The organism is Metabacillus rhizosphaerae, assembly GCF_037201795.1.
In the GTDB taxonomy this organism is placed as follows: domain Bacteria; phylum Bacillota; class Bacilli; order Bacillales; family Bacillaceae; genus Metabacillus; species Metabacillus rhizosphaerae.
The window spans coordinates 5600636-5655960 of record NZ_CP147403.1 but is presented as its reverse complement, the minus strand read 5'-3'; the positions used below and the strand labels follow the sequence as shown (position 1 = coordinate 5655960).

The window sequence follows — 55325 nt, the reverse complement described above, 5'->3', positions numbered from 1 at the left end:
TGACATCATCCCAGTTTAAAACATTTGAGCTTTCGCCATTAATAATTGCAGTTGAACGATTTGGAGCGGAAGCATCCATGATTTTTCGTTTAATTAAAGCTGTGTTTTCCATTTGGGGACTCCTTTTAACATATTGATTATATTAAGGGTAGAGAGGCTGACCTTTTAAAATAAGGTCAGCTTCAAATTTTTAATACTTTCAGAATTTATTTATTTTGTACTTAGTGACGGTGTCTAGCTCCAGCGCCTAGCCCCTCGGGGTCATAAGTCACTCAGGAATTGAAGACAAATAACGTCTTCTATTCCTGAGCGTCTTATGCCTGCCTTAGTCTGATCAAGGCGCTTGCGCTTTTCTTAACAATTAAGAAAGTATAAAATTTTGTACGGTGGATAAGCGCACGACATCCAGCTCCAGCGCCTAGCCCCTCGAGGTCATAAGCTAATTTAGAATTGAAGGCAAAGGACGCCTTCTATTCTAAATCATCTTATGCTTGTCGGGGCTGATCAAGGCGCTTGCGCTTTTGTTCGTTAACTAGCACATGAATCGCAGTCTTCAATTTCACTAGAGGTTGAGCGTACGTAATAAGTTGTTTTCAACCCTTCACTCCATGCAGTCATATGCAGGTCTAATAAGTCTTTGGCTTTAATGTTGTTTTGTACATAAAAATTGAAGGAGATAGACTGATCGATATGACGTTGTCTTGCAGCATTTTGCTTTATGCTCCATAGCTGGTCAATAAAATAAGCTGATTTATAAAACCAGGTTGTTGTTGCATTTAAATCAGGAACTGTAACAGGAATTTTATAGTCTTTCTTTTCTTCTGAATAAACCTTTTGGAAAATTGGATCAATGCTAGCAGTACTTCCTGCGATAATCGATGTCGATGCATTTGGTGCAACTGCCATTAAGTATCCATTGCGAATTCCGAACTTTTTTACATTCTCTTGTAATAAGTCCCAATCGAATATGCTTTCCTTTGATTGATAGCCTCTTTTTTTGAAGTACGAACCAGTTTCCCATTCTGAACCTGCAAAAACGGAATAAGAGCCTTTTTCCTTTGAAAGCTCCATGCTTGCTCTAATTGTAAGATAGGATATTTTCTCATATAGCTCGTCAGCGAACTTAACAGCTTCTTCATGCTCCCACTTTATTTGTTTAAGAGCTAATAAATGATGCCATCCGAATGTACCTAGACCGATTGCGCGATATTTTTCATTTGTTAGCTTTGCTTGCAGAACCGGAATCGTATTTAAATCAATGACATTGTCTAGCATCCTTACTTGGATAGGGATGAGTCTTTCTAAAACATCATCTGTAACAGCCTTTGCAAGATTAATAGAGGAGAGGTTACAAACGACAAAATCACCAGGTGTTTTAACGGTAATTATTTTTCCGTCCTCTGTATAATGCTCCTCAACAGTTGTAGCGCTTTGATTTTGAGTGATTTCTGTACAAAGATTGCTGCAGTAAATCATTCCTTTGTGAGAATTAGCATTCTGTCTGTTCACTTCATCACGATAGAACATATATGGTGTACCTGCTTCTAATTGGCTGATCATAATACGTTTCATTATCTCAATAGCTGGAATCTTTTCTTTAGAAAGTTGTTCGTTATCGACACATTCCCAGTACTTTTGACGGAAGCTACCATTCCCTTTTTCTTCGTCGTAAAAGTCCTCAATGCTATATCCCATTACTTTTCGAACTTCATGTGGATCAAATAAATACCAATCCCCGCGGGCTTCAACCTGCTCCATGAATATATCTGGAATACAAACACCTGTGAATAAGTCATGGGTACGCATTCGTTCATCACCATTATTAAGTTTAGAATCTAGGAATGAGTAGATATCTTTATGCCAGACATCTAAATAAACAGCGATTGCACCTTTTCGCTGTCCTAGTTGGTCTACGCTAACTGCTGTGTTGTTAAGCATTTTCATCCAAGGAATGATTCCAGATGAAACACCTTTAAAACCTTTTATATCACTTCCGCGGCTCCTGACTTTTCCTAGGTATGCACCAATCCCACCACCTGATTTTGAAAGATTAGCAATATCGGTATTACTATCAAATATTCCTTGTAAGCTATCATCAATCGTATCAATAAAACAACTAGATAATTGCCCTATAGGTTTTCCGGCATTTGATAATGTTGGAGTGGCTACAGTCATATAAAGATTACTCATGGCCCAATAGGCTTGTTTAACAAGTTCTAGGCGTCTTTCTTTATGCTCCTCGGCCATTAGTGTCATTGCGATAATTAAGAACCTTTCTTGTGGAAGCTCTAAGGTTTGTTTTGTAAAATCACGTGTTAAGTAGCGATCTGCTAAGGTTCGAAGCCCAATATATGTGAATAACTGATCCTTTTCAGGTTGGATAAATGAGCCAACTTGTTCAATTTCTTCTTTTGTATAAAGATCAAGCAGCTTAGAGTGGTAAAGACCCTTTGAAACTAATATCTCAATTAGATTATTGAAACTACCATATTTTTGATTTTTGTCATATCCACGGTTAGCTGCTGCTTCCTTGTAGAGTTTTGTTAAATAAATTTGAGCGCAAAAGTAAGTCCATTCTGGCTCTTGTTCATTAATATTAGATAATCCCTCTAAAATAAGTAAATTTGTGAGCTGTTCAGTCGTATAGGAATCTCTCTGGAGAAGGGTGTTATTGATCCTGTTAAGATAATTATCTATATATAGTGAAGGGAATTGTTGATGGATACTGCTAATAAATGTAGTAAGTTTTGTTGCGTTAAATGATTCTTCATTTAAGCTATCAATAATGATAGGTGTAGTTGTTGTCGTACTCATGTTAATTCCTCCATAATCTTTTGGTAAATAAAAAAACCGCTCGAGAATGAGCGGATAAAACGACAGTTAAGAAGGGCAGGAATTTAGTTAAGCCCATAATTACTTACTATCGTTTCATCTTCTCAGTCCCCGAAGAAATTGAAACTTTAGCAAGCTTTAGGTAGGTCTCCTGACTTGTGCTCGTCCTACTACGAGGCCTTCCCATACATGATAATGTACAGTGGCTATCTCAGTTCGTCACACTTACAGTTGCGGGGACAGTTCTGGATTTACACCAGATTCCCTTTTCAGCCTTATAGGCGCCTATCGCTTGCAAAGATACAATATATAGTTTTTACGTTTGTGATTCTGTCAATATGTAGTTAATTGTTCTATTTACATAATAAGGCACACTTGCAAATTAATCAACCAATACTTTCTAATTGTCGAAATTTATCTACTTCGATAGAATTTTGGAAGAAAAAAATAAGATCTGACTTACTAGGTCAGATCCGTTAAGAAGTGGTTTTTACTTTACTAAAAAATCCAAAAAGAATCGAAAAGAAAGGTGATAGATACAAAAAGAAAGCAAAAGGTAAAAAGGCGATTACTGGAACACCAAGTGTTTGAGCAAAGAAAGCACCACTTACGCCCCATGGGATCAGTGGATTTATCAAAGTTCCAGCATCTTCAAGTGTTCGTGACAAGTATTTACGCTCAAGCTTCATTTTGTCATATATGCCTTTAAAAGATTGGCCTGGAATGAGAATTGATAAGTACTGTTCACCTGTTAATAAATTCACCCCGAACGAAGATGCAGCTGTTGATAGAATCAGCTGACCTTTTGTTTTAACGCGCTCTATCAATCCATTTAAGAGGGTCGGAATGATGTTTAACATATCGAGTAATCCGCCAAAAGCAAAAGCAATCAGGATGAGTGAAATCGACCACATCATTGATTGAAGTCCACCACGGTTCATCATATTGACAACCTGCGCATTTTCAATTGTGAAAGTTGTACCGTTTTGTAAAACATGAAGGAATTCGCTTAATTTTACTCCTTGAAATCCTACAGCTGTTATCCCTGCTGTAATAATTCCAACGATTAATGCTGGTACGACTGGTACCTTTCGAATGGCTAAAATTATAACTAATACTGGTGAAAGCAGTGTAAGACTACTTATTTGGACATGGGTTTCAATTATATTTATCATGTTTGTCATTTCAGACAGTGATGCTGAATGGATAGGAGTGATTCTCCCAATTATGAAAAAAATTAAAGTTGTAATAAGAATGCTAGGAATAGTTGTTTTGGTCATATGTCTAATATGTGTGAAAAGCTCAACAGATGAAACACCTGATGCAAAATTTGTTGTATCAGACATTGGAGACATCTTATCACCAAAGCAAGCACCGCAAATGATAGCACCTGCTACCCATGGGGCAGGTATGCCAATAGCGATTCCAGCACCCATAAGAGCTACGCCAACAGTACTAACTGTAGTAAATGAGCTTCCAACAAGGCTTGAGATAACCATACAAGAAAATAATGAAGTAATAAGTAAGTAGTTCGGATTAATTACTGTTAGGGCATATACCATTACTGTAGGTATCGTTCCGCTACTCATCCATGCACCAATTAAGATTCCAATTAATGCGAGCACAATTATTGGTTGAATTCCGCTCTGAATACCTTTAATCATTCCTGTTTCTAACTCTTTCCATGTATAACGTTTTATTAACCCAAGAGAAGCCACAACAACTAAACAATTAAGTAAGGCAAGATGTGGTTCTGTCTTTAATACAAATAGACTGGTAAAGATGATGGCCAAAATAAGAAATAAAATTGAAACTGCTTCTTTAAACTGAAAAGTCTTTTTATCACTAATCATATACTTGCTCCTTTATGGCTTAAACGCTTTTATGCTTTTTTGCACAAAAGTACACCACAAAATATTATATCAATCTAATAATATATGTCAATCATTAAAGGTTCTTAATGTTAATGTGTGCTGTTTGATCATTGATTATATGGGGTTTTTGATGTATTGTTTTGAATTTCCACACTTCACTAACAAAAAGTAGGAAGAGAGCTATTTTTTTGAAATAGTAGTTGGGGATTGATTCTGCTAAATAAAAAAAGATAGACATCATAAGTGTCTACCTCATATATAATCATTTAGCAATTAATACAGGAATGTTAGAACGATGTGAAACCTTTTCACTAACACTACCAAATAATAAACGTTTTAATCCACTAATATCACGACTGCCAACAACGATTAAATCAGCATTATGTTCAGTTGCAAATGAAACAATTGCTTCGGAAGGTTCACCGTAGGTAACATTTACATTTCCTTTAATATTATGATGATCCAATATTCGTCTTGCTTCACTTTCCAAAGCCTGTGTTTCCTTACTATGCTCTTCTGTGTCTTTATGTTCGGTTGGCACTGGCATAATTGGATAGTGCCTCATGTCATTTGTTTGGTAACTGCTATTTGTTCCTGGAAAAACCATGTTATCTTCAATAGAATCTCCATTGAAGATCCCTTTTTTATGAATATGAACAACTGAAATTTCTGAATGTAACTGCTTACTTATATGAATTCCTAGCTCAAGAGCATCTTTACTATCTTCAGTTCCATCAAAAGCTACTACTAAATGTTGAAATTCTTTCATTTCGATCATCCTTTCAAAAGCTTTGATGTTATTTCAATACCCTTTTTAAAAAAATGTAATCGTTCGTAACCTTTCTATATGCAATTTATTATTAGAATATCAAATTAAGTAAAAACCCTATGACCACAATAGCACCCACAACCATAAATATCGTTCTCAGCATGTCACATGCACCTCCTAGATGTTTTATTCGGAATCTAATGCAATTAAAGCTTTATTTTCATGGCAGGCTGTAAAACTTGCTGACGTTGTTTTATAGCAGTTGAAGAACAAATTTCTTCGAGATCATTTACGATTATATGTGGTAGAGGCCCATCTATAATGACATTTAAAGCTTGTCCATTTTTTACAGTTAATAAATAGGTAATTAAAGACGGGAATTTAGAAGCATCAATAACATTTTTACCTTTTGAAAGAAAATATATTTTTCCTGAATAAGATTTTGCCAATTGAGTCATTTTTAATATTTGATCAATTCTTAATTGTCTTTTCATACGTAGGTTTATTTTCATTAATTTATTCATATATACCTCCAAAGTGTAAATGTTAGTATTATTTGTTAATGATTAAATACCTCTGTGACTTGAAATGAAAACACAAAGAAGCGAAAATGGTTATATAGTCCCTATGTTATTTATTACCTATTACTTAAAAAAATTGAATCAATGTTAAAAAGCGTTCATCTTTTTTCTAAATGAAGATATAGTAAAAGTAGTGAATGAGAAAGGAAGTTGAAGATGGAAAAAGTAAAGTACATTAGTATGATTACTGCAATCTTCACTCAGATTACTGGTATTATTTTTTTATTTATAAACATAAAAGTTGCATTTGGACTGTTTTATGTTTATTTCTTCTCTTTGCTTTTGTTGCTCTTTGTGTTTATAAAAACTAGAATGGATGAGAAAAAGGAGGATGATAAAAATGATTATCGTGACTACTGAATCAGTACCAGGTAAAGAAACAAAGGAATTCAAAGGGTTTGTAAAAGGAAGTACAGTTCAATCAAAACATATTGGAAAAGACATTATGGCTGGATTAAAAACAATTGTTGGAGGTGAGCTAAAAGAATACACTGAAATGATGGATGAAGCGAGACAAAAAGCGATTGGAAGGATGGTAGAGGATGCAAAGGCAAAAGGTGCTAATGCAGTTGTATGTATGAGATTAGAATCCTCTGCTGTCATGCAAAATGCTTCTGAAATTATTGCCTATGGAACCGCAGTATTGATCGAGGAATAATACTTATCCTAAGCATAAAAATTTATAAAAGTAAAAAGCTGACATTTCGTCAGCCTTCTAGGGAATTCTATAAATTATAGCTTCTTCTTTGCTTGCTCCAAATAATACAATTGCGGAAAGCGTATATGAACAACATATTCATGGAATAGAGTATAGCTGATAAAACCAACGAGCTTCCAATCTACTGCATCAAACATAAACGATCAGCCCCTTTATTGTGTGAAACGAACATGATGAAAAATTTAAGTGCTTAGTAAAGGGAACATTACATGTACGTTTTTATAATATATGGTCAGATAGACTTGTTTGATACATGTAAATTGCCTTGAGTTTTAAATCAGGGACTGGTATTTATCCTTGTGCTTTTCTAAAAAGTAAAGAGGCTGACACAAAGTGCCAACCTCTTTAGCCAATTTATTAAATTGTTATTGTTGAGAAAAACCGCTCATAGATTGTTGAGCCATAGATACTAAACGTTTAGTGATTTCTCCACCTACAGAACCGTTAGCTCTTGAAGTTGTTTCTCCACCTAGGTTTACACCAAATTCTGAAGCGATTTCATATTTCATTTGATCAATCGCTTGTGATGCTCCTGGTACTAAAAGTTGATTAGACGAATTGCTGTTTGAACTGTTTTGTGCCATCTGTCATTCATCTCCTCATAAAAGTTGTATTGGTTGGGTTAGTTGGAATTGCACCAAACATTATGAAGACCTTATTGGTTTCATTGCCTCACTTGGCGTAACCCATTCATGAAAAATTGTTGCTTGCGCTTGCGTTGTTGCTTGATGTTACTAAGTATTATGGATAATTCTTTCGTTAATATTCAAAGAAAAGGTGGTAATTTTTTCTTAATTACTTGCTTCAAGAACTGTAGTTTGAAACAAAGGATGTCTTGTTTTGAATGCAAAGTGATCACATCATCTATTATCTCAAGGCTGCCCAATGTATTCCGCATTTCTTACATAAAATAATGATGTTTAGAGATTCTAAAAATATGTAGTTAATAAAGGGGATGGGTCGATGGAATTGTGTCCTTTATGTAATGGATTGGAGACGCGAATTATCCAATGTCCTAATTGCCAGAGGATCATGGAGGATAGAGGGAAGATCACTGATTATCTTGATGATTATAGTGCATATATGGATATTGATATAATGAAGCTGTTTGATGGAAATGCAAACTCCTTAGAAGAACATAAATGTATTCATTATTTTTATTGTCCTACGTGTCAGCATGAAGAAACAAATGCTATAAATGAGTGACTTTGTTTCACTTTAGAAAAAACAAAAACCCCGTTCATTAGAACGAGGCTTTTTGTCCATTTCTTATTTCTCACCAGCAGGGCGAATTCTTAGTTCAGAATCATTATCGAAGAAGTGGGCTTTATTCATATCTAAAGCCAAATCAAGTGTTTGACCTGGTTTAATGTCTGTACGAGAGTCAACACGCGCTACGAATGTTTGACCATCAATTTCAGAGTAAAGCATAGTTTCTGCACCCATTAACTCAGCAACTTCAATTTTTGCAGTGATTTTTGTATTTTGGGAAGCATCGATAAATACTGGCTCATCATGAATTTCTTCAGGACGAACTCCCATAAGAATTTCTTTGTTTACATAGCCTTGCTCACGAAGGTATTTCATTTTACCTTCTGGAACAACTACTGAAGTAGTACCAAATGAGAATTTACCATCTGTAAGTTTACCTTTAAAGAAGTTCATTGCCGGTGATCCAATGAATCCACCAACGAATGCATTTTCTGGCTTGTCATATACTTCTTTAGGTGATCCAACTTGTTGGATAATACCATCTTTAAGTACAACAAGACGAGTAGCCATTGTCATCGCTTCAGTTTGGTCATGTGTTACATAAATTGTTGTTGTTTGTAAGCGTTGGTGTAATTTTGTGATTTCAGCACGCATTTGTACACGAAGCTTAGCATCAAGGTTAGATAAAGGCTCATCCATTAAGAATACCTTTGCATCACGAACGATCGCACGACCAAGCGCAACACGCTGACGTTGACCACCTGATAATGCTTTTGGCTTACGTTGTAAGTATTGTTCAAGTCCAAGGATTTTAGCTGCATCTGTTACACGACGCTCAATTTCGTCTTTTGGTAGTTTACGAAGCTTTAATCCAAATGCCATGTTGTCATATACGTTCATATGTGGATAAAGAGCGTAGTTTTGGAATACCATCGCGATGTCACGATCTTTAGGTGCTACATCGTTCATACGTTTTCCGTCGATGAAGAAATCACCTTTTGAGATTTCTTCTAATCCTGCTACCATACGAAGTGTAGTAGATTTACCACAACCAGATGGACCAACGAATACGATAAACTCTTTATCTTGGATATGAAGGTTGAAGTCTTCTACTGCAGTTACTTTATTGTCATAGATTTTGTAAATATTATCTAGTCTTAATTCAGCCATTTTTAATTCCTCCCTATTTTTGAAAGCGTTTTAACTTGTTTTCATTGTAAGGGATTTCATAGAAAGAAGTAAACGTACAAGTTGCACGAAAAAAATTAGGCTCTTTTGTGCAACTTGTAAATGCTATGCTAGTTTTCATGACGAACTAGCATAATTGCTAGGAAAATAAAAGTAGCATTTGAAAACGTACGGATGTCCAAACCCGTTTTTTCTAGTAACTTTTCTAATCGATATTGGAGGCTATTACGATGAATAAATAATCTTTTAGCCGTTGATGATGCATTTAAATTTGATTGTAAAAAGGCCTCAATCGTATAAAGAAGCTCATTATCTTCAATTGCCTCTATTAAATGATTAGATAGAATATCCTTTTTAACACTTGATGGAGACTTCATGATCAGTAAGGGTAATCCCTCATAAAAGGTTAATGCTTTTTCGCGATTAGCAGAACGGTGCAAGGTTTGGAAGCAGCTTTGCTCTAAGGAAAATTTGTCTCTCAAAGCATGATCATTTTTTTGTAGTTGTCCTATATAAAAATATGGCTCTACATAAAAATCAGTCGTTAATGTATCACTTAGATCTTTTAGGGATTCAACTTCAAAGGTTATAGTCGGTTTTTCCTCTATAATAATACCATGAGAACTACTTAACCAAATGACAAGTTCGGAGTTAATAATACCTTGAACTGCTGCTTCAAAGTTCTGTTTATCCTCTATTGGTTGTTTTAAATAAAAGTAATAAAACCGGAGTGTCACATGATCTGATGGAAGGGGGGGTTCACCATTTTTACTCTCAGTAAATAGATAATCAAACCATTTACGTTGAGAGACTGTAAAGTGATCTTCATTCAGCAATTCAACTGGTTGAAATAGAGAAGTGAGTAGATCTATTTCTTTTTCTGCTAAGGTAGTTTTAAGAATACCAAAGATTTGCCCAATCTCAGTTCGGAACCATTTAAATCTTGTATCATTTGGATTATATGTAATCGTCATGGCTTCTTTATAATGTTGCATAAGATTTTCTAACATCGGAATGCTCCTTTAGTGCATGGATTCTTTATATCCATTATAGAAAAGATAGCGTAAGCATGAAAGCCTAAGTATTGTAAGTTTACGTCTTAATATTATCTGTAAACCTTTGGAACGATAAAATGTGGTTAAGCTTAGAGTATTAGAGGGGGGCTGCTTTCTATAATTAAGTGAAAAGTAAAAGACTGCAATAATAATTGCAGCCTTATTCCTCAATTTGATGTGGTGGTTCTTCTTTTACTAGATCCCTTGCTTCTTCAATATTAGTCGTGTCTTCTCTCATATGAACAGAACCGCCAGATAATCCTTCATTTATTATTCGGTCAATATCCAAATAAGCTTTGTCTTTCCCTTCATAATTCAGATCTTGTTTTACAGCATCATCTTTTGTTGTCATTTTTAAAACCTCCTCATACACGGTAGTTTGTGCTGGAGGTGCTCTCATCATTCATAATTATTCGTATACATGGAAAAGCATTAGTTCGTGAATTTGCGATTGGATATCTGTTACTACCTCCTTAGGGGGTGTCATAACGCCCCATTCAATTTGTCCATTTTTATGGTAGGTTCCGTCGTAATGATTTCCTCTAAAGTAAAAGGAGATTCGCCAGCCTGGTAAATTTACTTGCTTAAACAAAGGTTTATATTGAAAATGTGTAATCAACCTTTTCGCCCCTTTCCTATAATAGGATTAATACGGCGAAATGCTCAAAAATCCTCCTGAACAAATGTGGTAACATTTGTTAATTTTGTAAACAATTCTACTAACTGGGTTATTCGGTTTTTTTGGATAGTCATTTCATCAAATATCATAGGCTTTGAATTAACTTCAAATAGCATTGGATCTCCTTGAGGGGTTAACCCAACATCCATTGAAAATTCACCAATAAATCCGTAGCTTTCTGTTAGTTGAGCACCAACTGTTTGAGCTAACCAATTTAATTGCGAAATAGAACATTTATGCTCAATACGTTGAAATGAAATAATATCTCCACCATTTGGAACATGAGTGATAATTGAGTGAGCTGCTGCTTTTCGAACCCCAACCCCGAAGATTTTATGTATACCATTGTCAAATAGGCAGAGGATTCTTAAATCATATTTGCATTTGTCAATTTTATCAGTATGGATTTCTGTTTGTATGAGGTACTGCTTGTTCTTTAAAAGCGTCTCTATGTCCTGCACAAAATCTGAGTGGAAATATTTTATCCTTTTATTTTTTCTATGGAGGTAGAAGTGTAATCCATCAAAAGATAGCTTATAAATGCCTTTTCCTTTATGACCCGTTACAGGCTTAACGTAAAGGGCATGATAGGTGCTTAATTTAGAAAGTAAATCGTTCATATTTGTATAAATCCAAGTTTTGGGTAAATAAGCTGATAGTTGCTTTGATTTTGATAGAGAACAATAGCTTTCCCATTTATTAAAAAAACAGGGATTGAAAAAATACTTTCCTTCTTTTTTATATAGTTGTTTAAGAGCTAAAAATGGGGCATGTGTTTCTTCTATTCTAGAAGAAACTTTGTTATAGATGAGGTCAGGAAAGGGGAAGGAAAGCTTCCCCCATTTTTGATCATGATGCAAATAGATATAGCCAGAAACATAGTCCCTATGGACGCCTTCTGTTGTGAAAATAAAGGATAGACCACCAACTTTCATCAGTTCCTTTTGGATCGACTTAAAAACTGAGTGATCACCGCGAAAGGAATCCTCTAGTTTGCCTTTACTTGTTAGAATTCCAACAAGAGGGGAGTAATTAAACTTCTTCATGAATCAATTCCTCAGGATTAAAAATGGCCATTTTGGATAAATATAATCCGTATTCCAGAGATGCCTTACGTGAGAGAATATCTGCATCTTTTAGTTCTGGGTGGCAAAAAATCGATCTGCCAGGCTTTGAATTTGCCTCAAACATCCAAATCCTTCCGTTTTGATCAATTCCCAAATCAAAGCCAATCTCACCGATAAAGCCTTGTATCTTGTCATCAATGACATTACTTAAAATAATTGCTGCCTCTGTTAGGTCATGAAAGGCTTTTACTCGATCCTGTGGCTCAGGATATATTTCTTCGAGTGTTTTAACAGCACCTCCACTATTTAAATGTGTGGTAACACTCCCTTTTCCCGCAACCTTTGCTGCAATAGCCGTGACTTTCCATACGCCGTTTTCATCTTTGTTTGTATGGATTCTAAAATCAATGGGCTTCCCATCTAAACGAATCAATTTAATGCCTTGTTGAGCGAGATAACTAGAAAGAAGTCTGTCTTTAAAGGACGCCTTTAAGAAATGTTCAATGGAAGGATATTTTCTTAATCGATTAACTTCCTTTTCATCTCGATATCTAGAATAATATTGATTATCCTCACGTGAATACATAAGGTGATAGACTCCTAGACCTAAGCTGCCGTTTGCAGGCTTTAAATAGATGCTTTGGAAAGAAGCGAGCATTTCTTCCATTTTGCTAATGGAAGGAGTATGGTAAGTAGCTGGCAAATACTTTGCTACTTGAGTGTCATGAACTAAAAGCTTATGGATTGACCATTTATTAAAAAATCCAGGATTATACCAAGGTATGGAGTATTCCTCAGTTAGGCGTTTTTTTACGAGTCTCAATGCTTGATGATTTTCGATTCGCCGATTCGGCAAACGGTCGTATACAGAATTTGGAAACGGAAAAGTTACTTGTTTCCAGCCATTCTTTCCATAGGTAAAGCCATCTATAGTGCCTTCCTCCCAATTTATATGGTGGGCACCAAATACAAATGTGTAAAGTCCTAGCGATTGATCAAGTGATAAAAATTTAGCGAAAAATAAGGAGCGTTCACCAATCGGACGCAGTATAGATTCAGTAAACCCTGCAGTGAAAATACCAATTAAGGGTCCTAAATGAAGGGTACCATCATTAAAGAAGAGATGTGTTTTTCCATTAGTAGGAAGCATTAGTTGATTTGCCATCACGAGCGGTAATAAGATACTCTCCTCTAGCTCTTTACTGTATTGAACCTCACAAGGAAGCATAAGAGTTCCGAATGATAGTGTATTAACGTGTCCGAATTTCATTGTAGAAATCGGTAAGTGAATGCAATGATCTGTAGAGTTTGTTATTTTAATGGAATATGTTGTACTCATTAGTTCGACTCCTTTATAGCTGCTTGGTTTCGTAAAAAATGACAATAGGCTAATGGAGCTTCAAATAGATTTTCTGCTGCATTAGGATTTGTTTCGATAAGTGTTTTTCTACCTGGTTTTGAGTTCATATCTAAAATCCATACTGAACCATCTTTTGCATAACCAATATCAACCCCGATTTCGAATAAACGAGTTACTTTTTCTTCGAGTGAAGTAGGTAAGTGCGTACTAATCGTTCGAAGTTCATCCTCGAGTAGTACTTTTTGCTTTGATGATAAGGTGGAGGACCAGTCACTGTATGTTAGTGCGTCACCACCACTATTTAAGTTTGATAGAAAGGAGCCATAATAACCTTTGCGAACGCCTTTCCCAACTAAACCCCATTTTCCATGTTTATTTTTTTGGAGAAACAAACGAATATCAAACGGATATCCCTGATTATCTAGGAGTGGAAGTAGCGGTTGAAGTAGATAGGTTTGCTGTTTTAAAAGTTTTTCACACCAACTCGCAAACTCCTTTACGGATTGAAAATCCTTTGTTTTTTTATCTTTACCTTTATGGTAGGTGATCGTAATCGCTTTAGTATGATGTTTCACTGCAATGATCCCGTTCCCTCTCGAACCATTAATAGGTTTTAATAAACAGGTGGTGTCAACCTTCAAACGGTGGAGAATTTGATTTGGTTCTCGTACTAGTTCTGTGTGAGGAAGGTAGCTGCTAATAATCGGATCACTCTGTAAAGATTGATAGATTTTCCACTTGTCTGGTAACCCAAATCCTAAAAAGGTTGTTTGTGGATTCTTTTTAAGCCATTCAACAATTGGTTTGCATTTATAAATCGCTTGTTTTTGATGATAAAAGCAACGATCATAAATAAATGAAGGGATAGGGAACACCTCATTTTTCCAACTCTGTGTCTGTTGATCATATTTCTCACCATTAATCATTAATGTGGAAGGTTCAATTGAAGTAGGCTCAAATCTAACGAATTGAATGTTAAATTGTGCACTACGTTTGGCAATTTCAGTCGCATATCCATTCTCATGTTGTTTATTAACGACTAAAAAGCCTAAAGTCGGTTGTTCCAATTTGGTCAACTCCATTCACTTATTTCTCCTTACTCCTCTAACTTAGATAAAGCGAGGCTTCATGGTTAAATAACTAACGTCTTCTCAATCTCCATTAAAGTGAGATAAAAATAAACAATAATTAATGACAGCACGTGCTGAAGGTCTGATTTTCAACTTTCTCTGATCATCTATTGATTTAGATGGCTTTGTATTTACCTCAATGATCCAAGGATGACCATCTTGATCTAATGCCAGGTCAATCCCGAACTCACCAAACTCTCCACCAGCATGAAGACAGATACAAGTTACAATTTCCAGTGAAAGTTCGGCTAACAGTTTCCTGAGATGAAGACTTTCACTTTTTCCATACAGTTCATTTAAAATACTCTTTATTTGGTAAAGCTCACCACCTCGTGCTAAGTTCGCAACAAACTGGTTTACGCTTGAAACTCTAGCTATGCTTGAGGAAACTTTCCATTGATGAAAATCCTTCTTGTGGCATAAGAATCGAAAATCAAGTGTCCGATCTTGATACCTTTTTAAGTGGATCGTCTCTTGCAGCAAAAAGCCTTCTCTTTTTAGTCGAGGATAAAGGGCGGAAAATAGTTGTTGAAAGCTCTCATATTCATTATTCATTTCACCGGAGAAAGTAGTGTAGTCAAGAAGGTGGGTCCCATCTTCTCTTTCCTTTACTCGAAAAATTCGTTTTCCTTGGCTACCATTTATCGGTTTAATGAACAGATCTTTTTTATCTTTGAGCATATTCTCAAAATTGGATTTTGATTCTAATAAATGACTTTCAGGTAAAAAAGGTTTGAGATGCTCACTAGCAGCTAAAATTTGATGAACCTCCCATTTATTTAAAAAGCGATCGTTAAAATAAGGGACCTTATTCTCAATAAAATCAGACGTAACATGTAAAAATGTTTTAGAGTGTTCAACTTTTCTCGAATGGATACGGTTGTGTACCACATCTGGATATGGAACGATCGCTTCCTGCCACTGATTTTGATTGAAGTAGTACCCTTTTATTTGTTCTTTGTTATAAGTTGATAGAGAAAAAATATAAAAGAAAGCGCCAATTGCTTCGCAACATGTAGCAAGCTCCTTGCAAAACTCATGAATAGACCCAAAGCTTACGTCTTTATCGGTTTTTTTTATTTCGGTTAACAGACCGATCACAGGTCCAAGCTGGAGTTGATCGTAATTGATTAGCTTTCCTTGAAGTGATAAGGAATGTAAAGGTAGGTGAATATCAGTTAAAAGTTGTTCACTGAGAGACAAACTTAGACTATCCTCATTAATAAATACGATTGGACATTTCACAGTATGCATTCCACAGCCAATTTTCAATGAATATAGGTTTTTGGGTAGACCTAAATAGTTCCTAAGTTTTTCGCTCATTTCACATAAATAAGGCTTAGAAGTATTTAATAAAGGTGTTATTTCGATGATTTTTTGTTTCATGGTAAACCCCTCATTTGATCGCCGTACGGACAAGCTCTATAATGTTCATAGGCAGATGTTCTATAAATATCGTATGTTTTTTATGAAGGAATGGGGACGGAACTAGCTTAATTTTAATTGTACTTTCAAACTAGATCGTAAATAGATTTAGTATGGCAATAAAAAATTGTCTAGCTTTAGATTATACGGGGTTTTTAAAAACATTTAATCATCCATTCATTTCAGGTGTGTAATAAGCTATAGGAGTTTGCTGCATAAAATTGGTGAAGTAGTGGAAGGTAGATGAATATGAACAATTTAACAATGACAATAGTAATGATTGTAGTGGGTGCAGCAATAGGTGGAGTAACAAACCATTTAGCAATTAAGATGCTTTTCCATCCTTATAAGCCGCTATATTTGTTTGGGAAGAGAATTCCTTTTACACCTGGGCTTATCCCAAAAAGAAGACAGGAACTTGCAAACCAAATGGGTAAAATGGTTGTTGAGCATTTGTTAACAGTTGAAGGGATTAAGCGTAAGTTTATGCAGACGCAATTTCAGCAACAGCTAATTTCTTGGGGAGAAACTCAAGTTAGAAAGCTTACAAACTCAGACAAAACAGCTTCACAGCTTATTGCTACTTTTCAAGATGGAAATCCTTCTGAGCTAGTAAACTTTAAATTGAAAAAGTTTTTGCAAAGCAAGTTTGTAGGTATAGTGGAAGGCAATAAGGATAAATCACTGCAGGAAATGTTACCGAAGGAAATCCTTGATGATGTATATATAGCTATTCCTAAGCTTGGAGAATTTATTACAGTTAAAGGAATTGCTTATTTTGAGAGTAAGGAAGGTAAGCAGCGTCTAGGTAAAATGATTGAAGATTTTCTTTCAACAAGAGGAATGCTTGGAAATATGATTGGCATGTTTTTAGGTAACGATAGTCTCATTGATAAAGTTCAACCAGAAGTCCTTAAGTTTTTGAAAAATCAAGAAACGAAAAACCTTGTAAGTACGTTAATCGCAAAAGAGTGGAATAACATTCAAGAGATGACGCTTGAGGATATTGATCAGAAGTGGGAAATTGCACAAAAGGGATCAAAAATGGTTGGGACAATTGTTGAGCAATTAAATGTTGATGAGCTGTTAACAACTCCGATTTCCGTTTATTTAAAGCCAAATGAGGAAACAATCCTTGGAGAATGGCTTCCAAAGGTTGTTGAAATGACAACCGGTTACCTTGTTACACATTTAGATGGAATGCTAAAACAGCTTAAATTAGAAGAAGTAGTGCGTGAACAAGTAGAATCATTCCCTGTAGAACGACTAGAAGATATGATTCTTTCAATATCACGAAGAGAATTTAAAATGATTACCTATTTAGGTGCGCTTCTTGGTGGGATTATTGGTGGATTACAAGCTATTGTTGTGATGTTTCTATAAGTAATCTATTGTTTGACTTTTGTAAACATGTAAGAAAGTATTAAACTTTGTACTTAGTTTTGGTGTCTAGCTCCAGCGCCTAGCCCCTCGAGATCATAAGCCACAAATGAACCGAAGACAAAGAACGTCTTCTATTCATTTGCGTCTTATGCTTGTCGGGGCTGATCAAGGCGCCTGCGCTTTTCTAAGTGTCTAGCTCCAGCGCCTAGCCCCTCGAGATCATAAGCCACAAATGAATCGAAGACAAAGAACGTCTTCTATTCATTTGCGTCTTATGCTTGTCGGGGCTGATCAAGGCGCTTGCGCTTTTCTAAGTGTCTAGCTCCAGCGCCTATCGACTATCAAACTTCAGATCATCTCCCTACGATAAGTCAACATCGGTTCGCTTCGCTTACCGTGTTTCCTTTGCCCCACTTTAACGGGCAGTAGAAAAATGATCAAAGAACAATAACTTGTGAGTTAACTGCCCGTAAAAGTCCGATAAGTCTCGCTATCCATTAGGATGAGGCCCTAATGGAAGTCTCGCTTTATCTCAGTCGATGCTCCTCCAGTTTGTACGGCGATGACCAAGGCGCCCTGAGCTTTTCTTAATTAAATGCAAATTTAATAATAGTTTGTTATAGTGGAGGAAGAGCCTGCATGGGTCAAAACTTGAAAGGAGGCTCATCATATGTCTAACAATTTATATGATGTTGCATACAATTTAGAGAAAGCCTTACGTGAAAGTGACGATTTTAAAGCGTTAAAACGACTTTATGAAGAAGTTAATGCAGATGAGTCAGCGAGCAAAATGTTTGAAAGCTTCCGAAATATTCAATTAAATCTTCAGCAAAAGCAAATGTCTGGAGAAGAAATCACACAAGAAGAAATTGAACAAGCGCAAAAATCTGTTCAACTTGTTCAACAACATGAAAAGATTGCTCAACTAATGGCAGCAGAGCAACGATTAAGCATGGTCGTAACAGAGTTAAATAAAATCATCATGAAGCCACTTGAAGAAATGTATGGAAGTCTCTAAGTAGCATAAAATACATAATATTTGTTGTACGAAGTAAGCAGAATGGATCTTTTATCATTCTGTTTTTTTGTACTCTCAAAATTTATAACTTTTCTTACTCAGTTTTGGTGTCTAGCTCCAGCGCCTAGCCCCTCTAGGGTCTAGCTAATTTAGAATTTAAGGCAAAGAACGCATTCTATTCTAAATCATCTTATTGCCCGAGGCTGTTCAAGGCGCCGTGAGCTTTTCTTATTTTGTCTCATACATAAATCATTACTGTTGTTCTATTTTTGCTGAGGGGGACATAACCTCTTAATAGGTTTTTTACATCAGTAGAAGGGGGAACCACAGTGACTCATTATCGGTTGCTAGCATTAAATATCGATGGAACATTGCTTCGTTCGAATGGTCGCCTCCAGCCGTCAACGAAAGAAGCCATTGAGTATGTTAAGGACAAAGGGGTCTATGTAACTTTTGTGACAAATAGGCATTTCCAATCAGCGAAAAAGCTTGCAAAGGCTTTAAAGCTAAATTCATTATTAGTAACTCACGGGGGAGCATTTATTTCAGATAATCTTGATGAGCCTATAGTTGAAAAAAGAATTTCCGAAGAGATGACGTTTAATCTCGTTCAAGTGCTTGAAAATTTCAAATGTAATATCCGCATTACGCATGAACGCTTTTCGATTGGAAATAGAACGAAAATTGCTACAAATTTACTTAGTAAATCAATTCTAAACACATCAGATTCGATGTTTTATCCTGTACAATTTGTTGATTCATTAGGAGATTCGTTAAGAGATGAGCCAGTTGGAGCAACAAGGATTGACGTGCATTTTTCTAGTGAGGAAGAAAAAGAAGAGGCTGCTGAATTAATAATTGAAGCTTTTGATAAAATTGATGTTAGAGTGAATCAAGCGAAAAAGCTCGAGATCGTAAGAAAAGGCGCTTCAAAAGAAAATGGATTACGTGCACTAGCTAGCCATTTGAAAATTCCAATCGAAAAAACAGTCGCGATTGGAGATAGCGAAGATGATATAGGAATAATTACTTCAGCAGGGCTGGGTGTAGCGATGTGGAATGCTCCATTTGATGTAAAGAGAGCAGCAGATTGGGTGACTCGTTCTAACAATCAACAAGGTGTAGCTTACATGGTAAAGGAGCATTTTCGAAAACAACAAAGATTAGATTTTTTGCGTAAAATTAAGGTTGATAAATAAAAAAATCGAAAGAACCTTGATAGACTCGGACAGATAGGAAGCATAGTTAAAAGCTAACGCAAAAGTAAGAAGGGGAATGAAATTGCTTCCTCTTCTTACTTTTTTATAGGCCCATAATCAAATAATTTACCTTCGTAAACGCAAATTAGTTCCTTATGTTTTCTAAAATCATCAGGAGTAACTAATGCCGGCAGTTTATCCCAGAGTTTAATTCCTGAGCGATGAAGTACTTCTGCAACAAATTGTGAACAAAAGAAGGAATTGCTAAATTCCACAGGCTCATTTATGGACACGCCTAGTACACCGATAAGATTATAAAGAAACTTCTTTTGATTCTTTATAAACACATTTAAAACGCGCTTCATTTTTTCAATTTCCCGTTCAGATACTTCGAGCTTATAAATCACACAAGTTGTATTAGGGTATTTACTATAAGTTCCAGTAAAAATATCTTCCTTTACAAATCCCCCATTAATTGGATTATTAGGGTTTTTTCTACCGAAGCTATACATTTCCTTTAATTCCGCATCAAAAGCGATCGAGGCATGATTATAAGGTGCCTTCGTGTACTTTTTGATCGACTTTGTAAACAATGTTCCAGTGTCTGTAAGTAATAGATAAACATAGCTTTTAGATGTCATTTAAATCCCTCTTTAACATTTTTCCATTTTATTCTATTCTTAATTATACATTATGCTTTAATATTGATCATACTAATTTTATTTTGAGTGGGTGTAGAACATGGTTACTACTATTTGGACACTTTCAATCATTTTGCTAGGTTTGTCTTTCGTTAGTATTCTGTTTATTGTTTTGAAAAGGAAAGAGCCAAACAAGGATTTTTCAGCAGTTACTTTAAGGATAAAAACTTGGTGGGGGATGTTTGTTGTTTTTTGTATGGCAACATTATTTAATCCAGCTGTATCGTTGCTCTCGTTAATGATTCTTTGTTTCTTTGGATTAAAAGAATATTTTTCAATGATGAAAACAAGGAAAGCTGATCGGCGTTTATTCCTTTGGTCTTACCTTGCGATTCCATTACAATTTTATTGGATCTATATAGGATGGTATGGCATGTTTATCGTATTCATACCTGTTTATGTCTTCTTATTTTTACCATTGCCTAGGCTAATAGGAAAAGGAACAAGTGGTTTTTTACGTTCAGTGAGCTCGACACAATGGGGATTAATGTTGATGGTTTTTGGACTAAGCCACTTAGCCTACTATCAATTTGCAACACCGGAATATGGAGCAAATCTAGTACTATTTCTCGTCGTATTAACGCAAATAAACGATGTAGTTCATTATCTGATTTCGATTTATCTTGGTAAAAGAAAAGTAGTTCCTTCTGCAAATCCTAGTATTACATGGGAAGGATTTATCGGAGCTGCTTTCATTACAACGATTATTTCTTACTTCATTTATTCTTATTTAACTCCACTTGATTTAACGTTTGGTATTTTGTCAGGAGTGCTTATTAGCTTAAGTGGATTTTTTGGAAGTTTAACTATTTCAGTATTGAAGCGTGATTTATTGATTGGTGATAATGAAAAATTAAACACATTGAAAAAAAGCTATTTAACTAGAGTAGATAGCTTAACATACACTTCTCCTGTATTTTTTCATGTCATTCGATACTTTTTTGATTTTATGTAAGTAGATGTAGAGTAGGGGTTGACAGAATTAACTAGTCAACCCCTTTTCAAGGTATCAGAATTTATTACTTTTCTTACTTAGTTTTGCTGTCTAGCTCCAGCGCCTAGACCCTCGGGGTCATAAGCCACTCAGGAATTGAAGACAAAGAGCGTCTTCTATTCCTGAGCGTCTTATGCCTGCCTTAGTCTGATCAAGGCGCCTGCGCCTTTATTCTTTATACCGCAAATATTGATAATTTTCTGTAGGTATACTTTCAATGATGTTGCCTGCTTCATCCTTAAAAACCTCATATTCGCGATAAACCTCCACGACATAGCCGTCATCCTCTGTCACATCAACTAGTTTTGTTTCTAGAGAAGCTATTTGCTGAGGCTGATTATTTTCCTGCTCAGATGAAGAGGTGGCTGAGGCTATTTCTTCTTCTGGTAAAGGAAAACTTGCAATCGCATCTTCTTTTTCGGCAAAGAGAGCAGAATCAAAGTAACCAATGATGGCAATTGTAGTAACAATAATAAAAATAGGAGCAAATTTTTTCAACAGTTGCTGCCTCCTAATTAATTTGGTTATCACCATTGTATGTTTGTCCTATGTGGGAATATGCCTTATTGTTAGTTGAAAAAGTGAATTAAGACTGGCTATGGAAGGGTAGTAATCCCTATTCAAAGCCAGACTCAATCTCAATATCGTTAAATCAAAATCAATAAATCCATTGTTATTACTTATACACTCCTAACATCTAACATTGACCTGCACGGAGACTTTTCTGTACACTTAAAGAAGTTTTGAAAAAAAGATAAGGTGATTATTAATGAAAATATATATTAAAGGGATAGATGACGAACGTTTCCATAGGCCACTTCGTTTAATCGGTAATTTGTTTTTTGAAGAAACGGAACTCTGCTTTACAGAAGGTGATGCAACCCTTGAGGCAGAGTTTTTCATTGAAGAGAACAACGATGGTGTTTCGATAAAAGGTTTTTTGCGAACGGAAGATGGAGAAGAATTTGTTGCAAGTAAAGACCAACAAATAGCTACACATATTGAGGGCAAGGATCATTTAAGACAAGTGAAAAATACACTATCTTATGTTTATTTGACTATGCTTCAGGATTATACAGGAATGACTCAAAAGTGGGGGATCCTCACTGGTATCAGACCTACGAAGCTCTATCATAAAAAAAGACAAGAGGGTATGCCAGAGCGTGAGATTCACCGAATGTTTAAAGAGGAATATTTGCTTGCTGATGAAAAGATTCAACTGATGAAGCAAATCGTTGAGCGACAATTACAGGTTATTCCTGATCTTGATTCATTGTCAAATGAAGTCAGTATTTATATAGGGATTCCCTTTTGTCCAACTAAATGTGCTTATTGTACGTTTCCAGCTTATGCAATCAACGGTCGTCAAGGCTCAGTTACTTCATTTTTAGGTGGCTTGCATTATGAAATGAAGGAAATAGGGCGCTGGTTAAAAGAAAAAGGAATAAAGATTACAACTGTCTATTATGGTGGCGGAACGCCAACAAGTATTACGGCAGAAGAGATGGATATGCTTTATGAAGAAATGGCCGAAACATTCCCAAATGTTGAAAACATAAGAGAAATTACCGTTGAAGCCGGAAGACCTGACACCATTACAAAGGAAAAGCTGGATGTTCTAAATAAATGGAAGATTGACCGTATAAGCATTAATCCACAATCCTATATACAAGATACTTTAAAAGCAATTGGACGTCACCACACTGTGGAAGAAACAATTGAAAAATTCCATCTAGCTAGAACTATGGGAATGAATAATATTAATATGGATTTGATTATAGGTTTACCTGGTGAAGGTGTTAAAGAATTTGATTATACTCTATCAGAATCAGCTAAGCTTATGCCTGAATCATTAACTGTTCATACTTTATCGTTTAAACGCGCATCTGAAATGACTAAAAACAAGCATAAATATAAGGTAGCAAGTCGTGAGGAAATTAGTACGATGATGGACCATGCAGTAACATGGACAAACGATCATGGTTATGCTCCATACTATTTATATCGTCAAAAAAATATTCTTGGAAACCTAGAAAATGTTGGTTATGCACTTAAAGGACAGGATAGCATCTACAATATTATGATTATGGAAGAACAGCAGACGATTATTGGTATTGGCTGTGGTGCGGCAAGCAAGTTTGTTCACCCGGAAACGATGAAGATTACTCATTTTGCGAATCCTAAAGATCCTAAGTCCTATAACGATGGGTTTAAGCATTATACTGATGAAAAAATAAAAATATTAGAAGAGCTATTTATAAAGGAATAAATAAGGTTGGTTTAAGACTGTAGCAGTGCGATTCTTAAGTGAGAATCACACTGCTATTTTAGGTTATTGGAATTTATTTATTCTTTTTTTAAAATTGGTATCCAGATTTCGCTTTTAAAAGTAGGTGAGGAAACATCTTTATGCTCGTTCCATAGGATTTCTGGACCTTCTGTTTGTTGATAGTTTGTTGATGGAAACCATTCAGAATAGATGCGTCCCCAGATATCCTGTAACGTTTCAGGAAATGGTCCCACTGATTCGAATACAGCCCATGTTAAAGCAGGAACTTCAAGGTGTGTAAGATCATCAGGACACTCATTAGTTGTTGCAACACCGATATAATGATCGAGTTCCCCTTTTTCCTCCATTCGTCCTTCAGAAAAATTCGATGATGCTTGAAGAAGTCCCAAAGGATCAACATTAGAAAGATTCTTAAGTCTATTTATTATCTCATTATTTAAATTTCCCCACATAGCGGCAATCTCAGGATTTACTCCGTGGAAAATAATTGGGACCCTTTTCTTAATACCAACTATGTGAAAAGCATCTTTTTCCTCTATTCGGTAATTCATTTCACTTCCTCCTTTAATTGAAAGTTGAAAGGTCATTCGTGGATAGGCTTTTAGTGATTGACCCTTATTTCTGGCTTCTGACGGTGTTACGCCGTGTAAGCTTTGAAAGGCTCTTGTGAAAGAGTCAGGTGAGCTGTATCCATATTTTATCGCGACATCAATAATTCTTAAGTTACTATTAGTAAGCTCAAATGCCGCAAGTGTGAGGCGTCTGCGGCGGATGTACTCCGATAATGTAACACCCGCAAGGAAAGAAAACATTCTTTTAAAATGATATTCCGAACAAAATGCTAGCCTTGCTACTTCTTTGAAGTCAATATCATTCGTAAGATTTTCTTCGATATAGGTTAATGCTCCATTCATTTTTTCAAGCAAATCCATATAAATGACCTCCCTCTCAACAATAGAATAGCAGGTGTTGTAAGTACCTACCCGACATTTCGTGCACAATTATGAAGGGCTCGTTCACTTTCAAAGTATGTTAGCTATGATACAACATAACAAATGTAATAGTTGCAGCAAACAAAATACACACGATTTAGCACATGAAGAAACTTATTTCCTTTATGATATTTAAAAAAAAGAAGGATTTTGCTATAGTTTCTCCGAAATTGGTATTTTGATATAAAATTAAGGGGTGATTGGGATGAAATATCAAACAGTTGAACTCATAACAGAGGGGAAAACAGCTACATTATATTTGAACAGAGTGAAGTCATTAAATGCAATGGACGTACAAATGATTCAGGAGTTAACAAACGTATTGAAAGAGGTATCAGCATCTGAAGTGAAGCTTTTGTTTATCACTGGCAGAGGTCGAGCATTTTCAGCTGGGGGAGACCTAAAAACGATGTTATCCAATAAAGATGACACAGGATTTCAACCTGTGATGGAAAATATTAAAAACCTGATTGTGACACTTTACACGATGCCTGCTGTAACTGTTAGCTTAATAAATGGAGCAGCCGCGGGATTGGGACTAAGCTTGGCATTAGCTTGTGACTATGTAATGGCAGAAAAACAATCAAAGGTAGCTATGAATTTTATTAATATAGGGCTTGTTCCAGATGGAGGGGGGCATTTCTTCTTAAAGAAAAGACTTGGTGAGCATCGAGCAAAACAAGTTATTTGGGAAGGAAAATCAATAGCTGCTAATGAAGCATTTCAAGTTGGTATTGTTGATAGGGTGTATGAAGGGGATACTGAGGAACAGCTTGAGTTTATGAAGCGGAAAATGGGAGCGCGACCATTAAAGGCTATGATTGCTTCAAAACTTATTTTTAGTAAGCAAGAATTACCTCGATTACTGGATACGCTCAATCTAGAAACGATGAATCAGCTTGAGATGCGCAGAACGGATGATCATCGTGAAGGGGTAGCAGCGTTCTTAGAGAAGCGGGCTGCACAGTTTACAGGTGAATAATATACAAAGTGAAAAGGGCTGAAGCCTTTAAAGTAAGCGATGCCCTTATCTAGGCATCGCACCGCACCAAAATTTTTCGTTAATATTTCCTGAAGGCCTAGTTTAAATCTATATACTCTATTTGCCCTGACTCATGTTCTTTTTCAGCCTGAGTCTTTTTTCCTTCTAGAGTTTGTGAGATAAATGAATAGGCGCTTTTTTGGTCTGTTAAAGTCTTTTCGTAAAATTCAGTAAGCGTATCTGGATCAAAAACAACTGCTCTGAAAGTGTTTCCGTCATTGTTTAATAAAAGTTTCACAGCGTCACCAAATTCCTCAGGTGGTCTTACTTTAAAAAAGATTTCGTGAGTAGATTCTTTAGTTCTAACATTATTTATTTTCTCGATGATTTCTGTATTTTCCATTGTAAAACCTCCTTTTCTACATCCATCATTCTTATTTTAGTATTTCCCTATCATTTTAAAACATAAAAGTGTATGAGTTTTATTTTCATGTTATGTACTTTTATCATTTAATTTAAGGGATACTAACGTCGAGGAGGAGGTGTATGTAATGACAAATATTATTGATGGCATGGATCAAGCAAGGTTTAGATCAAATGCCCCTAATCAAAATAAGGGTCAAAACAGGGAAAAAAAAGAGGAAAAGAAAATGCCTCTGGTTTTAAAAAATCTAAAGAATGGCTCATAATTGAGTGAGAGAGTGTTAATACACTCTCTATCTTTTATCACTGGATGAAGAAGTTTTGTCTTTGTTTTCAAAAACGGATGCCTTTGCCTTTATGGATCTACTTCTATCTAAGGATTGAATACAATGAATACCTTCTATTCTTAAGCGTTTATTAGCCATTTCCTTTTAACGTCCAAATAAAATAAGCTTCCCAGCAGCAGAAGTACATCGATGTGTTTTATCTATCCAATTGTTTTCTTCCAGTTTACGTTGCCCTATTTCCTTTGCTTTCTGCTCTGTTTGAGCTTCAAAGCTTTCATCTAATAATTTTTCTCCACTTTTCTCGAAAACTGTTAAATAGTATAAACCCATTCTCCCATTCCTTCCTGTAGTTAAATACTATCAATATATAATTATAATTCTTACTCCACATTTATTTTCCTGCATGATGATGAAACCTTTTCTTAGTTTAACCGTAATACTAGAAGGTAAGGAGGATGAGTATGAGTTTGAAAATTGAAGGTGTTACAAAGCGTTTTGGTGTACATACAGCTGTTGATCAGTTGTCAATCGTTATTCCTGAACGGGAAATTTTTGGATTTCTTGGTGCGAATGGTGCGGGTAAAACGACGACATTTCGAATGATTTTAGGATTGTTAAATCCGTCAGATGGGGTAATTACATGGAATGATAAAAAAATTTCATATGAGACAAGTGATCAAATCGGTTACCTCCCTGAGGAGCGAGGACTTTATCCAAAGCTTAAAGTAAAGGAGCAGCTTATCTATTTAGGTAGATTAAAGGGAATGTCAAAACATGAAGTGCTGGTAGAAATGAATCATTGGCTTGAGCGATTTAAGGTACCTGAATATGCAAATAAAAAAGTTGAGGAGCTTTCAAAAGGGAATCAACAAAAAATTCAATTTATTGCAGCTGTTATTCATAAGCCTAAGCTTTTAATACTGGATGAACCCTTTAGTGGATTGGATCCAGTTAATGTAGAGCTATTAAAAAAAGCCGTTGTTGAATTAAAGGATGCCGGCACATCAATCGTGTTTGCTAGTCATCGAATGGAACATGTTGAGGAACTCTGTCAGCATTTGTGTATTATGCACAAAGGTAAGCCAATTGTACATGGTTCACTCCGAGAGATTAAACGATCCTTTGGAAAGAAGAATGTCTTTGTCCAAGGTGACTTCGATATGAGTTTTTTAGAAGAAGTACCTGGTGTGACAAAATATAAGAAAATTTCTGAAGGTGCCGAGCTTCAAATTAATAATGAAGATGTAGCCCAGGTTATTTTTCAGGAGCTACAAAATAAGGGGTTTGTCCGTAAATTTGCACTAGAAGAACCGTCATTAAATGATATTTTTATTGAGAAGGTAGGTGCTTCCTATGAATAAGTTTTGGATTATGGTAGCACACACATACTTAAGTAAAATAAAAACGAAGTCATTTCTTATTACTACGTTAATAACAGTATTGCTTATCTTCGGACTATCAAATATTTCTACAATTATCGAGGCTTTTGACAAAAAAGATGAAGCAAAAACGTTTGCTGTCCTCGATGAAACGAATGAATTCTATACAACCTTTGAAAAAAATCTTGTTGAAAGCCAAATCCAAATTGAACTTGAAAAATCAACTCTTTCAGAATCAGAACTTGATAAACAAGTGTTGGAAGAAGAGTTGGACGGCTTGATCATCCTAAAGCTTGATGAAAATCAGCTTCCAACAGCAACAGTGAAGACATTATCTATGACAGATAGTGAGGTTTTTACACAAATCGAACAAGTACTCCAACAGACAAAGCTCGAATTTGGAAGAGAGAAACTAGGGTTAGATTCAGATGAGTTAAACCAATTGTTTACACCAGTTGAACTCAGTAAAGTGGCCTTAGAAGATAATGCGAAAACAGAAGAAGAGTTAAACCAAGCAAGAGGGCTTGTATATGTTTTATTGTTTGTCATTTATTTTTCTGTTATTTTTTATGCAAGTATGATTGCAACAGAGGTAGCAACGGAAAAGTCTTCACGCGTCATGGAAATTTTAATTTCTAGTGTATCTCCAGTGCAACAAATGTTTGCCAAATTAATTGGGATTGGACTACTTAGCTTGACTCAAATGTTTGTAATCCTTGGTGTAGGCTATGCATCCATTAAATCGCAAATTGATAATTTGAATGCAATGACAGGTGGGGTTTTAGGATTTAGTGACATTCCGACATCTACGTTCATTTATGCAATCATTTACTTCCTTCTAGGCTATTTTTTATTTGCAACCCTAGCTGCGTTCCTTGGATCACTAGTAAGTAGAATAGAAGATGTTCAGCAATTAATCTCACCAATGATTTTCTTGATTGTTGGAGCATTTATGATTGCGATGTTTGGATTGACTAATCCAGAAACACCGTTTATTACAATTAGCTCATATATTCCATTTTTCACGCCAATGATTATGTTTTTACGAGTTGGAATGTTGAATATTCCACCTTGGGAAATTGGTCTATCAATTGCTTTATTGCTAGTTTCAATTGCCCTGCTAGCTATCTTTGGTGCTCGTGTTTATAAGGGTGGAGTGCTGATATATGGAAAATCTTCATCTATTAAGGATATAAAAAGGGCTTTGACGATGTCGAAGGATAAGTAGTTTATCTTTATAAACCTATTTGCAAGATAAGGAAATTAATATAGTGCAAGCTAATAGGTCAGGTTATATCTTAATTGAAAATGGGGCTAAACATTAAAAATATGTTAGTTCCATTTTTTTTATTGTTCTACTTCTATCTTAATAATATTGGGAACGTGCATTCGTATGCTGACGGTGGTAAAATAAATGTAAGTAACTAGTTAGGGACTTAAACAAAGGGTGATCATTATGAAAAATTCAATTACATTTATCCATGCAGCCGACCTACATTTGGATAGTCCGTTTGTTGGTTTAAAGTATTTACCTCCTCAATTATTTGAGAAAATCCGAGAAAGCACATTTCTAGCATTTTCTAAAGTAATAACAAGTGCGATCAATGAGAAGGTTGACTTTGTGTTGCTCTCTGGAGATTTATATGATGGTGAAGAAAGAAGTCTAAAAGCACAATTGAAGTTGAAAAAAGAATTTGATCGATTGGCTGAAGTAGGTATCGAAGTGTTCGTAATACATGGTAATCACGATCATACTGGTGGGAAATGGATTGATTTACAGTGGCCAGACAATGTTCATGTTTTCTCTAGCAAGGTAGTAGAAATGAAAACATATCTTAAAAACGAGACACCTGTTGCCCATATTTATGGCTATAGTTATCCTTCTCGGTCCGTACAAGAAAATATGACACAACAGTATAAAAAACAGGGGAATTCCAGTGTTTATCATATAGGAATGCTCCACGGTTCAATAGAGGGAAATAAGGACCATGATGTGTATTGTCCATTTAAAGTAAATGAGCTTATCAATAAAGAGTTTGACTACTGGGCGTTAGGGCATATTCATAAGCGTCAAATACTGCATGAAAAAAATCCAATTATTGCTTATCCAGGAAATATTCAAGGACGACACCGTAAAGAAACAGGTAAAAAAGGGTGTTATCTAGTTGAAATGCAAGATGATACTGCTTCTACCACGTTTATCTCGACTGAAGAAGTCATTTGGGAAGAAGTCGAGCTTTCCATTGAAGGACTCACTAGTGTTTCAGAGTTAATTAAGAAGTGTGAGCATAGTATTGAACAATTTCGTAAAACAGGTTGCTCTACTTGTTTAACATTTGCCTTTACTGGTACTGGGGACATATCAAGTTTCCTACAAACTCCACAAACGATCCAAGATTTATTAGAGGCTCTTAATGATGTTGAAAGTGAAAATGATCAGTTTGTTTGGGTAGTTAAAATACTAAATAAAACATATGAACCCAGTCAAAATAATCCTAACCTTGTATCATTTTTAACCGACTTACATACAACAGTAGAAAATTATCAGTCATTTTCTGAGGTCATACGACCGCTTGAACAGCACCCTGTTTATAAAAAATATATTTCAGAGTTTACGTTAGAAGAACAACAGCAGCTTCTAAAGGAAGCAGAGCAACTTTTACATAGTGAACTTTTGCAGCAGCAAAGTGGGGTGAAAAAGATTTGAAGATTGAAAAGCTTATGATATACGGGTATGGAAAATTTGAAAATCAAACCATTGAATTTACTGATTCAAAACTGCAGATTATCTATGGAGAAAACGAAGCTGGTAAATCGACCATTATGTCCTTTATTCACAGCATCTTATTTGGTTTTCCAACTAAACAACAAACTGGAAATCGTTATGAGCCAAAAAGAGGATCCGCATATGGTGGCTATCTTATGATACGAACAGAGGAAAATCAACAATTAAAAATAGAAAGACGTCCAGGAAAGGCTGGGGGAGAGGTAATTGTTGAATTAGAGGGAGGAACTGTTCAAAAAGAGGAGTATTTACAAACAATCCTAGGCGGGATTGACCTGGAAACATATAAGTCAATTTTCTCTTTTGATATTCATGGACTTCAACAGATTCATAAGATGAACTCAGATCAAATTGGAAAGTTTCTTTTTCTTTCAAGCATCTATGGAGCGGAAGCGCTATTTACAATTGAACATACACTTATAAAGCAGCAAGACATGCTTTTTAAACCTAGTGGAAAAAGGCCGGTATTGAATGAGGCACTATCAAAGTTAAAAGAGAGCAATCGACAATTACTTGAGGCTAAAGGAAAAAACAATGAGTATCAACAGCTTTTAACTGAAAAAGACTCTTTAAAAGAGCAACTATTATCTTTAGATTTAAATAAAAAGCAACAGATTACAAAGCAAAAGAAACTTGAAAAGGTAAAAGCGATTCTTCCACTTATCAGGGAAAGAGATTGGTGTGTTGATCAATTGAGTCTGCTTCCCGATACAACAGGCTTCCCAGAAGATGGCTTACAACAACTTGATCAATTTGTTTTAACTCTCCAGCCGATGGAGGCACAGCTACATTCATTACGAAGTAAAAACAAGCAGTACGAAGTAGAAGCAGAAGAACTTACAGTTAATCATAAAGTATTAACTATGCTTCCGACTATACATTCAATACGAGAGCAGCTACCACTTTATAAAGAAAAAAAGCATAACGAACATTTAAAGGAACAAAGAATTGAACAGCTTAAACATGAAATCAATCTATATAAACAAAGGTTATATCCGCAATTAAATGATGAAGAAGTAAGTAAGATTCATGCGACAGTTCCAATTAAGGAGTCAATAAAAAAGGCCTTAGCAGACGACCAGCATTTAAACCAACGGAAAAAAATGGTAGACGAGCAATTTGAGCAAGCAAAGAAATCTTTAGAAGAAACGGAATGGAAAATAAGTGATCTACAAAAGGATATATTATCAGCTGAAGAAAGAAAGGCATTGGAAAATGAAGTATCTAGAAAAGAAGCATTAAATCCAGCAGATATAAAGGTAGAACATCAGCAAATCTTATCACAAATTCAAGGTAGAAGACGAGAGCATAAGAAAGAGAAAAAACAACGTGTACTCCTAGTTGGAGGATTAGCTCTTTTATTATTGATAGTTTCTAGTTGGTTCATTAGTGAACAAGATTGGCTCATTTCTGGAATTCTGATAATTGGATTGATTGTAGCTTTACTACAACTAAAACGGGTAATTACAAAAGAAGACCCGCTTATTGATCATTTAACAAGTCGGCAGAAAATTCTTGAGCAGGAAATCATATCATTAAAGGAAAGTGGAGAAGATTATCAATCATTGTCCGAACTGATGAAGATACTTGATAAAGACAATAAAATAATTCAAGCATTACATCACGAGCAGCTTTTACATAAACAGCATGAAAGAACGTATGATAGAGTTTTAAAGCTGTATGAGGAATGGGAAGACGATTATTTTAAAAGTACAGAAAGTTCCTCACGATTAGCAAAACTGCTTCAGTTAGAGAAAAGTACGACACCTGACGCTTTATTAGAAGCATTTGATACTTTGCAACATATCCAACAGATCATGTTGAAAAGACAGCAAAATCTTGCAGAGTTACTAATTATTAATCAAGAAATAGTTCAGTATGAAAATACAGTAAATGAGACATTGCAAGCTTGTGGGTTGGAAAAGGATTCAATAGAGGAGGCAGTTTATGAGTTATTCAAGCTATCTAGCTTAGAGGTGGAAAAAAATGATCAACTCTTGAAAATTATGGATAGAAAAAGTGAAACAGAAGAAGCGATAGACACTTTAACGAATAAAATGAACTTTTTGAAAGATGAAAAAGAAGAATTATTAATTAGAGTTGGTGTCGAAAATGAAGATGAATTTCGTAAAATGGCAAAAAATCATCTCAAAAGAGAAGAATTAACTAAACAGAAGATGTGGGTAGAGAAGCAGCTAACTTCAGAAATGAATGTAAATCTTGAAACGATACCAGTTGATGAATATGAGGATATTGATGAAAAACTATTCGAGCTGGAGAAAGTAATTGAATTTAGTGAACAGGATGGAAAGAAAACACAACAAGAATATTCTAGTGTGTTACACAAAATAAATGAGATCGAGCAAAGTGGAACATATTCAAAGCTTAGACATGCAACTGAAAATGAAAAGGCTGTAGTTAGAGAATATGCGGAGCAATGGGTAGTACGAGCGCTTGCAAAGGATCTATTAAATCAAACGGTTGAACGACATCGTGAAGTCAGATTACCTGCTTTGTTAGCTTATATAGAAAACTACTTTAAAAAATTAACATCTAATAAATACAAACATGTGTTTTTGCCAAATAATAAGCAATCATTTATTGTTGAGCGATCTGATGGAATGAGGTTTTTTGCAGAAGAGTTAAGCCAAGCAACAGCTGAGCAATTGTACTTATCCATTCGGTTAGCGCTTGTAAAAACAATAAATGAACAATTTCACTTACCAATTATGATTGATGATAGTTTTGTTCATTTCGACCATCATCGAACCGCAAATATTATGCAGCTTTTACAAGAGCTAAAGCAGGATAACCAAGTCATTTATTTTACATGCCATCAGCATATCTCAAAAACCTACCATTCTAACAATATGGTCAACTTATCAGAACTATATGTAGGATAGAGATAAAGATTTTTTAACCGTTAATTTGTTATAAAACCGTAGGCCGAATAACTATGCTATACTATCCATACAAAACGAATAAGACCCTTATATCGTTCATGAAGACATTAATTAACTTAAATAGTAGCTTAAAAAACTGAGAGGAGCTTTGTTTATGGCAAAAGGTATACTCCATTATGATGTAGGTGAACAAGTAGATGTACATCTGCTTATCAAATCTTCTACAAAGGGGATTGCAAGCAATGGGAAGGCATTTTTAACATTAATCTTACAAGATACATCAGGTGAAATTGAAGCAAAGCTCTGGGACGCTTCCCAAGATGATGAAGCTACCTATTCGCCACAAAGTATCGTTAAAATCTTTGGTGATATTCACCACTATCGTGGACGCAATCAATTAAAAATTCGTAACATTCGTCCAAAGCATGAGGAGGAATCTGTAGACATTGCAGACTTTCTAGAAACGGCTCCAATTGCGAAGGATGTCATGAATGATAAAATCACACAATATATATTCGATATGAAAAATCCAAATATTCAACGACTAACAAGATATTTGTTGAAAAAACATGGGGCTGCTTTTATTGAATATCCAGCAGCAACAAAGAATCATCATGAATTTGTATCTGGATTAGCATACCATGTTGTCTCAATGCTTGATTTAGCTAAATCAATCGCAACATTATATCCAAGTCTTGATACCGATCTCTTATATTCAGGTGTCATTCTACATGATTTAGGAAAAGTAATTGAGTTGTCAGGCCCAATTAGTACGACCTACACAGTTGAAGGCAACCTGATAGGACATATATCAATTATGGTGAATGAAATTGCGAAAGCAGCGGAGCATTTACAAATTGAAGGAGAAGAAGTGGTAGTTCTACAGCATTTAGTTCTAAGTCATCATGGTAAAGCTGAATGGGGAAGTCCAAAACCACCAATGATAAAAGAGGCAGAAATCCTCCACTACATTGATAACCTTGATGCTAAGATGAACATGCTTGACCGAGCACTTGAGCGGGTTAAGCCTGGTGAATATACAGAGAGAGTATTCGCTTTAGACAACCGAGCATTTTATAAGCCAACTTTTCATGAGTGAGATCCGAAATAACTGACATTTATCAGTCATATGGAATATTATTTGCTTTTCCTTCATAAGTATCTGTAAAAGGGCTTGTTTCATTCATTGTGTACAAGTTTTAAAAGGGGGAGCATAGATGCTTTTATTACCATGGTGGATATATGTGTGTATTATCGGAATACTTGTTAGTGGATACATGGCCTTCAAAACAGCACGTGAGGATAAACTCGTTGATCATGAGTTTATCGAGAAGGAAGGCCAAGTATTTATTGAACGAATTGAACAGGAACGTCAAAAGAAGCAAGAAATGTTAGAACAACAAAAAGTTCAAAATGATCAACCAGAAATAGAAAAGATTTCAGCAAGCTAAAATCTATTTATATAAACAGAAAAGAAGAGGCTGATTCATCAGCCTCTTCTTTCTATTTCAGCAAGTGCTTGTATTGTAGAAACACACTGGAATTTACTTTTCTTCAGTGTCAGCTTCTGTCTCAGTGTCAGTTTTCTTTTCAGCTTCAGGTTCTTTAAACAGATCTTTTAAATCCTCATCTTTAACTTCAATGTTTGCATCATCCATTTCTTTATCTAAAACAGTTTGGATTGTCTCTGGAAGCTGCAATTTTTGGTTAAGAACTTCATCTTTTAATGATTCCTTCATTTCATCAAACGGTTTAACTGTTTCGGTTACTTTTATAATATGATAGCCATAATCAGTCTTAACTGGTGCACTTACTTCGCCTTCTTTTAACTTAAAGGCAGCGTCTTCAAATTCTTTCACCATTTGACCTTTACCGAACCAGCCTAATTCACCGCCATTTTGGGCAGATCCTGTATCTGTTGAGAGTTCTTTAGCAAGATCTTCAAATTTTTCCCCAGCTGCAAGCTTATCCTTAACTTCTTTTGCTGTAGCTTCGTCAGCAACTAATATATGGCTCGCTTTGACTTTTCCCTCTAGCGTGTCATAGTATGCTTTTAAATCCTCATCTGTAACTTTTACTTCTTCTTCAGCTGCCTTTTTTCTTAATAGATCTACTTTTAGAATTTGTTTAACGACATCTTCACCTTGCATTTCAACCATGCTTGTAAATTGGGCACCCAATTGTGTTTTATATTTATCAAACTCTGTTTGAATTTCCTTATCAGAAACTTCATATTTTTCACTTAGTACTTTTTCATGAACTAGTTCTGTTAACGTGTCTTCACCAAAACGATCCTTCATTGCTTGGTAAAATTCATCTTTTGTAATATTTCCTGCCTTTGTTTCGACAACAACTTCTGAATCTGCATTGTTGCAAGCGCTTAATGCGAATAGGGTTGTTGCTGCTGCTAGTGCAATTGCTACCTTTTTCATCTCTAATACAACTCCTAGTTATGATATTTAGAAATTTACTCATTAGATTAAACTTGGCTTATAGCCTAGTCCTAATGGCGAAAGACTTAGTTTTCTTATACTATCTGCAGTGAAAAATCTGGATAGTACATGAAATACTATACCATAATGTGACAAATTCAAAAAGTTTTTTCAAGATGGTTCATAATTTGATGGTTTTCATTTTTTTAACGGTCAGTAAAGGCAGTGAAACCTAGCTTCAAAGATTTAAAGCATATCGAAGATTGGGATCTATCTTCACTATAAAGATTCGAACAATGAAACATCTTGATATAAGAAATGTATTAAACTGGGCTAACGTCCAATCATTAGAGAACAAATGACCATAGGATATTTGGAAAAGATAAAGGAGGTAATTTATTATGAGTAAAGATTTTTCAAACAACTTTGCATTACTTGTCGTATTGTTTATTTTGTTAATCATCATTGGAGCTTCTTATCTTTGTTAAAGGCAGACTCGCCAAACTTTGTTGCTATTTACCAGGAAGTGCGGTGTAGTACAATCCGTTCCAATCAACCTTCAACAGTGTTATAAAAGCAACATTCTCGTAGAGAAGAGCCTTGTTAAAAGGTAGCTTCCGAGTGTATAAATTTTTCCACTATAGTGACATATGCCTATTCGAATGTAGGCTTTACAGCATAGGATATTGTAAACATGTAAAGGGGGTGTCATAATGGGCGGAACATATTCAGGTGGATTCGCGTTGATCGTTGTATTGTTCATCTTGTTAATTATCGTTGGTGCAGCGTGGTTATAAGCTAAAAAAATAGCTGACAGGAATTCCTGTCAGCTATCATTTTTGAAAAATACCGAAAAGCAATCTTTCTAAGTAAACAAGATTTCTATGTATGAAGAAATTAGCAAAATCGTGATAAGAACATTTATTGTTCTAAAAACCTTTGTTTGACGGTCTTCAGGAATCTCACGTACTAAGCACAAAGCATTTGTAAGCTTGTTTATATAAAACAAGATAAAGACTGCAAACAGAATGAAGAAAATTAACATATTGAGATCCCCCTTCCCTCATTATACATATTAGATTACCAAACTATTTATGAAAAAGATAGCAATAAACTCTCAGTAAATTGAAACAAATGTAAAAAAGTGACAAGGATCTTACGTCACTTTTTTAACAGTTAGGAAAGTATAAAATTTTGTACTTAGTTTTGGTGTCTAGGCGCTTGCGCTATTGTTATAAGGGTTATTTTTGTACAAGTACTTCATAGCCATCTTCAAATTCTTCAACAAGACACATTTTAGGTGCGAACAATAAATGTTTAATAAAAATAAAATCTGGTACGCAAAGGCCAATATGGAAAGCCATGGCGATACATAAATAGTGTATATACGCAGGAAAATAAAGACTGCCTAAAAATAGAATGGTTGTGATAAAAATGAAAGGTGCAAGTAAAGATAATAGCATGTTACTTTTTTTAATACTATTGCATGCTTTTATTTGGAAAATAGGTAACAGGTAATAAAATTTAACTTTTAATGAAACGCGACATCCACTTATTAGCAAAGGAAAGGCATGCAGTAATTTATGAATTGGAATCATAGTAACCAATAATAAAACAAACATTAAAAAATGTTCGTCTTCAAGATGAACGTTTGGTAATAGTAAATTAATAGGTAAATAGGTTAAAATAAAAACAACTATCATTGTTAGCATTGATATTAAAAGGATTCTGTGTATACCAATGTCCTTTGAAAGATTTATGGTTTTCCAGCAGTTCATCTTCTCACCGTCCAAACTATTGTTAATTCTGAGTACTACCATACTTTACGACGGTGTGATAAAAAAATCAATACGAAAAAAGTAGTTGGAAGCGCATTAATAAAAAAGAATTTTAGAAAGTATGTCTTTATTTGTCGAACGGTCAAAGATCTTCTTATTTTCGCTAATTTCATGGCCATTTTGACAATAATTCAAGAATTGGAAAATAAGATATTTAAGAATCATAGAAGAGGGAGAATTTGTGCCCATCTATTTAGCAAGGATTCATTGCAAGTGAGATAAGATCTGGCTTTTCTTAAACAAGGAAATACTATACAATAAAGGACAATAATGTGTATTGAGAAAGAAGGTTCGACATGGATTCTTTAGAAAAACGTTTGGCTACTTTAGAATATTATCATACATTGATGCTGCAAATGATTGAGCCAAATCGATTTCCTTTCTACCATCTAGTCATGGAAAGAGGGTTAACTCGAGAGGAGATAGAAGAACTTTATGCAATATGTGATGAATTGACTTACCTTCATGAAGAACAAAAAGCGCAAGGATTAGTGATCTTTACAGATCTCCTTACGCAGTTTGCGGGTCAATTGAATGAAAAGCTTGAAATAGTAGAAACTGTTCAAGCATTGTCAAAACAGGGCTTATATAAATCTCTCATGAATGACTTCATAGCCCTAATGTAGTAAGTATTCATCAACTTGAGGATAATAATTGTTCAGACTTATTCTCTTTTTTTATAAGAGTACCGTTATCCTCATATAATGAATCCTCAATGTTATTAAAGGAGCGTTCAAAGATTTCCATGAAGTCATCGCCATAAATGTTACGGATGATGCACATCATTTCTATCATTTCAGGAAACTTCCCATACAAATTTTGAAGTGGGAGAGCCCCTTTAAATACAGAATTCCTGTCTGGACTAAAATCTTCTAAAAGTTGTGAAAGTACGTCTTCCCCTTGCTTTGTAAGTTTAATATACGTATTTCGCTTATCATTAGCCTTTTTAGAAAACTCTAAATATCCTCTTTCTTCCAACTTCTTCGAAAAGTTGAACGCAGTAGATACGTGCATTACTCCGAATTTAGCAATCTCTGAAATGGAAGCCCCATTTAAATGATCAGCAATCCAAAGGATATGGTGCTCGTTGATATTTAAGTCATACGGTTTTATCCATTGTTGCCAATCTTTCTCGATCGTTTTCCATAATGCTTTACTTAGCTGCGCAACGCGTTGACTAAATAATAAGGCTTCTTTCATTGTATATTCCTTTTCATTATGTTTCATCACCGGTCACCCCTGCTCTTCCCAGAATGTATTATTCTCTATTATGCCAATAAAATAAAGATTAATAAAGATATAAATTTACGAAATTTTTAAATATTTTCACAACTCCTTATTTACCAAGACTTCATGGCATAAAAAAAGTGTGTGGAAAGAATTTTCCAACACACTTTTTACTGAAAAACAAAAACATTTATTTCAAAAATTGTAGAAGGGAACGGGTCCGGTTTCTGATTTCACTCATCTATGAAAAAAGTTTTATTGCAAAGTTTTCTCTAGCTGTTTAATTTTTAGCTCAACTTCTTCAATTTCTTTTTGCAAATCTTTTTTATGTGGTTCAATTTCTTTCTGAAATTGATTGATGGTTCTTTTTAAGTCAGTTGAAACTTCCTTGACAACTCCTGAACTTTCTTTAGCCGTAATCACAATTTGATTTTTTAATGCGATGCTCTCGGCCTTTAATTGTTGTATTGTGTCTTCGAGCATTTTACGGTTGATAGTAAGTTGACCTCGCATCTCTTTTCCTGACGATGGGGTAGCCAATAACGTTGCTATTCCGCCAATTATTCCACCAACTATAAGTCCGCAAAATAATGATTTGTTTTTTGACATATTCACAACTCCAATCATTACTAGATATATGTACTTTTCTACATAAATTTAAAACATCCTTCTTAACAAGTTACCCAAACATGACTTCATTAAACATTATACATAGATAAATGCTTGAGAGCATAAATATTTATATAGGACTTGGAAGGATTCTTCTTCGGGAAATTAGGGATAGATATCATTGGGACAGGTTGTCATTTTAGTGTTGTACCCTAGTTGCTGCCACAGTGATCCAAAAGAGGTTGTATAACTACAGGTACATTGTTTAACGGAGCTAGTAACAGCCTAAGGACACAAGCCAGTAAACACTGAAAGGAAAAGTGTATCTATCTGTAATAATGTCTTGTTTATCAAAGGCTGACCAAGGAGCTTCCACATTTCACTAAAAAGGGGGATGAGTATGTCAGGTGTTATCTTTTTATTTTTTGTGATAAGTTTATTACTTTTTATTGGAGCTTTTCATTATTTTAGACTTTTACAGCAATCAGCATCTTATCCGCCAAAAAAGGTAATAAAGCAGAAGGTAACGGTTCTTGCTTCAGCAGGAGGGGGAGCTTTGCTGATTGGTATTCTGCTAATCTATTTTCAATAGATTTAATCTCGTTCTGCGTTAAGACTGGATAGACAATAGAAAAACCCGATCCTTAGGGGTCGGGTTAATATTGTGTGCTATAGGTTTTTTACGCGATTGTTATTCGGTTAGAGCGTTTAAAAATAGCCTGAACAATTGGTAAAATCACAATCATCGCTGCTCCATTAAATAATGTAGCTGGAAGAACAACAGTTAAAAACAATGTTGTGAAGGCGACACCGCCTGGTAATCCAACAATCATTAAAGCTGCAGATAAAAATATTGTTCCTGAAACAATTGTGCCAATAACTGCTAATACAGTTGCTGTAGCTACCTTTTGTGCAATTTTCTTTACTACTAAGAATAATCCGTAAAACACGAATGCTGTAATGAATTTGTCAATAATATTAGGGATTTGCCCACCTGGAAACGTAGTGGTTAACGCAGATAAAATCCCTGTAACAATACTTAGTAATGTTACATTTTTCAGACTTGGGAATAACAAAATTCCTATAAACATCATGATCAGCATCATATCCGGCTTCATTCCATTGTAGAAAGGCGGCATGACCATATGGAGCACAGCCCCAATTGCAGCAAATAACGATAATGTAACTAAAACTCTTGTATTCATTTCTCAACTCTCCTCTTCTAATCTCTTAGCTTTTTTCCCTCCAATAGTGAACTATTTTCCTATTGCAAGAGAAGTTATTTCATATTATAGCAGTAAAAATAAAGAACGTATAGATCTTTTCTGGATGGAAAAAACGAAAAGGTTAACTCAAAATCAAAGGAGCAGACCAATCCAACACAATGTATAGTCTCTAAGGTGATTTGAAAGATGCTATATACAAGTTATGTTTGGATGGGCCAGACCCTTTTGAGTCAACCTCTAAAAAAGGATTATTTACTGATTTTGATTTTTAAATTCAGTCATAAATTTAGCTAATGCTGCACATGCTTCTTTTGGAACTGCATTATAAGTAGAAGCTCTGCAACCACCAACGGAGCGATGGCCAGCAAGACCGATAAACTGACGATCTTTCGCCTCTTGAAGAAATTTTTTCGTTAATTCTTCGTTAGGTAAGGTAAAGGTAATATTCATTAAAGAACGACTGTCCTCTGTAGCATGGGCTTTATAAAAGCCTTCACTTTCGTCAATTGCAGAATAGATGTAGCCAGCTTTTTCTTCATTGATTTTTTGTATATTCTTAACGCCACCTTGCTCCTTAACCCACTCTAATACTAGTGAAAGCATATAGATAGCAAAGGTTGGCGGTGTGTTATATAAAGAGTTACTTTCAGCATGTGTTGAATACTTTAGGATCGTTGGAACATTCGAACGCGCCGTTTCTAGAAAGTCTTTTTTCACGATCACAACAGTAACACCTGAAGGACCAAGGTTTTTTTGAGCTCCAGCATAAATTAGTGAGAATTTCTCAACATCAATTTCCTTACATAAAATATCGCTAGACATATCTGCAATTAATGGAATTGGACTTGTTGGGTATTCATTCCATTGCGTTCCGTAAATTGTATTGTTAGATGTAATGTGAAGGTATGCTCCATCTTCAAGTTCTTCTAAAGAATAATCTCCTGGAATATGAGCATATTTATCTTCCTTACTTGATGCTAAAATGCGTGTTTCTCCAAAAACTTTCGCCTCTTTTAAAGCTTTTTCAGACCAAGAGCCTGACATAATGAAGTGGGCAGTTTTGTTTTCTTGAAGAAAATTCATTGGAATCATTGAAAATTGTAAACTTGCTCCACCTTGTAAAAATAATACTTCATACGTATCAGGTATTCCTAGCAGCTCTCTTAATAAAGTATTTGCACGATTGTGCACTTCTTCATAATCTTTGCTACGGTGGCTAAGCTCCATAACAGACATTCCAGTATTTTGGAAATTCACTAGTTCTTTTTGTGCACGTTCTAGCACTGGTAATGGAATAGCTGCTGGTCCTGCATTAAAGTTATAAGCTCGCAATTTAATTGCCCTCCTTGATTGTACGTAAAATAATACTCATATCCTATCATGAAAAGATAAGGAAATATAGACTGAATATTTTCATCTTTGTGAATGTTAATTATGAAAACGATAACAACATTTCTAAAGGGAGAAAATAAACATATCACCTTAAAATGAGATAGGAAATTTGTCTGTTTCTCTACCATTTTAAACTCAAAAATAAGTATTCTCTTTACGATCGATAAAAATCCATATGGTTGTTAGAATCGTCCTAAACAAAAAACCAAAACTGCTTTGCAATTTTGGTTTGATCATTAATTAAGAGATCCCGTCTTTAATAGAAGTGGCAATTTCGTTAAGCTGTTCAGGAGTATATTCATCTGTGTGAGGTTTCCAAACAGCACCAAATCCATCACCTTTTCCGTATCTTGGGATAATGTGCATATGATAATGGAAAACAGATTGTCCAGCTTTTTCACCGTTATTGTTAAGTAAATTTAAACCTTCAGGTTGAAAGTTATTTTTAATTGAATTCGCAATTTGTGGTACTACCTCAAATACTTTACTAGCAATTTCAGGAGTTAACTCGTAAATATTTTCTGTATGTACCTTTGGAACAACGAGTGTATGTCCCTTTGTTACTTGACTAATATCAAGAAAAGCATAGACGTGCTCGTTTTCAAACACTTTAGCACTAGGGATTTCTCCGTTAATGATTTTACAAAAAATACAATCACCCATGTTTTTCACACTACCTTCATAAAAAATTTTCCAAAGAACAATTTTCAACATCATTTGTATAGCTAGTATGTTATTTTTTCAATTATAACCGTATTTTACCATAGTTACACAGGAAAGCGGAAGCGCCTTGATCAGACTAAGGCAGGCATAAGACGCTCAGGAATAGAAGACGTTCTTTGTCTTCAATTCCTGAGTGGCTTATGACCCCGAGGGTCTAGGCGCTGCAGCTAGACACCAAAACTAAGTAAGGAAAGTTATAAATTCCGAGAATACAAAAAAGAACAGGGTGAATCGAATGATCACCCTGTTCCTGAAGAAGGGAAGTTAAAACTCAAAGTATTGGGATATTATCTTTGATAAACACCTCATTTAACATTTTGTTAAATGCTATCTGATGTGAAAATCACCATTGTTCAAAACGACCATCCCCTTGTTAAGTGATGAAATATGCTTAACAAATATGAGAAATTGTCTTTGACAAACACCTCATTCACAAAATGATTGTAAATTACAAGCTTCTAATTCAGAGAATTACGGCCCGTAGACACCTCATTTCGTAAGTGTTGCTTTATCAATCAATGGTTACAATATAACTTCAATTAAAGAAGTAAATTGTGTTTGATAAACACCTCATTTAACATTTATTTAAATGCTATTTGATGTGGTAATCACCATTGTTCAAAACGACCATCCCCTTGTTAAGTGATGAAATATGCTTAACAAATATGAGAAATTGTCTTTGACAAACACCTCATTCACAAAATGGTTGTAATACAAGCGTCTAATTCAGAGAATTGCGGCCCGTAGACACCTCATTTCGTCAGTGTTTACTTTCAATGGTTAAGAATGTTAACTCCCTTTTGAGAAAAATTGTTGTCTGGAACAAACACCTCATTTTTAAGGTTTTCGTTTGACAAGCTATCCCTTCCTCACTAATTATAATGTCCCTTCTTGAGTTAATTATGCGAAAAAATTATCTCAATTAGGACAAGTGTATTTGATTTTGATAAGATAAAAAGAAAGGCTCTGTTAAAGCTCACTGTTGATTTTAGAACTTTGTTGATTGGAGCGTAAGGCGTGAGACTCCTGCTTAGAGTGCGAGTCCAAGGGAGACCCCGCAGGTGCAAAGCACCGAGGAGGCTCCCGGACCGCCCGCGGAAAGCGAATGCCAAAGCGTAAATCAACAACCAAGTTTAACAAAGCTAAAAGAAAAAGGAGAACAACATAAAAATGACGTTGTTAAAAATAGATCACTTAACTGGTGGATATACTCGAAATCCGGTTTTAAAGGATATCTCGTTCGAGGTAGATAAAGGACAAATAGTTGGATTAATTGGATTAAATGGTGCTGGAAAAAGTACAACGATCAAACATATCATTGGATTAATGGAAGCACAAAAGGGAAAAATCTCAATAAATGATAACACCTTTGCTGATGATGCAGCTGCATATCGCTCGCAATTTAGCTTTATTCCTGAAACACCAATCTTATATGATGAGTTAACGCTTCGTGAGCATTTGGAATTAACTGCAATGGCATATGGATTAGATAAAGATACGTTTGAAAAACGACTTCAACCGCTTCTTAAGGAATTTAGAATGGAAAAGAGATTAAAGTGGTTTCCGGCTCATTTTTCAAAAGGTATGAAGCAAAAGGTTATGATTATGTGTGCGTTTTTAATTGAGCCTTCATTATATATTATTGATGAGCCATTTGTAGGATTAGATCCGCTTGCTATAAATTCGTTACTAGAAATGATGGAAAAGGCAAAAAAACAAGGTTCAGCAATCCTAATGTCAACTCATATTCTTGCTACAGCAGAAAGGTATTGTGATTCGTTTATTATTTTACATAATGGTGAGATCCGCGCTAAGGGAACATTGTTGCAGCTAAGAGAGCAGTTTGGAATGAAGGAAGCTACTCTTGACGATCTTTATATTCAGTTAACAAAGGAAGATCAAGATGAATAGCATTGATGAAATCTGGAAAACAAGGGTTAATCACCATATAAATGAAACAAGGGCATACTTAAAGTATATGTTAAATGACCACCTTCTTTTTGTCTTTATCTTTTTAGCGGCAGGTGGGGCAATAACGTATCAAAAATGGCTTGAGACATTGTCTCCAAATTTTCCAGCCATACTAATCATGACGATTATATTTTCGTTAATTGTGATTTCCTCTAATGTCCGTACTCTGTTAATAGAAGCTGATATGGTTTTCTTACTACCTATGGAACATAAAATGAAAAGTTATTTTAAGAAAGCTTTTTCCTATAGTTTGATTACTCAAAGCTTTATCATTATTGTTGGAATTATTTTGTTTTCACCATTGTATTTTAAAGTAGCTCATGTAAATGGACGTGTGCTACTTATTAGCTTAATTTTGTTGCTTATTGTTAAGTACTGGAATTTGCGCATAAGCTGGAAGATGGGATATTTTACAGATTGGGCGGCTAAGTGGAGTGATCTTCTTGTTAGATTTGCAATGAATGTTTGTGTCATCTTTTTTATCCTTTCCCAACAATACGTATTTGTGCTTGTCCTATTGCTATTAATGGCAGGATATGATGGCTATTTTTCAAAGCTCGTGAAGCCGAAAGCAATTAAATGGGATCAGTTAATCAAAAAAGAGGAAGAAAAGAAACAATCCTTTTATAAAATGGCGAATTTGTTTACAGATGTTCCGAAATTGAAGAAAAGAGCCAAACGACGAAAATATCTTGATTGGATATTGAAGCAAGTGAACTATCATCAAGAAAATGTGTATGAGTATTTATATCTTCGAGCACTACTGCGTTCAGGCGATTATTTCGGAATAATAATAAGACTTACAATTATCGGAAGTATCATTCTAACTTTTATTAATGAACAGCTCGTCGGAAGTTCCATTGTTATGGTTGTGTTTACGTTTTTAACGGGGATTCAAATTATGAGTTTGTATAAGCACTTTGAATTACTGGAACTACCAAATCTATATCCACATGCTGATAAAAATAGATTACATAGTTTTATTAAAATTATTTTCAGGATATTAATTGTACAAACAATTATATATGCTGTTGTTAATTTTATTACATCAACACTTTACATTTTTGTGGTGACTTTATGTGTGGATGTGTTGTTTGTTAGTGTGTTCGTTCTTGTTTATATGAAAAATCGTTTAAATAAGAGTGAAAAGGATGTCTACTAAATGACTTATGAAACGCAAATGGCAGAAGAGGCTAGATTATGGAAACAAAAGCTGATGAGAAAGCCTTCATTTTTAGAGAGATCCTCTAAAAAGGCACAGGTTAAGTTTAATCAATTTATACCGGAAAAGGTCCATCATACCATTACTGAAAGTATTAAGAAGATGGTTCAGGCCACACTTGTAGGTTCTAATATCACTACATTTCCGAAGAAAATTGAAAACCTAACATTTGAAGAACGTGAACAATTAGTTCTAAAATCAATCGATACATTTAAGAAAACAGCTGCGATAGAAGGTGCATCAACAGGTGCTGGTGGTATTCTATTAGGGTTAGCAGATTTTCCACTATTCCTAAGTATTAAAATGAAATTTTTATTCGAGGTAGCAAGTATATATGGTTATAGCACAAAGGAATATGAGGAAAGATTGTTTCTTTTATACATTTTTCAGCTTGCCTTTTCAAGTGAAACACATAAAGAAGAACTTCTTGACCTAATTGAACAATGGGAAACGAAAAAGCACGAAGTAAAGGATTTAGATTGGCGTATTTTTCAGCAAGAGTATAGGGATTACATTGATGTCATAAAGCTTATGCAAATACTCCCAGGTATCGGAGCGGTAGTTGGAGGGGTTGCTAATTACCATTTAGTTCAGCAGTTAGGTGAATGCGCGATGAATTGCTATCGATTGAGGATTTTCTCGAATCATTGAATGGTACTAAAGAGAATTTGTCATGACGTAGCAAAATTGCTTAATTATGGAATTGATTTGTCAACTATATATTCTTTCATAAACAGGCGTAAACCATTTATAAGGGTTGCGCCTGTTTTTTCTATTCTAGCAAGAGTATTTATTGAAGTAAGTGGAACTGCAATGATATTTCCTTATATTTACAATAAATTGAAACTTTACTGTTTTTTATTCGTATAAGTATATGTAACTAGTTACAGGTGACAAGTACTAAGTTGTATTACGGAAAAACATAAAGAACTGAATTAAAAGCTCATGTAAAAATGTTAATGTTTTAGTTTAATACCCTGCATATATAGGGTTTAATTAGATTACTTTTTTAGAAGGGGGAAGCGTGAAAATGTTAGATTTCATTGGAGTACTTATGTTTTTAATTCCAGTATTGATTATTGCAGCACTAGGAGGGGTTGGGTATTTCTTTTGGGTAAGATATCGTTACCGAACAGCAAGGTCCAATCAAGCTTTAATCATCACAGGACCTAAGTTAGGTGATCCTGAGAAAGAAACAAATATCTTCACTGATCAAGAAGGACGTTCAATGAAGATCATCAGAGGTGGAGGATATCGCTTAAGAAGGTTCCAAACATCAACACCTGTAAATCTTACGTCGTTTCAGTTAAAACTATCCACTCCACGCGTTTACACAAATGGCGGTGTACCAATTGTTGCTGATGCTGTAGCGATGGTTAAGGTTGCAGATACATTAAATGGTATTGCAAACTATGCTGAGCAGTTTTTAGGTAAGGATCAAGAAGAGATTGAAGCTGAAATCATTGAGGTGCTCGGAAGTAACCTACGTGCGATTCTCTCTAAGATGACCGTAGAAGATATTAACAGTGACCGAGAGAAATTTAATCATGATGTATCAGAAGTTGCTCAAAAGCAACTAGATTTAATGGGATTCAAAATTACGTCCTTAGGTCTTACAGACTTACGTGATGCTGATGAGGAAAATGGATACTTAGAAAACTTAGGTAGACCACGTATTGCAGAGGTTCGAAAACTGGCTGAAATCGCTGAAGCGAATAGTGAACGTGAAACTAGGATCCATAAAGCGCAAACTGACCAAGAGGCAAAAGAGGAAGAATACAAACGTCAAATTGCGGTTGCCGAATCTAAAAAGGAGAAGGATATTAAAGATGCAGCCTTCAAAGAAGAAACCGAACGTGCTCGAGCGAAATCAGAGCAATCCTATGAGTTAGAAAAAGCAAAGCTAGCAAAAGAAGTAAAAGAAGAGGAATTAACTCTTAAATTCCTAGAACGTGAACGCGCAGTTAAGCTTGAGGAAGAAGAAAGTAAAGTTCGTAAAACAAAAGCTGATGCTGAATACTACGAAACGACTCGTAAAGCCGAAGCTGAGGCTCGTAAAGCTGAAATTGATGGGGAGGCGAAAGCGAAAATCCGCAGGGAAGAGGGTTCCGCTGAAGCTGATGTTATTCGTGAACGAGGTAAAGCAGAAGCTGAAGCCCGTAAGCTTTTAGCTGAAGCAATGGAAAAACATGGCGATGTTATTATCACTGAGAAGTTAATTGAAATGCTTCCGGTATTTGCTGAAAAAATTGCTCAACCACTTAACAATATTGATACAGTTAAGATTATTGATTCAGGTAACGGACAGGGTGTCCCATCCTTTGGGAAGAGCATTACAAGAACGATGATAGACATGCAAGAGCCTTTAAAGGAAATGACAGGAATTGATGTAGCTCAATTATTAAAATCATATGTTTCAAGATCAAATGGCAATCAAAATCAAGGTGTACCTACAGTCACAGCTACAGAGACTTCAGATAATAGCAAGTTAGAAGATGTAACGATAGATGATGATTTTAAGAGTATGGGATCTTAAAACAAATGGGATGACTGTGGTATGAACAATCTCCTAAACTCATAAAATAGTAGCAAAAAACAGGCGCTCTCTTTAATTAGAAAGCGCCTATTTTTTATTTTGGGATATGTGCTAAAACATTTAGTTAAGATATTGCAACAGGCTTATTATTCACTGAATCTAGTTGATACTGAATTGTAGCTTTACATAAAGTTTTTGCAGCAATGAGAAGTGCTTTTTCATCGATATCAAACTTAGGGTGATGATGTGGGTAGGCATTATCTTTATTTGCAGGCATTGCACCAGTAAAAAAGAAAGTACCTTTCACATGCTGTAAATAATAAGCGAAATCCTCACCACCCATTTGTAATGGACTTTCTTCAACCTCATAAACACCAGGTACTTCCTCGGCAACGTTTTTAAGAAAAGCTGTTTCGACAGGATGGTTCACAACAGCAGGATATCCTCTAGTAAATTGATAATTGTATTGGGCACCATTCATTAAACAAGTACCTTTCACGACATGCTCGATCTCTTGTTCAATTTGTAAACGCACAGCTTCATCAAATGTCCGAACAGTTCCAACTAATGTCGCTGAGTTTGCAATGATATTAAAGGCATTTTCTGCAACAAATGAGCCAACAGTTACGACTGCTGAATGAATGGGATCAACCTTGCGACTAACAATTTGCTGTAAGTTGGTAACTACTTGGGAACCGATGAGGATTGCATCTTTTGTTTTATGAGGTTGGGCTCCGTGGCCACCCTGACCTAAGATATTGATTTCAAAGCGATCAGCCGCGGCCATAAAAGGTCCTACTCGGTATTGGATTTTTCCAACAGGCTCACTTGCCCAAAGGTGGGTACCAAAGATGACGTCTACTCCATCTAAGCAACCAGCTTTAATCATTGAATTTGCTCCACCTGGTGCATATTCTTCTGCATGCTGATGAATAAGAACAATATTACCATTTAGCAGATGGCGATTGCTGAACAGAACTTTGGCTAATACAAGTAGTGTTGCTGTATGACCATCATGGCCACAAGCATGCATTACACCAGATACAGTTGATTTATACTCAACTTCTTTTTCATCTTGAATTGGCAGAGCATCAAAGTCTGCTCTTAATGCAACTGTTGGACCTGGTAAATCCCCTTTTATTGTTGCCACCACACCGTTACCACCTACATTTGACCTTACCTCAACACCAAGTTTCTTATAATACTCCTCTATATACCTCGCTGTGTTCACTTCCTTGAAGGATACTTCAGGATGCATATGTAAAAAACGACGGATCTCTACCATTTCTGGAAAATGGATATCTAGTGACGACCATAAATGATCAAGCATAATTTTCCTCCTTATTGATTTAGTGTGTAAATAATATGGTTGTATATCTAGAAGTTGTGTAAAAAGCATATGTCTTGAAATTGAAATGTATTAAAATAAAAAAGGAATTTATATTAGCTCGATTGTAGTTAAAAAGTTTGAAAATTACAAGAATTTAATGAGGGTAGGAGGAATATTATGAAAAAATATTATTTTGCGTCTTTGTTAACACTGGCATTAATTCTACTAATTATTTTTATTAAAGCGAATACAATCAGTGTGATTGACACAACTATCGGGAAGGGATTGTATACCTTACATGATCAACCTTTAGTCAGCTTTATAAAATGGGTTGGTATGCTAGGTTCTACTGTAGGGATTGTAACAGTTCTTTTTGTATCCATGTTATTATTTATCATTTTTCAAAGAAATGTTAAAGCAGCAGTCATTCTGTTTTTATCTGTTTTGATTGGGAATGTAGGGAACAAGCTTCTAAAAGCTCTTATTGGAAGAGAACGTCCGACATTTCCTGAACATATAGAGGACGGCTTTAGTTTTCCTAGTGGACATGTAATGGTTGGACTACTATTATTTGGCATGATTGCATACTATTTAGTGAGAGTAAGTCAAACAATAAAAGTGAAACAAACAATTCTAATATGTACTAGTTTGTTACTGATGATAATTGGTTTCAGTAGACTGCTAGAAGGAGAACATTTTCTTACTGACGTTATAGGTGGTTTCATAACTGGGGGACTTGTATTAATGGGGATGATCTCAATCGATCAGGTCTTACATACAAAAATAGAACGAAGAAAAGGTAAGAACGACGTTGCTCTATAACGTCGTTTTTATATTAACACGTAGGTTCATAAGTTGGTAAATGAAGATCCAAGGAGATGATCACTTCATGAAAAAACTGTTAAGTCTTATTTTACTAATCGTTTTGACACAGACTGTTGTAGCTTGTTCTTATGAAATGGCTGGACAGCCATTAGATAATGTTAGCGACCAAGAAGAAACAGAACAATCTGGGCAAACAGATAAGATTGAAATGGATTTGACAAATGAAAATGATCAAGATCAAAAGGAGTCAAAAGCTAAGAAGCTTCCCCCTGTAAATGAAAAGGACGCTGTTAGATTAATTCGTGAACATCTTGGTTTGGAAGAACATACTACATTGCATGTGGAAATTGATCATGAAGACGGGAATAGGTATGTGGTTCATGTTTATGAGGTTGTGGCACATGATGATATTTCACATACCGCCACATATGGTTGGTATACGGTTACGAAAGACTCTGGGAAGATTGAGGATATGATGGAATAGGACGATAAAAAAACTCCTACTTAACTGTAGGGTTTTTTTTATATTAGTTTAACTATTGCATTATATTGGAAATTAATATATAGTACATTACAACAGTAATGCACTATGTGGAATGAGGTTTGAAAGGAGGCTTGCGCTTGATTTTAAATACAGATGGTACAAAACCAATTTATGTTCAAATAGCAGAATGGCTAGAAACAGAGATTTTGAGTGGTAACATCAAACAGGATGAAAAAATTTATTCACAATATCAGCTTGCAGACATGTTCAATATTAATCCGGCAACTGCTGCGAAAGGATTAAATATTTTGGCTGATGAATTGATTTTATATAAAAAGCGGGGCCTTGGAATGTTTGTTTCTACTGATGCAAAATTCAATATTCTCAACAAACGGAAAAATCGAACGTTAAAAAGATTAGTTAGGGAAATTGTTATGGAAGCAGAGCGTTTAAGTGTGAGTGAAGATGAACTGCTACAGATGATTAAAGCAGCAAATAATGAAGACAAGGGGGATGTTTGATGAAGGTCGTCGTTTGTAATGAGGTATCAAAAGTATATGGGCAGAAAAAAGCGCTAAATAAATTGTCCTTTTCGATAGAAAAAAATAAAATAACGGGACTTATCGGTCGAAACGGTGCTGGGAAAACAACGCTGTTGAAATTAATCGCTGGGTTTATCCATGAAACTTCTGGAGATGTACACGTTTTTTCAGAAAAACCGTTTAACAATTTGAAGGTTTCTTCTAACAGAATCTATATTGATGATCAGCAATACTTCCCAAACTCGTTAACCTTAAAAGACATTCTCCAATCAGCTAGTACATTTTATGCAAATTGGGATAAAGAGCTTGCTGATCGTCTCTTTGACTATTTCTCCTTTCATCCAAAGCAGCACTATTATACTCTTTCTAAAGGTATGAAGAGTACTTTTAATATGATCATAGGCATGGCTGCAAGATGTCCATTAACAATTTTAGATGAGCCAACAACAGGTATGGATTCTTCCGTAAGAAAGGATTTTTATAGAGCCTTGCTAAAGGATTATATTGACCACCCTCGAACGATCATCCTATCTAGTCATCTATTAAATGAAATCGAGGATCTAATAGAGGATGTATTGCTTATTATGGACGGTGAAAAGCGCTTGCATCTTCCAGTTGCGGATTTGAAGGAATATGCAATTGGGATAAATGGTAAAGAAGATATTGTAATGGAAATCGTTCGTAACAGAGAAATTCTTCATCAAAAACGGATAGGTAAAGATGGTATCTATATTGTGGTAGAAAATAACTTTACAGAGTTTGAGACTGAAAATTATAGATTGAAAGGTGTTGAAATGACCTCAGTTGCTTCAGACGATTTATGTACATATTTAACGAGTAAAACGAATGGAGGGATTGATGATGTTTTTAACAGAGGTTAAGTTAGTTGATATAGTGAAGAAACAGTTTATGTATAAGCTAAAAGCATACTTAAGTGTATTTAGTTCATTGCTAACCATACAAATTATTGGAATTCTATTATCAACGACCGGTAGCAGTTCAATTTCAATGGGTACTAGTTCTAATGGTTTTTCACTGAATGTTAGCTATTATACAGGAGATATAATCATTATTTTTACAATGATATGGGCTTTGATAAGTGCAATTATTATTACGACAAAAGCCTATCGAAACGATGACTTTGTTTTTGTGTCTAATCGATTAAGTAGTAACCTTTCAAATATTGTATTTTTACTATTTGCTAGTATCATCGGAGGAATTACAGCTATGCTTTCTGGAATTTTTTTCAAGATTATCATGAACTTTATTCTAGATGATGGAAATGTGACGGCAACATTTATTGGTTTTCAAGAATTAATGGTAGGGATTATTGCTAGCATCTTTTATGTGTTTTTATTAGCATCCATAGGATATGTTATTGGAATGCTTGTGCAATTAAGTAAGTGGTTTACTATTATCCTTCCTGCTTTATTTATAGGTTATTTATTTTTAGGAGTGAATATGAACGGAGAACCAACCTTTATATTGGAGATAGGGAAATTTTTTATAGAGGAATCCTCATTACTCGTATTTTTCTTAAAGGTAATCGTAGCTGCTAGCTTTTTATTTTATGTTTCTATTATTCTGTCAAATAAGATGGAGGTGAGACAATGATTTTAACGTCAATTATTCCAATAGTACTTTTATTATTAATAATCGTAGCAATTTATAAAATGGTTAATGTTATTAAGAAGGTACCATTTTTACAAAAGCTTAACTTGAAATGGATGCTTAGTATTTATGGAGTTCTGTTACTTGTAGCTGTTGGATTATTTTATGTGCTTCCGAATGAAAGACCTTCAAATAAAATTGTCGATAATCAGGATGAACTTGTGAAAGTCGAGAATGCAAGACGATTATTAACGATGGCTGCTTCTGAAGGAAAACAAATAAGCAAGGAAAACATTGAGGGCGTAGAGATAAAAAATCATTGGGATTTTACTTACGAAGAAAAACAGCTTGATGTCACTATATTAGATGACCAGCTTGGAACGTTGTTTACGTTAGTAGAAAGAAAAAATGTAAATGATAAAAGAGTAGAGGTAATGCAATATCATACAAGAACAATTATTGAAAACCTTGATATTACGGATGATATTCCCCCCTTAACTTTAGAATTAGTGGAAGGTGAATTAACGATTAGAAACACACATTCTGTAGATATTCATTTCGGGAAATTCGATAAAGAATTTACAATCACTCAGTTTACTGAAGAAAAGGGCATAGAAGATTCATTTATAGATGAAGATCATATTTGGGGTGAGAATGTACTTTATATTCGTGTTCCGAAGGATGTAAATGTAGAAGGTGACTTTCAGTTTGTCACTCAATAAGATCTTTTATTTCGCTTTTATCAGTAGCATGTAACAACCCTCTAGAAAAAAAACCTATTAGAAATGCCCTTTTTCCCAGTAATATCGAAAAAGGGTTTTTTTGTGTTATGTTTTCTAACATATACTTTATCCTCTTTTTCCACGAACAACCCCTGATATTCTAAAAAACTCAATGTAATCAATCTCTTTTCCATACATTTCTAATTTTTTATACAAATTGCACAAACTTTTTAATCATTTTTAACGAAATATACAATGACAATCTAAAATAAATATATTATCATGTAAGAAATTATAACATTTGGTGTTATTTAATTTTACATAATTGGGAGGGATTAGTGTGGTGGGGGATAGAGGAAGGTTGAAAATTTTTTCGCTTGGCCTACAACATGTATTTGCTATGTATGCTGGAGCGATATTAGTTCCGTTGATCGTTGGAAGAGCATTAAATTTAACAGCAGAACAATTGGCATACTTGGTCGCAATTGATTTATTAACTTGTGGTATAGCCACCTTATTGCAAGCTTGGAATAATAAATATCTTGGTATTGGGTTACCTGTTGTTTTAGGTAGTTCGTTTGTTGCAGTGACACCAATGATTGCGATCGGATCACAATATGGTATTTCTGCGATTTATGGATCGATCATTGTTGGTGGCTTATTCATTTTTGTGTTTGCATCTTTTTTTGGGAAAATAACTAAATTATTTCCCCCAGTTGTTACAGGTTCAGTTGTAACTATTATTGGACTTTCCCTTGTGCCGACAGGTATTAAAAATATGGCGGGTGGAGTTGGAAATCCCGATTTTGGAAGCACTGCTAATCTATTATTATCATTTGGTGTATTAGCAATTATTTTGGTAATGAATCGTTTTTTTAGTGGCTTTGCGCAAGCATTATCTGTACTATTTGGCATCATTGCTGGTACGATCGTGGCTATCTTTATGGGGAAAGTAGATTTTTCAAGTGTTGCAGATGCCTCTTGGGTGCACCTTCCTGAAATTTTTTACTTTGGGACACCTACATTTGAAATTGGCCCTATCTTAACAATGATTATTGTTTGTGTGGTTATCATTATTGAATCGACAGGGGTATTTTTAGCATTAAGCGAAATTTGTGATCAGGAACTTACTGAGAAAGACTTTGTGCGAGGTTATCGTGCTGAAGGGTTAGCTATTACATTAGGTGGACTCTTTAATGCTTTTCCGTATAATACATTCGCTCAAAATGTAGGTCTGGTCCAATTATCAAAGGTAAAAACAAAAAATGTTGTAATAGCAGCTGGGTTCATTTTAATTGGGTTGGGGCTTATACCAAAGATTGCTGGACTAGCAACAATTATCCCGCCTGCTGTGTTAGGTGGTGCAACAGTTGTTATGTTTGGGATGGTGATTTCATCTGGTATCAAAA

Annotated in this window: 59 protein-coding genes and 1 riboswitch (1 of these 60 cut by a window edge); of the genes, 31 read left to right on the top strand and 28 right to left on the bottom strand. The window is 35.1% G+C overall.

The annotated features are described in order from the left end of the window. Positions 1 to 528 precede the first annotated feature (528 nt). The 4 genes from WCV66_RS26760 to WCV66_RS26745 all read right to left on the bottom strand — a co-directional run bounded on the left by WCV66_RS26760 (position 529) and on the right by WCV66_RS26745 (position 5999). Complete coding sequence (locus tag WCV66_RS26760; RefSeq protein ID WP_066337024.1) at positions 529 to 2814, bottom strand: ribonucleoside-diphosphate reductase subunit alpha; 2286 nt, start codon at positions 2812 to 2814, stop codon at positions 529 to 531. Positions 2815 to 2955: 141 nt separating this feature from the next. Next, positions 2956 to 3136, bottom strand: a riboswitch (cobalamin riboswitch). Between the two features lie 172 nt (positions 3137 to 3308). Then, complete coding sequence (gene nhaC / locus WCV66_RS26755) at positions 3309 to 4682, bottom strand: Na+/H+ antiporter NhaC (protein WP_413789702.1); 1374 nt, start codon at positions 4680 to 4682, stop codon at positions 3309 to 3311. Positions 4683 to 4968: 286 nt separating this feature from the next. Further along, positions 4969 to 5475, bottom strand: coding sequence for a universal stress protein (locus WCV66_RS26750; protein WP_338787524.1), 507 nt, complete (start codon positions 5473 to 5475; stop codon positions 4969 to 4971). A 206-nt stretch (positions 5476 to 5681) separates the two neighbouring features. Beyond that, positions 5682 to 5999: a hypothetical protein gene (locus WCV66_RS26745; protein ID WP_338787522.1), complete on the bottom strand. Its 318-nt coding sequence runs from the start codon at positions 5997 to 5999 to the stop codon at positions 5682 to 5684. A gap of 213 nt (positions 6000 to 6212) precedes the next feature. On the opposite strand from WCV66_RS26745, the gene WCV66_RS26740 reads away from it, so the two are divergent. Both WCV66_RS26740 and WCV66_RS26735 read left to right on the top strand, forming a co-directional pair. Next, positions 6213 to 6416, top strand: a complete 204-nt coding sequence (locus WCV66_RS26740; RefSeq protein WP_338787521.1) for a hypothetical protein — start codon at positions 6213 to 6215, stop codon at positions 6414 to 6416. Next, a complete protein-coding gene (locus WCV66_RS26735) occupies positions 6397 to 6714 on the top strand; it encodes a YbjQ family protein (protein ID WP_066337000.1) in 318 nt (105 codons plus the stop codon). The genes WCV66_RS26740 and WCV66_RS26735 overlap by 20 nt, the downstream gene beginning before the upstream one ends. 74 nt (positions 6715 to 6788) lie before the next feature. On the opposite strand, the gene WCV66_RS26730 is transcribed toward WCV66_RS26735, so the two are convergent. Together WCV66_RS26730 and WCV66_RS26725 are read right to left on the bottom strand one after the other, a co-directional pair. Next, a complete protein-coding gene (locus tag WCV66_RS26730; protein WP_338787520.1) occupies positions 6789 to 6911 on the bottom strand; it encodes a hypothetical protein in 123 nt (40 codons plus the stop codon). 228 nt (positions 6912 to 7139) lie between these two features. Beyond that, entirely contained in the window at positions 7140 to 7358 is a 219-nt protein-coding gene (locus WCV66_RS26725; protein WP_338787519.1) for an alpha/beta-type small acid-soluble spore protein, read from the bottom strand. A gap of 379 nt (positions 7359 to 7737) precedes the next feature. Between WCV66_RS26725 and WCV66_RS26720 the strand changes: the two genes are divergently transcribed. After that, entirely contained in the window at positions 7738 to 7980 is a 243-nt protein-coding gene (locus tag WCV66_RS26720; protein WP_066336996.1) for a hypothetical protein, read from the top strand. A 63-nt stretch (positions 7981 to 8043) separates the two neighbouring features. Here the strand turns inward: WCV66_RS26720 and WCV66_RS26715 are convergent, their stop codons facing one another. From WCV66_RS26715 to WCV66_RS26680, 8 genes are all read right to left on the bottom strand, one after another. Beyond that, complete coding sequence (locus WCV66_RS26715; RefSeq protein ID WP_338787517.1) at positions 8044 to 9156, bottom strand: sn-glycerol-3-phosphate ABC transporter ATP-binding protein UgpC; 1113 nt, start codon at positions 9154 to 9156, stop codon at positions 8044 to 8046. Positions 9157 to 9284: 128 nt separating this feature from the next. Further along, positions 9285 to 10184 (bottom strand): PucR family transcriptional regulator, encoded by a 900-nt coding sequence (locus WCV66_RS26710; RefSeq protein ID WP_338787516.1) that lies wholly within the window; start codon positions 10182 to 10184, stop codon positions 9285 to 9287. A gap of 205 nt (positions 10185 to 10389) precedes the next feature. Continuing rightward, positions 10390 to 10581: a hypothetical protein gene (locus tag WCV66_RS26705; RefSeq protein ID WP_338787514.1), complete on the bottom strand. Its 192-nt coding sequence runs from the start codon at positions 10579 to 10581 to the stop codon at positions 10390 to 10392. Between the two features lie 57 nt (positions 10582 to 10638). Next, positions 10639 to 10848: a YheE family protein gene (locus WCV66_RS26700; RefSeq protein WP_066336984.1), complete on the bottom strand. Its 210-nt coding sequence runs from the start codon at positions 10846 to 10848 to the stop codon at positions 10639 to 10641. Between the two features lie 44 nt (positions 10849 to 10892). Further along, a complete protein-coding gene (locus WCV66_RS26695; protein WP_338787513.1) occupies positions 10893 to 11954 on the bottom strand; it encodes a YheC/YheD family protein in 1062 nt (353 codons plus the stop codon). Next, a complete protein-coding gene (locus tag WCV66_RS26690) occupies positions 11941 to 13314 on the bottom strand; it encodes a YheC/YheD family protein (RefSeq protein WP_338787512.1) in 1374 nt (457 codons plus the stop codon). The genes WCV66_RS26695 and WCV66_RS26690 overlap by 14 nt, the downstream gene beginning before the upstream one ends. Continuing rightward, positions 13314 to 14417, bottom strand: coding sequence for a YheC/YheD family protein (locus WCV66_RS26685; RefSeq protein ID WP_338787511.1), 1104 nt, complete (start codon positions 14415 to 14417; stop codon positions 13314 to 13316). Before WCV66_RS26685 ends, WCV66_RS26690 begins: the two co-directional genes overlap by 1 nt. 69 nt (positions 14418 to 14486) lie before the next feature. Further along, positions 14487 to 15851 carry a YheC/YheD family protein gene (locus WCV66_RS26680; RefSeq protein ID WP_338787510.1) on the bottom strand — a complete coding sequence of 455 codons (1365 nt, stop codon included), beginning with the start codon at positions 15849 to 15851 and terminating at the stop codon, positions 14487 to 14489. Positions 15852 to 16139: 288 nt separating this feature from the next. Here WCV66_RS26680 and WCV66_RS26675 point away from each other — a divergent pair, with 288 nt between their 5' ends. The 3 genes from WCV66_RS26675 to WCV66_RS26665 all read left to right on the top strand — a co-directional run bounded on the left by WCV66_RS26675 (position 16140) and on the right by WCV66_RS26665 (position 19490). Next, positions 16140 to 17273, top strand: a complete 1134-nt coding sequence (locus tag WCV66_RS26675) for a DUF445 domain-containing protein (protein WP_338787509.1) — start codon at positions 16140 to 16142, stop codon at positions 17271 to 17273. A gap of 670 nt (positions 17274 to 17943) precedes the next feature. Beyond that, positions 17944 to 18291 carry a YlbF family regulator gene (locus WCV66_RS26670; protein WP_066336969.1) on the top strand — a complete coding sequence of 116 codons (348 nt, stop codon included), beginning with the start codon at positions 17944 to 17946 and terminating at the stop codon, positions 18289 to 18291. 329 nt (positions 18292 to 18620) lie between these two features. Continuing rightward, positions 18621 to 19490 (top strand): Cof-type HAD-IIB family hydrolase, encoded by an 870-nt coding sequence (locus WCV66_RS26665; protein ID WP_338787508.1) that lies wholly within the window; start codon positions 18621 to 18623, stop codon positions 19488 to 19490. A gap of 95 nt (positions 19491 to 19585) precedes the next feature. Here the strand turns inward: WCV66_RS26665 and WCV66_RS26660 are convergent, their stop codons facing one another. Further along, the gene (locus tag WCV66_RS26660) at positions 19586 to 20131 is read right to left on the bottom strand and encodes a hypothetical protein (RefSeq protein WP_066336962.1); all 546 of its coding nucleotides are present in this window, start codon (positions 20129 to 20131) and stop codon (positions 19586 to 19588) included. 238 nt (positions 20132 to 20369) lie between these two features. On the opposite strand from WCV66_RS26660, the gene WCV66_RS26655 reads away from it, so the two are divergent. After that, positions 20370 to 21146 (top strand): phosphatidate cytidylyltransferase, encoded by a 777-nt coding sequence (locus WCV66_RS26655; protein ID WP_413789701.1) that lies wholly within the window; start codon positions 20370 to 20372, stop codon positions 21144 to 21146. A gap of 207 nt (positions 21147 to 21353) precedes the next feature. Here WCV66_RS26655 and WCV66_RS26650 read toward each other — a convergent pair whose 3' ends face one another. Further along, a complete protein-coding gene (locus tag WCV66_RS26650; RefSeq protein ID WP_338787506.1) occupies positions 21354 to 21683 on the bottom strand; it encodes a hypothetical protein in 330 nt (109 codons plus the stop codon). Between the two features lie 271 nt (positions 21684 to 21954). Between WCV66_RS26650 and WCV66_RS26645 the strand changes: the two genes are divergently transcribed. Beyond that, complete coding sequence (locus WCV66_RS26645) at positions 21955 to 23454, top strand: coproporphyrinogen III oxidase (RefSeq protein ID WP_338787505.1); 1500 nt, start codon at positions 21955 to 21957, stop codon at positions 23452 to 23454. A gap of 77 nt (positions 23455 to 23531) precedes the next feature. Here WCV66_RS26645 and WCV66_RS26640 read toward each other — a convergent pair whose 3' ends face one another. After that, positions 23532 to 24407 (bottom strand): AraC family transcriptional regulator, encoded by an 876-nt coding sequence (locus tag WCV66_RS26640; RefSeq protein ID WP_338787504.1) that lies wholly within the window; start codon positions 24405 to 24407, stop codon positions 23532 to 23534. A gap of 265 nt (positions 24408 to 24672) precedes the next feature. Here WCV66_RS26640 and WCV66_RS26635 point away from each other — a divergent pair, with 265 nt between their 5' ends. Next, complete coding sequence (locus WCV66_RS26635; protein WP_338787502.1) at positions 24673 to 25449, top strand: enoyl-CoA hydratase; 777 nt, start codon at positions 24673 to 24675, stop codon at positions 25447 to 25449. Between the two features lie 97 nt (positions 25450 to 25546). Here WCV66_RS26635 and WCV66_RS26630 read toward each other — a convergent pair whose 3' ends face one another. Then, positions 25547 to 25852: a hypothetical protein gene (locus WCV66_RS26630; RefSeq protein WP_338787501.1), complete on the bottom strand. Its 306-nt coding sequence runs from the start codon at positions 25850 to 25852 to the stop codon at positions 25547 to 25549. 148 nt (positions 25853 to 26000) lie between these two features. On the opposite strand from WCV66_RS26630, the gene WCV66_RS26625 reads away from it, so the two are divergent. Further along, positions 26001 to 26138, top strand: coding sequence for a hypothetical protein (locus WCV66_RS26625; protein ID WP_157094465.1), 138 nt, complete (start codon positions 26001 to 26003; stop codon positions 26136 to 26138). Between the two features lie 165 nt (positions 26139 to 26303). On the opposite strand, the gene WCV66_RS26620 is transcribed toward WCV66_RS26625, so the two are convergent. Then, positions 26304 to 26489: a YhzD family protein gene (locus WCV66_RS26620; protein WP_338787500.1), complete on the bottom strand. Its 186-nt coding sequence runs from the start codon at positions 26487 to 26489 to the stop codon at positions 26304 to 26306. A gap of 131 nt (positions 26490 to 26620) precedes the next feature. On the opposite strand from WCV66_RS26620, the gene WCV66_RS26615 reads away from it, so the two are divergent. The 6 genes from WCV66_RS26615 (at position 26621) to WCV66_RS26590 (ending at position 34677) form a co-directional block, all read left to right on the top strand. After that, positions 26621 to 27520, top strand: coding sequence for an ABC transporter ATP-binding protein (locus WCV66_RS26615; RefSeq protein ID WP_066336935.1), 900 nt, complete (start codon positions 26621 to 26623; stop codon positions 27518 to 27520). Next, complete coding sequence (locus WCV66_RS26610) at positions 27513 to 28766, top strand: ABC transporter permease (RefSeq protein ID WP_338787498.1); 1254 nt, start codon at positions 27513 to 27515, stop codon at positions 28764 to 28766. The genes WCV66_RS26615 and WCV66_RS26610 overlap by 8 nt, the downstream gene beginning before the upstream one ends. 228 nt (positions 28767 to 28994) lie before the next feature. Next, a complete protein-coding gene (locus WCV66_RS26605; protein ID WP_338787497.1) occupies positions 28995 to 30245 on the top strand; it encodes a DNA repair exonuclease in 1251 nt (416 codons plus the stop codon). Beyond that, positions 30242 to 33226 (top strand): ATP-binding protein, encoded by a 2985-nt coding sequence (locus WCV66_RS26600; RefSeq protein WP_338787496.1) that lies wholly within the window; start codon positions 30242 to 30244, stop codon positions 33224 to 33226. The genes WCV66_RS26605 and WCV66_RS26600 overlap by 4 nt, the downstream gene beginning before the upstream one ends. Before the next feature lie 154 nt (positions 33227 to 33380). Then, positions 33381 to 34325, top strand: a complete 945-nt coding sequence (gene yhaM, locus WCV66_RS26595) for a 3'-5' exoribonuclease YhaM (protein WP_066336898.1) — start codon at positions 33381 to 33383, stop codon at positions 34323 to 34325. A gap of 118 nt (positions 34326 to 34443) precedes the next feature. Further along, positions 34444 to 34677, top strand: coding sequence for a sporulation YhaL family protein (locus WCV66_RS26590; protein WP_338787495.1), 234 nt, complete (start codon positions 34444 to 34446; stop codon positions 34675 to 34677). A 93-nt stretch (positions 34678 to 34770) separates the two neighbouring features. Here the strand turns inward: WCV66_RS26590 and WCV66_RS26585 are convergent, their stop codons facing one another. After that, a complete protein-coding gene (locus WCV66_RS26585; RefSeq protein ID WP_338787493.1) occupies positions 34771 to 35658 on the bottom strand; it encodes a peptidylprolyl isomerase in 888 nt (295 codons plus the stop codon). Between the two features lie 401 nt (positions 35659 to 36059). On the opposite strand from WCV66_RS26585, the gene WCV66_RS26580 reads away from it, so the two are divergent. Together WCV66_RS26580 and WCV66_RS26575 are read left to right on the top strand one after the other, a co-directional pair. Continuing rightward, the gene (locus WCV66_RS26580; RefSeq protein ID WP_338789567.1) at positions 36060 to 36146 is read left to right on the top strand and encodes a YjcZ family sporulation protein; all 87 of its coding nucleotides are present in this window, start codon (positions 36060 to 36062) and stop codon (positions 36144 to 36146) included. Between the two features lie 225 nt (positions 36147 to 36371). Further along, on the top strand, positions 36372 to 36455 hold the full coding sequence (locus WCV66_RS26575; protein WP_066336888.1) for a YjcZ family sporulation protein: 84 nt from the start codon (positions 36372 to 36374) through the stop codon (positions 36453 to 36455). Positions 36456 to 36523: 68 nt separating this feature from the next. Here WCV66_RS26575 and WCV66_RS26570 read toward each other — a convergent pair whose 3' ends face one another. Then, positions 36524 to 36703, bottom strand: a complete 180-nt coding sequence (locus WCV66_RS26570; RefSeq protein WP_046586239.1) for a hypothetical protein — start codon at positions 36701 to 36703, stop codon at positions 36524 to 36526. A 196-nt stretch (positions 36704 to 36899) separates the two neighbouring features. Further along, positions 36900 to 37436 (bottom strand): DUF3267 domain-containing protein, encoded by a 537-nt coding sequence (locus WCV66_RS26565; protein ID WP_185653982.1) that lies wholly within the window; start codon positions 37434 to 37436, stop codon positions 36900 to 36902. 356 nt (positions 37437 to 37792) lie between these two features. Here WCV66_RS26565 and WCV66_RS26560 point away from each other — a divergent pair, with 356 nt between their 5' ends. Next, a complete protein-coding gene (locus WCV66_RS26560; protein WP_066336880.1) occupies positions 37793 to 38122 on the top strand; it encodes a DUF1878 family protein in 330 nt (109 codons plus the stop codon). A 10-nt stretch (positions 38123 to 38132) separates the two neighbouring features. Here the strand turns inward: WCV66_RS26560 and WCV66_RS26555 are convergent, their stop codons facing one another. Together WCV66_RS26555 and WCV66_RS26550 are read right to left on the bottom strand one after the other, a co-directional pair. Continuing rightward, positions 38133 to 38723 (bottom strand): HTH-type transcriptional regulator Hpr, encoded by a 591-nt coding sequence (locus WCV66_RS26555; RefSeq protein ID WP_066336874.1) that lies wholly within the window; start codon positions 38721 to 38723, stop codon positions 38133 to 38135. A gap of 255 nt (positions 38724 to 38978) precedes the next feature. Further along, positions 38979 to 39332, bottom strand: a complete 354-nt coding sequence (locus WCV66_RS26550) for a YtxH domain-containing protein (protein WP_066336865.1) — start codon at positions 39330 to 39332, stop codon at positions 38979 to 38981. Between the two features lie 400 nt (positions 39333 to 39732). On the opposite strand from WCV66_RS26550, the gene WCV66_RS26545 reads away from it, so the two are divergent. Continuing rightward, complete coding sequence (locus tag WCV66_RS26545; RefSeq protein WP_066336862.1) at positions 39733 to 39924, top strand: hypothetical protein; 192 nt, start codon at positions 39733 to 39735, stop codon at positions 39922 to 39924. Between the two features lie 88 nt (positions 39925 to 40012). On the opposite strand, the gene WCV66_RS26540 is transcribed toward WCV66_RS26545, so the two are convergent. The 3 genes from WCV66_RS26540 to WCV66_RS26530 form a co-directional block, all read right to left on the bottom strand. Continuing rightward, a complete protein-coding gene (locus WCV66_RS26540) occupies positions 40013 to 40537 on the bottom strand; it encodes a tryptophan transporter (RefSeq protein WP_066336859.1) in 525 nt (174 codons plus the stop codon). A 273-nt stretch (positions 40538 to 40810) separates the two neighbouring features. Beyond that, entirely contained in the window at positions 40811 to 41896 is a 1086-nt protein-coding gene (gene serC / locus WCV66_RS26535; RefSeq protein ID WP_396652634.1) for a 3-phosphoserine/phosphohydroxythreonine transaminase, read from the bottom strand. Between the two features lie 294 nt (positions 41897 to 42190). Further along, positions 42191 to 42613, bottom strand: a complete 423-nt coding sequence (locus WCV66_RS26530; RefSeq protein WP_066336849.1) for an HIT family protein — start codon at positions 42611 to 42613, stop codon at positions 42191 to 42193. A 1230-nt stretch (positions 42614 to 43843) separates the two neighbouring features. Between WCV66_RS26530 and WCV66_RS26525 the strand changes: the two genes are divergently transcribed. From WCV66_RS26525 to WCV66_RS26510, 4 genes are all read left to right on the top strand, one after another. Further along, positions 43844 to 44584, top strand: a complete 741-nt coding sequence (locus WCV66_RS26525; RefSeq protein ID WP_066336846.1) for an ABC transporter ATP-binding protein — start codon at positions 43844 to 43846, stop codon at positions 44582 to 44584. Next, a complete protein-coding gene (locus WCV66_RS26520; protein WP_338787490.1) occupies positions 44577 to 45806 on the top strand; it encodes an ABC transporter permease in 1230 nt (409 codons plus the stop codon). Before WCV66_RS26525 ends, WCV66_RS26520 begins: the two co-directional genes overlap by 8 nt. Then, entirely contained in the window at positions 45807 to 46517 is a 711-nt protein-coding gene (locus WCV66_RS26515) for an EcsC family protein (RefSeq protein ID WP_338787489.1), read from the top strand. A gap of 379 nt (positions 46518 to 46896) precedes the next feature. Then, complete coding sequence (locus WCV66_RS26510) at positions 46897 to 48402, top strand: flotillin family protein (RefSeq protein WP_338787488.1); 1506 nt, start codon at positions 46897 to 46899, stop codon at positions 48400 to 48402. 124 nt (positions 48403 to 48526) lie between these two features. On the opposite strand, the gene WCV66_RS26505 is transcribed toward WCV66_RS26510, so the two are convergent. Then, positions 48527 to 49732, bottom strand: a complete 1206-nt coding sequence (locus tag WCV66_RS26505; protein WP_338787487.1) for a M20 family metallopeptidase — start codon at positions 49730 to 49732, stop codon at positions 48527 to 48529. Between the two features lie 177 nt (positions 49733 to 49909). On the opposite strand from WCV66_RS26505, the gene WCV66_RS26500 reads away from it, so the two are divergent. The 7 genes from WCV66_RS26500 to WCV66_RS26470 form a co-directional block, all read left to right on the top strand. After that, on the top strand, positions 49910 to 50554 hold the full coding sequence (locus WCV66_RS26500) for a phosphatase PAP2 family protein (protein WP_338787486.1): 645 nt from the start codon (positions 49910 to 49912) through the stop codon (positions 50552 to 50554). A 67-nt stretch (positions 50555 to 50621) separates the two neighbouring features. Beyond that, a complete protein-coding gene (locus tag WCV66_RS26495; RefSeq protein WP_185653984.1) occupies positions 50622 to 51041 on the top strand; it encodes a hypothetical protein in 420 nt (139 codons plus the stop codon). A 137-nt stretch (positions 51042 to 51178) separates the two neighbouring features. After that, a complete protein-coding gene (locus WCV66_RS26490) occupies positions 51179 to 51562 on the top strand; it encodes a GntR family transcriptional regulator (RefSeq protein ID WP_338787485.1) in 384 nt (127 codons plus the stop codon). Next, positions 51562 to 52464, top strand: coding sequence for an ABC transporter ATP-binding protein (locus WCV66_RS26485; RefSeq protein ID WP_338787484.1), 903 nt, complete (start codon positions 51562 to 51564; stop codon positions 52462 to 52464). Before WCV66_RS26490 ends, WCV66_RS26485 begins: the two co-directional genes overlap by 1 nt. Then, on the top strand, positions 52445 to 53197 hold the full coding sequence (locus WCV66_RS26480; RefSeq protein WP_338787483.1) for a hypothetical protein: 753 nt from the start codon (positions 52445 to 52447) through the stop codon (positions 53195 to 53197). Before WCV66_RS26485 ends, WCV66_RS26480 begins: the two co-directional genes overlap by 20 nt. After that, positions 53194 to 53916 (top strand): hypothetical protein, encoded by a 723-nt coding sequence (locus tag WCV66_RS26475; protein WP_066336815.1) that lies wholly within the window; start codon positions 53194 to 53196, stop codon positions 53914 to 53916. The genes WCV66_RS26480 and WCV66_RS26475 overlap by 4 nt, the downstream gene beginning before the upstream one ends. Before the next feature lie 400 nt (positions 53917 to 54316). Beyond that, a protein-coding gene (locus tag WCV66_RS26470) for a nucleobase:cation symporter-2 family protein (RefSeq protein WP_413789700.1) crosses the window boundary here: on the top strand, positions 54317 to 55325 show its 5' portion. 242 nt of this gene lie beyond the right edge of the window; only the first 1009 of its 1251 coding nucleotides appear in the window; its start codon is at positions 54317 to 54319; its stop codon lies beyond the right edge, outside the window.

Coding starts and splice junctions, on each gene's coding strand:
- WCV66_RS26515 (WP_338787489.1), top strand. CDS start 45,807: ATGACTTATGAAACGCAAATGGCAGAAGAGGCTAGATTATGGAAACAA.
- WCV66_RS26715 (WP_338787517.1), bottom strand. CDS start 9,156: ATGGCTGAATTAAGACTAGATAATATTTACAAAATCTATGACAATAAA.
- WCV66_RS26760 (WP_066337024.1), bottom strand. CDS start 2,814: ATGAGTACGACAACAACTACACCTATCATTATTGATAGCTTAAATGAA.
- WCV66_RS26730 (WP_338787520.1), bottom strand. CDS start 6,911: ATGTTTGATGCAGTAGATTGGAAGCTCGTTGGTTTTATCAGCTATACT.
- WCV66_RS26495 (WP_185653984.1), top strand. CDS start 50,622: ATGAAAAAACTGTTAAGTCTTATTTTACTAATCGTTTTGACACAGACT.
- WCV66_RS26740 (WP_338787521.1), top strand. CDS start 6,213: ATGGAAAAAGTAAAGTACATTAGTATGATTACTGCAATCTTCACTCAG.
- WCV66_RS26710 (WP_338787516.1), bottom strand. CDS start 10,184: ATGTTAGAAAATCTTATGCAACATTATAAAGAAGCCATGACGATTACA.
- WCV66_RS26575 (WP_066336888.1), top strand. CDS start 36,372: ATGGGCGGAACATATTCAGGTGGATTCGCGTTGATCGTTGTATTGTTC.
- WCV66_RS26750 (WP_338787524.1), bottom strand. CDS start 5,475: ATGAAAGAATTTCAACATTTAGTAGTAGCTTTTGATGGAACTGAAGAT.
- WCV66_RS26540 (WP_066336859.1), bottom strand. CDS start 40,537: ATGAATACAAGAGTTTTAGTTACATTATCGTTATTTGCTGCAATTGGG.
- WCV66_RS26485 (WP_338787484.1), top strand. CDS start 51,562: ATGAAGGTCGTCGTTTGTAATGAGGTATCAAAAGTATATGGGCAGAAA.
- WCV66_RS26640 (WP_338787504.1), bottom strand. CDS start 24,407: ATGGATTTGCTTGAAAAAATGAATGGAGCATTAACCTATATCGAAGAA.
- WCV66_RS26505 (WP_338787487.1), bottom strand. CDS start 49,732: ATGCTTGATCATTTATGGTCGTCACTAGATATCCATTTTCCAGAAATG.
- WCV66_RS26530 (WP_066336849.1), bottom strand. CDS start 42,613: ATGGGTGATTGTATTTTTTGTAAAATCATTAACGGAGAAATCCCTAGT.
- WCV66_RS26610 (WP_338787498.1), top strand. CDS start 27,513: ATGAATAAGTTTTGGATTATGGTAGCACACACATACTTAAGTAAAATA.
- WCV66_RS26560 (WP_066336880.1), top strand. CDS start 37,793: ATGGATTCTTTAGAAAAACGTTTGGCTACTTTAGAATATTATCATACA.
- WCV66_RS26735 (WP_066337000.1), top strand. CDS start 6,397: ATGATTATCGTGACTACTGAATCAGTACCAGGTAAAGAAACAAAGGAA.
- WCV66_RS26545 (WP_066336862.1), top strand. CDS start 39,733: ATGTCAGGTGTTATCTTTTTATTTTTTGTGATAAGTTTATTACTTTTT.
- WCV66_RS26645 (WP_338787505.1), top strand. CDS start 21,955: ATGAAAATATATATTAAAGGGATAGATGACGAACGTTTCCATAGGCCA.
- WCV66_RS26685 (WP_338787511.1), bottom strand. CDS start 14,417: ATGGAGTTGACCAAATTGGAACAACCGACTTTAGGCTTTTTAGTCGTT.
- WCV66_RS26655 (WP_413789701.1), top strand. CDS start 20,370: ATGTTTGTTGTTTTTTGTATGGCAACATTATTTAATCCAGCTGTATCG.
- WCV66_RS26635 (WP_338787502.1), top strand. CDS start 24,673: ATGAAATATCAAACAGTTGAACTCATAACAGAGGGGAAAACAGCTACA.
- WCV66_RS26520 (WP_338787490.1), top strand. CDS start 44,577: ATGAATAGCATTGATGAAATCTGGAAAACAAGGGTTAATCACCATATA.
- WCV66_RS26585 (WP_338787493.1), bottom strand. CDS start 35,658: ATGAAAAAGGTAGCAATTGCACTAGCAGCAGCAACAACCCTATTCGCA.
- WCV66_RS26705 (WP_338787514.1), bottom strand. CDS start 10,581: ATGACAACAAAAGATGATGCTGTAAAACAAGATCTGAATTATGAAGGG.
- WCV66_RS26720 (WP_066336996.1), top strand. CDS start 7,738: ATGGAATTGTGTCCTTTATGTAATGGATTGGAGACGCGAATTATCCAA.
- WCV66_RS26500 (WP_338787486.1), top strand. CDS start 49,910: ATGAAAAAATATTATTTTGCGTCTTTGTTAACACTGGCATTAATTCTA.
- WCV66_RS26550 (WP_066336865.1), bottom strand. CDS start 39,332: ATGTCAAAAAACAAATCATTATTTTGCGGACTTATAGTTGGTGGAATA.
- WCV66_RS26590 (WP_338787495.1), top strand. CDS start 34,444: ATGCTTTTATTACCATGGTGGATATATGTGTGTATTATCGGAATACTT.
- WCV66_RS26625 (WP_157094465.1), top strand. CDS start 26,001: ATGACAAATATTATTGATGGCATGGATCAAGCAAGGTTTAGATCAAAT.
- WCV66_RS26690 (WP_338787512.1), bottom strand. CDS start 13,314: ATGAGTACAACATATTCCATTAAAATAACAAACTCTACAGATCATTGC.
- WCV66_RS26565 (WP_185653982.1), bottom strand. CDS start 37,436: ATGAACTGCTGGAAAACCATAAATCTTTCAAAGGACATTGGTATACAC.
- WCV66_RS26660 (WP_066336962.1), bottom strand. CDS start 20,131: ATGACATCTAAAAGCTATGTTTATCTATTACTTACAGACACTGGAACA.
- WCV66_RS26745 (WP_338787522.1), bottom strand. CDS start 5,999: ATGAATAAATTAATGAAAATAAACCTACGTATGAAAAGACAATTAAGA.
- WCV66_RS26605 (WP_338787497.1), top strand. CDS start 28,995: ATGAAAAATTCAATTACATTTATCCATGCAGCCGACCTACATTTGGAT.
- WCV66_RS26480 (WP_338787483.1), top strand. CDS start 52,445: ATGTTTTTAACAGAGGTTAAGTTAGTTGATATAGTGAAGAAACAGTTT.
- WCV66_RS26675 (WP_338787509.1), top strand. CDS start 16,140: ATGAACAATTTAACAATGACAATAGTAATGATTGTAGTGGGTGCAGCA.
- WCV66_RS26630 (WP_338787501.1), bottom strand. CDS start 25,852: ATGGAAAATACAGAAATCATCGAGAAAATAAATAATGTTAGAACTAAA.
- WCV66_RS26570 (WP_046586239.1), bottom strand. CDS start 36,703: ATGTTAATTTTCTTCATTCTGTTTGCAGTCTTTATCTTGTTTTATATA.
- yhaM (WP_066336898.1), top strand. CDS start 33,381: ATGGCAAAAGGTATACTCCATTATGATGTAGGTGAACAAGTAGATGTA.
- WCV66_RS26725 (WP_338787519.1), bottom strand. CDS start 7,358: ATGGCACAAAACAGTTCAAACAGCAATTCGTCTAATCAACTTTTAGTA.
- WCV66_RS26475 (WP_066336815.1), top strand. CDS start 53,194: ATGATTTTAACGTCAATTATTCCAATAGTACTTTTATTATTAATAATC.
- WCV66_RS26670 (WP_066336969.1), top strand. CDS start 17,944: ATGTCTAACAATTTATATGATGTTGCATACAATTTAGAGAAAGCCTTA.
- WCV66_RS26680 (WP_338787510.1), bottom strand. CDS start 15,851: ATGAAACAAAAAATCATCGAAATAACACCTTTATTAAATACTTCTAAG.
- WCV66_RS26615 (WP_066336935.1), top strand. CDS start 26,621: ATGAGTTTGAAAATTGAAGGTGTTACAAAGCGTTTTGGTGTACATACA.
- WCV66_RS26510 (WP_338787488.1), top strand. CDS start 46,897: ATGTTAGATTTCATTGGAGTACTTATGTTTTTAATTCCAGTATTGATT.
- WCV66_RS26695 (WP_338787513.1), bottom strand. CDS start 11,954: ATGAAGAAGTTTAATTACTCCCCTCTTGTTGGAATTCTAACAAGTAAA.
- WCV66_RS26620 (WP_338787500.1), bottom strand. CDS start 26,489: ATGGGTTTATACTATTTAACAGTTTTCGAGAAAAGTGGAGAAAAATTA.
- WCV66_RS26580 (WP_338789567.1), top strand. CDS start 36,060: ATGAGTAAAGATTTTTCAAACAACTTTGCATTACTTGTCGTATTGTTT.
- WCV66_RS26525 (WP_066336846.1), top strand. CDS start 43,844: ATGACGTTGTTAAAAATAGATCACTTAACTGGTGGATATACTCGAAAT.
- WCV66_RS26555 (WP_066336874.1), bottom strand. CDS start 38,723: ATGAAACATAATGAAAAGGAATATACAATGAAAGAAGCCTTATTATTT.